The following is a 57,671-nucleotide window of genomic DNA, read 5'->3' as shown; positions in this document are numbered from 1 at the left end:
CCGACCTGATCTACGAAACCGCCGATTTGTGGTTTCATAGCCTGGTAATGTTGTCGCACCTCGGCACCGATGCCGATGCAGTTTTGAAGGAGCTAGCGCGTCGTTTTAACGTTTCAGGTCTCGACGAAAAAGCAGCGCGCACTCAGGAATAACAACCTTTATCTATTTTTTTGCGAGGAAATCATCATGGGTCTTAGCGGCATTAGTATTTGGCAACTCCTTATCGTATTGGCCATTGTGGTCATGTTATTCGGCACCAAGCGTTTGCGCACACTGGGTGGCGATCTCGGCAGCATGATCAAAGGTTTCAAAAACTCAATGAGCAGTGACGAGACCAAAAAAGAAGAAGAGGAAGCGCAGAAAGCGCTTGATTCAAAAAACCTGGACCAGAAAAACACTGCAGCGACAGCTGCGCCAACCGGCGACAAAGTTGATCAAAACAACACCAAGGTGTAAGCCGTGTTTGATATAGGTTTTACCGAACTGCTGGTATGTCTGGTGGTAGCTCTGGTCGTGATTGGGCCAGAGCAGTTGCCAGGTGCCGTGCGCTCCGCAGGGCTTTGGATTGGACGCCTCAAGCGCAGCTTGCGCGATACCCGCAACGAAATTGAGCGGCAAATCGGTGCTGATGATATTCGTCGTCAACTGCACAATGAAGAAGTCATGCAAAATATCGAAGAAGCGCGGATCAAATTCGAACAAACGCTTCTTGATGTTAAGCAGTATGAAGATGCCAATGCCGAAGCGCGCCGGCAAGCATCCGACTACGGCCCGCCCGACGAGTTACCTGATCACGCTCACGGAGATGAATCTGCCGCAGAGCGCAGCAAGCCGGTCACTCCCGCTACGGCACAACAACCAACCCCTGCTGCATCCACAACAAGCAGCACGACTGTTGCCAGCACAGGCAGTGCACCCGTTGCAGGTACAACACCGACCACCACACATCAGGCTGCCAATACGTCCGCGCAATCTGGAACAGGCCACTAAGTCGCTCATGAACGATCAAAAAGATAAAGAACAACCGCTGGTTCATCACCTGATAGAGCTGCGCAATCGCTTGCTGCACACTGTCTATTTTTTGCTGGCCGTATTTGTTTGCCTTTTTCCATTCGCCACTGATATTTACGGTGTGGTGTCGGCACCCTTGCTCGCGGTGTTGCCCGAGGGCACAAATATGATCGCGACGGATGTGATCTCGCCCTTTTTGACACCACTCAAGTTAACGTTTTATCTGGCGCTGCTGCTGGCTGTGCCCTTTATCCTTTTTCAGGTGTGGTCATTTATAGCCCCCGGGCTCTATAAACACGAACAACAACTTGCCGCGCCCCTGCTGATCTCCAGCGTAATCTTGTTCTTTGCTGGAATGGCTTTCGCCTATTTCCTTGTACTTCCTATGCTGTTTAATTTCACCATGGGCATAGAGCTTGAGGGTGTGAGTGCGATGACCGACATCACCAAATATTTGGATTTGGTGTTGCACATGTTTTTTGCATTCGGTTTTGCGTTTGAAATTCCGGTCGCAACAGTGCTCCTGATTCACTCAGGCATAGTCACACCAGAAGGCCTGGCAGAAAAACGCCGCTACATTATTGTGGCTTGTTTCGTAGTGGGCATGCTGCTGACGCCACCGGATGTGTTCTCCCAAACCATGCTCGCCGTTCCCATGTGGATGCTATTCGAATCGGGGTTGTTTTTTGGCCGGATGCTCAAAAAACGCAGCGAAGAACGCAATCAGGCAGCGGAAGCGGCCGACAACGACGAGAGCCAGAACCCCTGATTACATATTGGTAAAAAAACGGCCAGTAACTAGCAAAAGTTACTGGCCGTTTTTTATTGTGGGTCGCCATCTAAACGCTGTTGGCCAGCGCCTCCTGCAATACCGTTTTGTTCTCCTCAAATTTCTTCCAGCCAAGCTCGTGAAAGTAGAAGGCAACCGTGTTTATAGCCGGTTCCACCAGCGCCATAGTACCGCCGATAACTACACTACCGGTCAGGGCGTAGCCTACTGAAAAGGCGACGGTGAAGTGAACTGCTGCAAATGTTGCGGTCTTTGCCATGATGGAATCCTCGCTTGCTAATAGGGTGGCTAATCAAACTCTTCGCGATCAGCCGATGTAGCCATACTAAGCAAGCGATAATCATTATCAAAGAAAATTGACCTGATACACCTAATAGCAAATAGCTATTTACCAGCGATTGAAGGGGGTGCAGGAAAGATTGGAGTTGAAGTAGCGAGCATCCTCAGTCACCTCCTCACCCACCCAATCCGGTTTGGCGAAAACACTATCCTCCGCAGGTAATTCTATCTCTGCGACCACAAGACCAAGGTTCTCACCCAAAAACTCATCGACTTCCCAGACAAACCCTTCGTGCAAGATTTTGCGGCGATTTTTCTCAATCAGTGGCTGCTCACACAGTGCCAATAATTCGCGCGCATCCCAAACCGGTATCGGATATTCAAATTCCGCACGGCGCGCACCAACAGAAGTTCCTTTAATGGTTAGAAAAGCCTCTTCCCCGGCAATCCGCACCCGCACCGTGCGGGCCTTATCGCGATTCAAGTAGCCCTGCGAATAAAACACCGGGGGCGCAGTGCGCCATGCATCACCCACCACTAAAAATTTACGTTCGATTTCAATTGCCATGAGCATTTACCGCGAAAGAATAACGTGTATTAACAGCCAATAAGCCGAGCAATCCCAGAATCAACAGCGGTGCCGAACCACCGCCACTGCCCGATTTTTTAGGCTCAACTGCAGCAGCAGAGCTGGATGAATTAACGGACGACGAACTGACTGTCACCGGCTCATCCGGTTTATCGGCGATATCCACAACAAGAAGATTGGGCGACGCCAACATAAGCCCATTGCGCGGATTGTAGAGGCGCACAAAAAAAGTTTCGGTAAATTCATTGCCTGAAACATCAGCTGCAATCGGAATCTCAATTATTTTTTCGCTGGCATCACCGTCGAGCCAGCTAATACTGCCAGCGATGGAAGTGAAATCCTGAGCAGTTGCATTGCCCGGTTGAGCCTCATAAAACACATCCACCGCACCTGTGCTGCCACCCACTCGCTGCAATGTCACGCGCAATACCTCACCCTCTTTTGCGGCAACGCGCGCGCTGGAAAATTTTACGCTGCCCTGCGCTTTGGCGGTGTTATCGCGAATGACATACAAACCGCTATTAATATCACCAATTAAAATATTGCCACTCGGTAAAAATGGGTAGGTACTCCAGGCACCATTAAACGAAGCGGAATTCGCAATGGGATAGGTATCAAAAAAACCCGCCTCAACCGGATTGCGCGGATCCGAAATATCCAGCACAACCAAGCCGCGCTCGTAATTGGAAAAATAGTAGCGGTTGCCACGGGTATAACCATTGTGATCAACAGCTGGCGTCGGCCCGATATACTCGCCTACCAATTCGGGCGCACGTAAATTGTTGAGTTCAAAAAAACGCACACGCGTATTTAAATTGTAGCGCTGCTCATCCAATTCATCGTGCACTGAATAAAATTGCCGGTCTTCTGTCCACCAACCCGAGTGCACATAAGACACATATTGATAAGTGCTGCGCGCCAAATTAAAGGGTTTGGCGCTATCGGTTTTGTCCCACAACAAGACTTCATTTTCGTTGTAGTCAATCACCAGATCGCAGTCATTATTTTTATCGATGCACTGCTCGCGCCGCGCATCCATAATCCACAGTGAGGTAATGTCATGGCTGTACCAATCGCGCGAATTGGCCGGATGTTTATAAACTGCTTGCGGCGATAAAGGATTAGTCAACGAATAACTATTAAATGCACCGCCCTGTCTATTGCTGCCGGCAAGATGCAAATAAGGTGTGCGTTTGGTGAGTACAACACCGGTAGAGTAGTCGACGTTACTGATATAAATATTGTGTGCACTGGTGTCAGTGGTTTCACTCGCCACATGGGTCACTTTATTTGGCAACTCATTCAAATCCAGAATCATTGTACCTACCGATGCAGCATCGGCACTGATGTAGGCATAACTCATCCAACGGCGACGCGTGTCATCGTAATACTGATAAGTTGCCAGATCGCGCCAGATGGTATTTTGGCTGGCGATAAAACTCACTACACGCGGATTAACCGGATCAGTCACCTCCACAATACTCACACCATTCGTCAAACCGACCAACGCGTATTCGCGATTGTCATTGAGATCAAAATGGCCCCAAATATCATTGCCGCGCGAATTGTTATTGCCCAGGGTGGCAAGCGGCACATGCGTTAGCAGCCCTAAATTATTACAACTAAATTCGCCCGCTTTACCCGCCACACAGGGCACTTCTGCTTGCGCACTTGCCATCGCCGTTAACTGCGATTGTTTGGCATTCAGATAATCTTGCTCACTGCGGTTAAGGCCTTTGGTATCGCTAATGACCTGAAACCCTTGCTCAGCCAAACCCTGCGCGAACTCAGCGGGCACGCCCACCAGAATGCTGTTAGTGGCAGGCGCGGCCGGTTTTTGAAACGTCTTTTTTTGATAACTGCCAGTGACGGGAACCACATTGGATGAGAGATAAAATATCGAATCCAGATCGGTAATTTCATAGCGCCCTTCCGCCATCTGAATCTGGTCGCCCTTGCCCGCCTGTTTCGCGGCATAGGCGATGGTTTGGCAGGGCGCGCTGATCTGGTCACACCGCCCTTCGTCTTTCCCCGTCTCGGCGACATAACGCACCTTATCATGCTCGGCGTGGGCATACACCCATGTCGGCGCCAGCATCAACGCAGCGAAGTAGGCAATAGGCGGGAAGTTGGGATAACGCATAGGAGTTCCTTTTCGGGGATAAGCAGTACAGGTAGATGAGTATAGTCGGATTGGCAGCATAGATCCGCCCACTGGTCGGTTCAGGCTACAAACTACAGATTAAATTTATAGGCGTTTTTGTGGGGGGATTTTAGTGGTGGTAATAACTTTCCTGAACACTAAAAATAAAACCCCGGCATTGGGTGCCGGGGTTGAAATGGCATTAATTTACAATGGGTTCATTGGGCATGATGTCCAAACTATGCGCAACTATTTCCCAGCCAGAAAGAAAATTTCTGCCAAAAAAGAGCATCGAAAACGCTTTCTCTATCTAAACCTAATTCTTTCCCCAAATCATGATAAATTTCAAACCCAACAGGTTGGATTTGCTTTTCAATTAACTCCATAAAAAAACCTTCAAACGCCATTTCATACTCTCTGTGCGCAATATAATCCTTCACGGCGCTTAGCGACTCATCATCAAGGAAAAATCCAGTATCGTTTACTAATCTATTTAAGAGATTTTCAATATTGTCGGCCTGATCTATAGATAACTCCACCATAAGTTTTACCCTTTATTGCGCAAGAGGATATGCAGTTGATATTTCACCTGCATATTTTTGATGATTGTTGGGATAAAAATCCACCCTAATGAGAACGCCATCTCTTTCGCCTATTGCATATGGTGAATCCCACTTGCCATTACCTTTTTTAGATTTAGGATCAGTGGCAATATCTGAAACATAATGAAGAATCTTTCTGTCACTCCATTTCTCAGGAAATTCATAACACTCATACCTACTCGGATCCGTAAAACTCAGCGTGCTGTTAAACACATACGAGTAGCGGTTGTAACTCTGCGAATTATAGGGCGCTTGCACAAACGGATCGGCGCTCATAAAGCGGCCTAATTCCGGATCATACACGCGGCCACTACTCGTCTCATCCATAAGACTCGCCCTGCGAGCCGCTTGCGACGTTCAAAAATGTTCTCTAAATTTTTTTCATATTGATTAATCCCACCGAATCCAAATTAGGCAAAAAAAAGCCGCACATTTTCATGTGCGGCTTTTACAAAAAACACCTGAACTAAAGCATTAAAACGAGTAGTTAGCCCCCAGGTAGTAAGTGCGGCCAAACCACTGCAAGGTGCGAGTTAACTCTTCATCAAACATATAACTTCTATTGGGTTCGTTGGTGAGGTTGCTGATGGAGAACACCAGGTCCAAACCGTTATCGAACTTGTAGGCAGCTTGATAATCCAGCAGCGTTTCCGGTGCATAGATGATCGGTTGCAAGTTGATGTTGCGTGTCTCGCCGACAAACGAATCCTGGAAGGTGGTAGACAGGCGCGTTTCAAAACCACCGTAGCTGTAGAAAACGGTGAAGTTAGCCGAGTTCTCTACTAATCCAGGGAATGGCAGTGCTGCATCCGCGGTTATGCCCGCCTCGACCGGATTGACCACACTGATCTCGCTGTCCGTCCAGGAGTAGCTGGTGCTCACCCCCAAGCCTGACCACAAATCCGGCAGGAAGTTGAACGTCTGGGTGTAGGAGACTTCAATCCCGCGAATAAATCCGCCTTCCTGATTGTTGATAGAAGTGGAATAGGTACCGTTCTCCACCTCTACTTCCGTTGGTACGCCTCCGACCAAAATCTCTGCGCTATCGGGAATATCAAAGCCGGCTGCGCGGAAATCAAACTGCTCGAAGGTCACGTCCTGAATAAAGGATTTGATGTCGCGGTGATAACCGGCAATCACAAAGGCACCGTTGGTCTCTTCCATGTAATGCTCGTAGGAGAGATCAACCTGATCTGCAATAAACGGTGTCAGGTAGGGAGAGGTGTTGGAGCCGTAGTTAAAGCGCGGGACATTATCCGAGCCAGTGGTGATGGTGCCTTCGGAATCCGGAGCCGCCAAGCGGTTGATGGGCGGGCGCGACAACACACGCGCCAGAGCCAAACGCAGCTGGTCTTCGTCGGTCAGGGCGAAGTTCAGGTTTAGCGATGGCAGGGTGTCGCTGTATTTGGCGCCGAGTTTTTGGTAGGCGAAGTTGCTGCGACAATCGCCCAGCTCATCGCAAATTTCAGTCGCACCGCGCTCAACATCTCCATTCACATTGACCAATGCGATGCTCGATTGGTCAGTCTCTACGTGGCGCACACCGATATTACCGGTGAGGTCACGCCCCAACAGGCTGGTAGAAAGATTGGCCTGCAAATAATAAGAGGTGATGTTTTCGTCGATATTGGAACTCTGCTTCATCGACCAATCACGCCCTTCGCCCCAGCGCGCGGCTGGCTCAATTGAACGAGGTACGGCCTGCGGATTGGGGTTTTCTATGGTGGCCTCAGGCACTGGCCCCAGCACCAAACCGACGTTGTGCGCAGAGCGCATAATTTCGTCGCCATCAATCGCCAGGAAGGATGGGAAACGGGAGAAATCGCCCTTCCAGTTCACCACATCGGAAGTATCGACTGTGATAGGCAGGGACCAGTCCGACGTGATCGTGTTGTTGGCGCCATCACCGTAAACGAACACTTGACGGCGGTCTGTATGGTTGCGCTCGGATGCCCTTACACCCGCCTCTAGGGAGCTTATAAACAGGTCGTCAAACTCGTATTTCAAATCCAGACGCGCGGCGTCAATCAGATCGTCGTTGATGCGCGGATAGCGCTCGTAGCGGCTCAAGCGCAGGTTACTGACACCGTTGGCGTCGTAGGCAGCGTAATCACGGCTCAGGCTTACGGTAGGAAGATTGATACCGTCCAGCAGATAGGCCATGGATTGGTCGGGATCGCGCTCGTAGGGGTCAAAACCCGGTGCCGGATCTTCTTTGGCGCGGTAGAGATGCGCACGCACTACGCCATCTGCCTGCACACCCGAGGCGTCGGAGCGCGACAGGTCACCGGCGATGGTCCAGGCATCTTGCTTCCACTGTACATTCAAGCCGCCGGAGAGCAGCTCGTTGGTTTGGGTCACATCGTTGCTGACTACGTGAAAATCGAAAGCATCGGCGTTGTCGTCGGCCATCTTGAATTCACCGCCAACTACGGCCTGGTTGTTCCACAGCACAACACTGCTGACATCGGCACTGCGCAGCGGCTGAATACGGAAGCCGCGCGAATAACTGTCGGAGGTGAACTCGGAGTAAAACAGGTCGGACTTGATCGTCAGGTTTTCATTAGGCTCAAACTGGACGGCAGCCACATAGCCATCGCGGGTCTCCTCACCGCCCGTCTGCAGCAGTTCAAAACCGTTGCTGATCTGCACACTGGATGGACGCTCCGCCACTGGTTGGGGAGTGAAGTTTTCATCCACCACCTGGGTGTTCAGACCGTCCTCGCTCATTAGATCGAAGGGGGCGGTTTCGTAGTTGTAGTGCTCAAAGCGGGCGGCTGCACGCGGCTGTACGAGCTTGGCGTAACCCAGTGCCACACCGAGGGTGCCGTCCAGCAGCTTTTTCTGGAACGAAAGCGACAGCCGTGAACCATAAGGCTCGGCGCCGTAAATATCACTCGCCTGATCGTTAAAACTGCCGCGCACGCCGACCACAAATTTCTGGTCTTCGGTCATCTCCAGCGGGTTAGCCGTTTTCAATTCCACTGTACCTGCCACACCACCTTCAATCAGCGATGCTTTGGGTGACATATACACTTCTACCGACTGGATCAACTCCGAGGGGAACTGGCTGAACTCCATGGCGCGGGTACCGTTGGGCGATACCTGCTCGCGGCCATTGAGGGTAGAAAAGACAAAGCCTTCACCCATGCCGCGAACCTGAATGGTGCCCGCTTGTCCGCCGGAGCGAGTTACCGTAATACCGGGCACCCGGCCGAGCGCATCGGCGATCGATACATCCGGGAGACCACCCAGATCAGCAGCGGAGATAGCCTGCACTACGGTGTCGGCGTTGCGTTTGGTATCCAGACTGTTCTGGATCGAACGGGCGTAGCCGGTGACCATCACCTCTTCCACTTCGATCTCCGGTTTGGTCTGCTCTTGCGCCAGCAGCGCGGGTGAAATACCTGCCACGGCGAGGCTGGATATCACCAGGGCCAGAGGCTTTACGTTAAATGTTTTCATCGTGTTCTTCTCAACCGTTAGGGATAGCGTTTTTTATGGGCTGCGCCCTCACACCGGGCGCAGCGCTTCCTAAATGCCCTCGCGGGCACTGCTATTACTCGACCAGATCCACCCGCACCGTGATGGCGTCCGCCTGGGTGGTATCCACCGTAAAGCGGTAAGTGCCGGTCACAGGAATGGTGATGGCCAGGTTGTCATTGGAGCCTTGGGTTAATGCAGCTGCCTCCCCGACAGCGGCGCCCGTGCCACCCAGATTCGGGTTGCTCCAGTTGGTTTCGGCGATTTTGAACTGGTAACTGCCCATAGCCACGTTGACGGTCAGGGTGTAAAGACCGGCGCCGGCATAGGTCAAGCGGTTGCCTGCATTAGCATCCCAACCGGACGGGGTGATGGTGCCGCGCACGTAAATAGGCGTTGCGGCGAACAGGTCATCCTCATACACCCGCACGGTGGGCGCATCGGCATTGCGCGTGTTCACCTCAAAGCGGTAGGTCGCCGCTTTGGTGATGGTCAGCGGCACATTGTCATTGCTGCCTTGGGTTAGGATCTGGGGCTGGCCTAACTGCGCCGGGGTATTGCTACCCATGTTGAAGGTGCTCCAATCGCTTGATGCCACTTTGAACATGTAGTCCCCGGGAACCATGGCCGAGGTCATCGCATAAAGGCTGTTGCCCTGATATACCAATTGGTTGCCTGCGTTGGCATCCCAACCTGATGCAGTCACGGTGCCGCGCAGATACACAGGCACTGCACCGAAGGTATCCGGGTTGGTTACCTTGAGGGTTGGCGCAGTAGTGCTGGACGAAGCATCCAACTCAAAGCGGTAGATACCGGCTGTCGCAACATTAAGATGGATGTTGTCATTGCTGCCCTGCGTCAGAGTGATAGAACCGCCCGGTACCAACGTCGCATTGGAACCCAGGTTCGGACTGCTCCAGTTAGCCTCGGCAATTTTGAACTCGTGGTTGCCCGCGGGCACATTCAGGAGTACCGAGTAGACACCGCCGCCTTCGTAGGCCATACGGTTAGCGGCCGTTGCGTCCCAACCGGCTGCTGACACACCACCGCGCACATAGACTGCGGTATCGCCATAAGGCACAGGAACTGCTGCTCCCAAACTAGCAGAGGCAGACAAACCAGCACCTTGCGCGCCCGCTTGGGCTTTCACAAATACCGCCGTTGTATAGGCAGGCACACTGAAGCTACCACCGGTCGCATTACCGGTCGCTTCAGCAAAACTCGCCGCTTTCACGGTTGCATCGGCCGAGGCTTTCTGGGTGCTGTGCAGGCTAAAACCGGTCGCGGTGGGTACCATCGCTACCTGGGTTTGGTTACTGCCGTTAACCACGACTACCAGTGCGTCGTTGGCAGGATCGAGGTCGGCGCGCGCCGTTGAATCGGTGCCGGCGACTGTGCCTGCGCCATCGTCAATACTCATCACAATCAAGCCTGCCACCTGGGTTTTGCCACCATCGTGGAAACCGACGCGGTCCAAAACTTCTTGCTCGGTTTGCAGGCTGAACAGCGGACTGCTGCTGGCGATACTGAGGAACTCCTGGAATACCTCACCGGCCATAGCGATATCAGCTGGCAGCGGCTTGGATTGGCTATCGGCAAACTGGCTGAGCACATAGGTATCGGTGATGCCATCGCGCAATTCTGGCGGCAGCCCCACACCCCAGTTGTTGCTTTGTTTAGTGAAATCCACCGCATTGAACCAATCGCCCGCGTTGTAGCTGTTGGGCGACATGGACTTGGAGCGCAGCAGGTCGCTACCCATTTGGAAGAAAGGTACGCCCTGGCTGAGCATTGGCAGGCTCAGGGTCAGGTTGTGGATACGCACCCGATTTTCGCGGCTGGTATTAGCAGGCAGCGCATTGGGGCGATGGATCCAATCCCAGAGGGCTTCGTTATCGTGTTTTTCCACATAGTTGATGGCTTCTTGCGGGTCGAGGTTGTAAGCACCCACCGCCTCGGCTTTTACGATAGCGCCGGATTTGGTTTTCAACTTGAAGTTCTTGAGGTTGCCCGCAAGACCAGCGCGCACTGCATCCACCCCTTCACCTTTGATCAAGGCAAGCTGTTGCAATGGGTTGCGCATACGGTCATTGAACGTACCTATACCAGTACCGGCTAGAGCCTCCTGGGTTGAGCGCTCAGCTATGCGGTCGCCCGAGGTGCCGCCGCCCGGAGTCCAGGCTTCAGCGTAGAAGTAGCTGTCTTCATCCACGGCTTTGACGGCGTTGTAGGCATCGACCAGCACTGACTTGGGCATAAAACCGGATTGGTCAAAACGGAAGCCATCGACCTTGTAGGCCTCGGCCCATTGCACGACTGAATCCTGCACGAACTTGCCCATCATGCGGTTTTCGGTCGCGGTATCGGGGCCTGCACCTGTGCCCTGCTCAGCCAGCGCAGTAGCAGGGTTAGTGCGGTAGTAGTAACCGGGAACCACTTTGTCGAAGACGGAGTTGGCAACATCAAGGCCAGAGGAAATGGTGTGCGGGTAAACCACATCCATCACCACGCGCAACCCCATGTTGTGCAATGCCATGTTCATGGCACGCATTTCTTTGATGCGAGCAAAGCCCATAGGATCGCTCGCATAACTACCTTCCGGCGCATTGAAATGCTGCGGGTCGTAACCCCAGTTGAACGCATCCAGATCGCCAATGGCAGCCATAAGTTTGCGCGCTTTGTCGCTGGTAGGGTCGTAGCTTTCCAACACTTCACGCAGGGTGGATGCATTGCTTTCCGAACCATCGCAGGCATCAACGCTATCGGGGTTGGTCACTTTTTGGCACAGCTCAAAGATATAGCTGTCCAGATTCACCTGCTCGTCGCTGCTCTCTTTGATACTGGAGCTGTCATTGCTCGGCAAGAAGTGGATATGGGTCATACCGGCATCCACCAATTCTTGCAGATGGTTAACCGGTGCAGTGCCCGATTGGGTAAACGCCATGTACTTGCCGCGGTAAACCGCAGAGGTGCTTTGGTCGTTGGCACTGAAGTCGCGGATATGGGTTTCATAGATATTGATCATCTCCGGCGCCGCCACTGTGGGTACCATGTGGCCATCCCAACCGGCGGGCTTGAGATCACTATCGTTCAGATTGACGAACTGCGAATGACGGCCGTTGGTAGACAAGGAGATTGAGTAAGGGTCAGTCACTTCCAGACGCTGCACTTTTTTGGATACAGGGCTGTAGCCCTTGATGCGGAAACGGTAGTACTTGCGGTCTAGCTCGGTAGCTGTACCGGTGTAACTCCAGATACCGGTGGCCGGGTTCCAGGTCATGGGTTTGGAATCAGCCAGTTTGAGCGGATCACCGGAATAAATGCGCAGATCCACTTCCTGCGCCGTTGGCGCCCACACAGACACGCCCACACCTGAGCTGTAACTCACACCCAATTTCGCTTCATCAGCGTCATTACTGCCTTTGGTATAAAGATCATCCAGCGCTTTGGCAACCTGGATGCGAGTACCGCGACCGCGCTCAACAGTACCGGCTTCCTCGACCGAGTCGTAGCGGCCAATAATAATCAGCTCATCTTTCAGCGCAGCTTTGATGGCATCCAGGCTGACGGATGTCGGCAGATCGTATGCAATGTAATTGGCCAGATGCGGCACCAGTGCGCGTTCATCATCGGTCATAGGGCGTCCGGCACCCAACTGCGCCAGCAGACTGCCGCCGGTCAATTTGCCGTCCGCCGCTGGCGCCATGCCACCAGCGGTAGAGTTATACAGCTCCACCTTTTTGCTCGCCGAAAATTCGCGGTTCCAGATAATGGTGCGCGCGCTGATCCAATGAGCCTCCACATCGCTAATACTCAGCAGTGGGCGCTCCAGGGTGCACACATCATTGATACAGATAGGCAGCGTGCTGAAGCGGCTGTTGCGCATGTTGGCCGAGTTGATAATCACCCAACCCATGCGATCGAACTGGCCGGAACCATCGCGCTTGATGTTGATTTGCAGGTCGCCCGTCTGCGCGGCGCCACCGGGGGTTTTGATAATAAAATTACCACAGCTACCCAGTGCACTCGTTGGAATGACAAAGAATGCGCCGTAATAGGGGTCGTGTGTAATACCCACACTACCGGAATCCTGACTGGTGACATGGGGACCATTCGGCCAAGTGGTGGGAATCGGGTAAGTCGTGCCCTTACCATCCACTATGCTGTCACCCCAGCCATTGCCGCAACTCTGCCAAAGATGCAGGTTGTAACCGGAAAAATCTTTTTCTTCGCTGTTAACGTAGATGACCACTTCATTGGCGCCCGGCATCCGGGTTGGCAATGGAAAATCGGGCACTACACACTCGCCTGCAGCATTGCGCACAGTGCCATCCGGGCAAGCCGGTAATTCCACGGGTGGAAGTGCAGCGCCGCAGGTGCCATCTGCGCGGATCACTAATGGATCGCGGCACGCAGGCAGCTCTGCGACAGAATTATCTGTACCACTACCGCCACCACCGCAACCACTGAATGACAACACGCCAAATGCCAGGGCAATTAGCCCCAACCTTTGCCGTGCACTGAAAGTTCGTGAGTTGAACATCTTGACTATCTCCCAATTAATTATTTTTACAATGTGAAAGCAGGAACCTGAATGGAAAACAGCGTACTGGCCGCAAAAAAATGCACACCAACATGCGGGGCATAGCTACCCTGAAAAAATAAAAAAAGAATTTTTCTGTTATGACTATTAAATAAATATCTAGCTCAAAGCTTAGTCTATGGATGCAAAAATCGATTCGCAAACTACATACGTATGCAAAAAATCAGGCGGGGAATTCTGCAAATTGCATACGTATGCAAAAGCAAAAAACATGAAGAAAAGTAACACTTTTTTATTGAGAGCAAAAAAAATGCGCCAAGATGTGCTCTTAGGCGCATTCATTAGTATTAACAATGTAGCAAAGCTAGTTGATGTAACGATAAAAAAAATCGTGCTATGAATTCAATGTTATTAAAAAATAATTTTTTATCCGCTGCAATACCCGCTAGTCAACCGCTAATTGCAGCACCAGAGACTCCAAAGGAGCCAAGCCTAAACTTACACTGGCCGCAGCACCCTTGACCTGCAAACTGAACTGTTTCGCTTGCTTGCCCAAGCGAGACTCAATCATGTAATTGCCCTGTTGCAGGCCCCAGGCTTTCATCAGTGCTACAGGCAGCTGCAGCTCAAATTGGCGCGCCTCGATTGCGCTGAAGTTGCTGACAATTAGCCATCGCTGTTGCTTATCCCAACGGGCAAAAGAAAACACCTTGTCATCATATCCCTTTGCCCGGGCGAGATTGTGAGTATGCAATTCCAAATATTTACCCGCAAAACCGGACTGCTGCAGTGAGAGGTTTAATAGTTGTTGATAAAACCCGCGCAGCTCTTTTTCTTTAGCCGATAACAAACCGCCATCAAATTTTCCGCCATTCATAAAACGCTGGTGCGCCGGCACACCCGCGTAATCAAAAATGGTAGTGCGCGATGGATCGCCAAAACCGGATTCCAGTGCACCCGCCTCCCCCACTTCTTGACCAAAATACACCATCGTAGGCGAGCGGCTGATTAATGCCGAGACCACCATCGCCGGTTTGGCTTTTTCAGCGCTACCGGCAAATTCCGGGCTGGCAATGCGCTGCTCGTCGTGGTTTTCCAAAAAGTGCAACATATGTTCATCTATGTCACTCATGCCTGCCTGCACACTGGCGATCACATCCGTCGTAGCTTTACCTTGCATAATCGCTTTTAAACTATCGTACATTTCCACTTTGTCGTAGAGATAATCCATTTTTCCCAAGCGGATATAATTGCGGTATTCCTGCGGGTTGTAGACCTCCGCCAATAAAAATGCGTTGGGATTCTTTTGTTTGATCGAAGAATTTAAATAGCTCCAAAATTCCACTGGTACCATTTCCGCCATATCAAAGCGAAAACCATCTACACCCTTAGCTAACCAATACTCGGCGATCTGGCGGAATTTAATCCAGGAATCCGGCACCGATTTTCCCTGCCAGAATTGCGCGTGGGCAGTCACATCCTGTTGCGCATAACGTGCAGGCAACTCAGGAAAATCTTTGCTGCCATCAGGGCGAACGCCATAATTAATTTTTACCGTTTCATACCAGTCATCAAATTTCGGCTGAGCGAGACGCGAGCCATTGCCCGTCCACTTCGCTGGCTTTTCATCAAATTTTCCATCGCTCAGTGGATGGGATTCACCGCCAAGCGGGCGATAATTATTCTGCGGTGCTGGCACTTCAAAATCTTCGCCAGCCACATAATAAAAATTATTATCGCGCGCATATTCAACCTGTTTATTATCGCGTGCACCAAAATCTTCGACACCGGCAGGCTTACTTAAAGATTGGTAAGAACGCGCCACATGGTTGGGCACTATATCGATAATCACTTTCATGCCCTGCGCATGGGTGCGCGCAATCAGAGCTTCAAACTCTTGCAAGCGATTGGCGGGATTCTCGGCAAGGTCGGGATTTACGTTGTAATAATCTTTTACTGCGTAAGGCGAACCGGCGCGGCCTTTTACTACATCCGGATCGTCATTGTTAATACCATAAGCGGTGTAATCGCGGATCACCGCATGGTGTGGTACACCGGTATACCACACATGGGTTACGCCTAATTCTTTAATCGATTTAAGCGCGGCCTCATTGATATCATTAAATTTTCCCACTCCATTTTCTTCAATGGTGCCCCAGGGTTTATTGGTGCTATTGGTGTTGCCATAAAGGCGGGTAAAGATTTGGTAGACAACAGGTTTACCTTGCCCGGATGCAGTGGATTTTACATGTTTGTTTTTATCGACTTGCGTGCAGCCAATGACAGCCACGCACATCAAGGTTACCAACAAGAAGATTTTCATTTGATATTCACGCGTTGGAGTGATGGGCGTCCCCAAGCGGAACTTGGGAACGAGGAATTAAGAGCGGCCAGCACGCTGACCGCCACGGGTTGTAAAAACAATTCTATTGCAGCTCAATAATCAGCGATGATTTTGCGGCAAGCGACAATGGCTTGGTAATATCCACCTCGCGCTTATTGAGCACATCAACTGCTTTTTTCTTGCCATCCAGAAATTCACGATAGGCGAGTAAAGGATGTGTTACCGCTTGCTTATTTTTATTGAGCAATACCATTACTGCTTTATCATCCAGATAGCGGACATATACATAAACGCCATTTTCCGGCGCATAGTGGCGCAACTTACCGCGATGGATAACATCGGCATTTTTTCGCCAATTCAGCAGTGTTTTTATAAACTGCTGACTTTCTTTTTCTTTGGCAGTTAATCCTGAACCGGTAAATGCATTTTTGGTATCGCCTTTCCAACCACCCGGCATATCCGCGCGCACGGCACCGTCATCGCGTTCTTTAGGGCTGGTCAGCAACACTTCCGAACCATAATAAAATTGCGGGATCCCACGCATGGTTGCGGTATACACCATTGCCATTTTGAACAGGTCGAGATCTTCATTTAATACAGAGTAGATGCGTGAGGTATCGTGATTTTCAGGAAAGACAACCAGATTAAACGGATCGGCATACACAAAATCGTTGGCAAGCATTTCATACAGCCGAACAAAACCCTTATCCCAAGACTCATCTTCCAGTAGTACCTGACGTAGAGTTTCGTGGATTGGAAAATCCATTACACTCGGCATATAAGATATATGGCCGCTTTTATTTTCTTTTCCGCGCTGCCAGTGGGCAACGACTGCCGGGTTGGTGCTCCACTCTTCACCGACAATATTAAAATTGGGATATTCATCCATAATCGCTTTTGCCCAGCGCGATAAAAATTGTTCATCGGCATAACCGTAAGTATCTTCGCGGATGCCGCTCAAACCTGCGTATTCAATCCACCACAAACTATTCTGGATTAAATAATTCGCCAGCTGTGGATTGCGCTGGTTTAGATCAGGCATAGACTTCACAAACCAACCACTGACAAATAATTCTTTATCCTGAGGGTCAGCGTAGGGGTCTTGCACTGTAGTACGGCGATGATTGGTGGCAATAAACTCAGCGGGAAAATTCAGCCAATCTTTTGCGGGCATATCATTCATCCACCAATGCTTTGAACCTATGTGGTTGAGCACTATGTCCTGGATCACCCCCATACCTTTTTGTTTGGCCTTGGCGACAAAGCGCTTGAATTCCTCATTGGTGCCGTAGCGCGCATCGGTTAAATACAAATTGGTCGCGGCATATCCGTGATAGGAATATTGCGGCTGATTATTTTCAGTCAGCGGGTTGGGCCATATCTGGGTAAAACCCATATTCGCGATGTAATCCAGATGTTGCGCAATTCCGGCAATATCACCACCGTGACGGCCGCCTTTAAACGTCCGATCTGGCTGCTCGGTTAATCCGGCAACGGCATCGTTTTTAGTATCACCATTCGCGAAGCGGTCCGGGGTAATTAAATAAATGGCATCTTTTGCTGAAAAGCCGTGTCGCTGCGCAGAATTTTTTTCGCGCGCAAGCAATTCATATTCAAAACGGCTTTGGGTTTTTCCATCATGCTGAAATTCAATGGGAAATTTTCCAGGTTTGGTATGCGCGGCAATATCGATAGTGACAAATAAATAATTGGGGTTATCCGTTTTCACAACGGAAAGGATCTGCACGCCGGGATAATTAATCTGCGGTTGCGTTGCGCTGATATTATCGCCGTGCACCATCAACTCTACCTGATGGTAGTTCATACCCACCCACCAATTGGCAGGTTCGAGATGTTTTATCGCATGGCGATTTTCTTCTACGACGCTGCTGTCTGCCAATACACCGCAGGGAAGTAGCAGTGTGAAAAGTAGAACCAGCAATCCAAATGGATAAGCTTTATGCATGGGGAAATGTTCCTTAATTATTATATTCACGCTTTTTTATCTCACGTGATCATGCAGCTTTCATCGCTGCCTTTTCCAGCATGGCCAACTGCTCCATATGCGGTTTGAAATTGAGTGCGCAACCCTGGATATAGCGATGAATATTGTTCAGATCGTATTGGTGCGCCAATTCGTTGCCCGGTTTTAATTGCGCCTGGGTTGGATAAATACCTTTGCCCGCTAACAGGCAGCTCCAGGATACATTGGGGAAATAGGCATCGAGCTTTTGGCGCTCCAGCTCATCGGTAATATTTTTACCTTGCATCCAACTCGTCAAAATGGAACGCAGGGAATTGGAAATTTTTTCATTGCGACCATTTTCAATCCAGTAATCCGTATCTACCCGCGATGAAATCCGGTAGTGACAAACAATGTAGTCGCGCACTGCATCAAAGCGTAAATTAATACGATTATTAAATTCCTGACGATATTGGTCGCTGTAATTGCCGTTGTTGTAGGCTTCAATAAAACGCGCAACGGTTTCTTGCACCATATCCAATGCAGTTGCTTCAAGTGGCTCAATAAAACCCTGCGCCAAGCCAACGGCTAAACAGTTTTTATGCCATTGCTCCGCTACACGCCCCACTTTGAATTTCAGGTGCCGCGCCTCTACATCGGCATCCAATAAATTCAAATGCGCACGAAATTCAGTTTCGGCTTTGTCTTTGTCGCAAAAGCGTGAACTGTAGACATAACCGTTACCATTGCGGTGTGTGAGTGGAATTTTCCATGCCCAACCGTATTTCAACGCAGTCGCCATTGTTTGTACTTCAATCTGCTCTTGTTGGGGCGTTGGGAATACTACGGCTGAATCATTAAACAAGGTATCAGCACAACTGATAAAAGGTACCTTGAGTGCTTTTTGCAACAACTCGCTGTTAAAGCCGGTGCAGTCCACATAAATATCGGCATGCAGCTGTTGTCCATCGCGCATCTTAAGCGAACCAATACTGCCATCATCGGCCAACACCACTTCTTGCAAGGTCGCTTGAATATATTTCACGCCTTTGCGCGCCGCGACTCTGGCTAAAAATTTTCCCAGCAGCGAGGAATCAAAGTGGTAGCCGTAATTAATTTCAAACGGAAAATTGGGCGGTGCGATAGGTGCTAATTTTTGCCGCGCCAATTCAGTGGCTAAAAAAAAGTGATTGGGATGACCTTCCAGATCTACGCCATTGCGACGCAAATGACTGTTGTGAAAAAAAGCCGGTGCGCTGAATTGATCGGGCTGCGATAAAAATGGATGAAAATAGTCGGTGAATCCCGGTTTGATTGACCAGTCTTTAAAGGTGATGCCGGTTTTGTATGTGGCTTTGCATTCGGCCATCCACTCTTGCTCATCAATACCAATCACATCCATAAAATGTTTTAACGGTGGAGTTGAACCTTCGCCCACACCGATGATGCCAATGTCGGGTGATTCCACCAGCGTAATGTCAAAGCCTTTGTCTTGCCAATGGGTCGCCATTAGATTCGCCGTAATCCAACCCGCCGTACCGCCACCCAAAATCAACACACGTTTGCCATTCATAACAACACCTATCCATCACTGCCATTTAGTAAAAAACCGCCCGTCAAGTGGGCTCGACGGGCGGTTCCTGATTGCCGCTGGGAATTCCCAGTGTTACTGCAGACTGTTAGAACTTGTAGTTCACACCAACATAGTACTGACGACCAAAGGTTTTGTACTCGCCCAAACGACCTTCCTGGCCGTAGGACAACACCACTGGTTCATCCGTCAGGTTAGTGATTTCAAACACCACATCTACACCATTGTCGAACGCGTAGGACGCTTGATAATCCATAGTGGTGTAGGCTTGGCCGAGCACTGGTGTGGAGCTGCCGGGTACAGGCATATTCAACACATACTCATCGCGATAACGCATGTTGAGGTTAGTGCTGAATTGACCGATATCCCAGAATGCAGTTACCGACCACACATTCTCTGAAAGACCAGGTAATGACAGCTTGTCGGTAAACAGCGAGCCACCGGTAATTTCCATTTCACTTTGAGTGAAAGAATAGCTTGCGGTTGTGCCTAAGCCAGAAAAAATACCCGGCAATGTGTCAAAGGTATAAGTACCGGCTAATTCCAAACCGCGAATATAACCGCCCTTCTCGTTGTTCACCGCAGTCTGGTAAGTACCTGCAACCATGCCCGCTGGAATTTCCAAGCCATTTGCCTGGAAGATTGGCAGAGTGTCTTCAGTAACAACTACCTGGCCATTTCCATCCAACACCGGGTTGCCATTGCTGTCGCGTTGAATGGCTGGATTGTAGGAAATATTTTCTACCAGACTTTCGATATCTTTCCAGAAGCCCGCAACGGTCACTGCACCGCCATTGTCAAAATAATGCTCGTAAGACAAATCAAGTTGGTTAGCGCGGAATGGATCCAGATATGGAGATCCTTTGGTCCACACGTTGTATTGGTTGCCGCCGCGATCACCACCGTTCCAGGAACCTGCGCCACCTTTTAATTGACCAGCAGGAGGACGGCCCATTACTTTTGCCGCCGCAAAACGCAACACATCGTTATCGCTCAATTCAAAGTTCAGGTTCAAGCTTGGCAGGGTATCGCTAAACTCAGGACCGTACTCAACGTATTTGTAGTTGGTTTGGGTAACACCAACATCATCGGTAATTGGCTCGCCATTACCAGCGCCGACGTTTTGTACACCTTTGGATTTCACATCGGATTTCACATAACGCACACCGATATTACCGGTCACTGGAACGCTGCCCAATGCGGTTTCCAAATTCGCCATTAAGTAGAATGCATCGGTTTTTTCTTCCAGTGCACCTGACTCTACAAACGTCCAATCGCGACTGAATATTTGCTTACCTTGATAATTACCCGGGCCAAAAAGATCATCGGCCAAGCCTTGCATGTTCACAACGAAGTGATCTGGTGCACCATCAACTGAACCTACAGAAACAAAGCCATCAATTTCTTGTGGCTGACACTCGAGGAAAGGTTCGGTGATATTGTCAGCGCAGTAAGATTGCCAGTTGCCATTGCCATCGACATAACGGAATTGACCATCGCGCGCACCGTAAAGGAAGGTACCGCGACGTGAATCAAACACACGCTCGGAAACACGCACGCCTGCTTCGACAGATTTGATCAACGGCATTTCCAGTTCTTGTTTCAGGTCGGCTTTGAAACTTTCCACTTCGTCGGTGTAAACATGTGGATATTCTTCGTAGCGCGACAAACGCATATTGGAACTGGTCAGCAAGTCAGGATTGTTGAATGAAATCGTCGGCGTTTTTTCACCGTTCTCGGTGATGGAAATAGTTTGGCCAGCCAACTCTTCCCAAGTTGCACCCGTCACGCTTGCACCATTCAAGTTGCCAGTGGCGGTACCGAATTGATAGGCGTGCATGGACGCCAAACGATCTTTACGCGTTTTATCGCCTTTGCTGTCGGTGTAATCCAGTGTGAGCGTGGTGGTATCGGTAAGATTAAATTCCAGATTCAAGCCCAGGCTGTCTGAATCAGCATTGGTGGATTGGTCTTCGGTACGTGCTTCAATCCAGGGGGAAGAATCACCGGTGGTTTTCGGATTACCAATACTGATCACACCATTGGTGGCAGTGGCATTCGACAAACCACCTACGGTCACACCGTGGCGTTTATCTTCGGATTCAAATTCGGATTTAAAATAATCCAATTGCGCTTTGAAAAAATCGTTTGGTTGGAACACAGCGGTCAGCATAAATGCATCGCGCTGGTCATCGCCGTAACCGGTTTGGAATTGATAAGCGCGGGCAAAATCAGAATTGGCAGAAGCATAACCAATCTGGCCATCGGCTGCGGCGCGCGAACCGTCAAAGTTGTTCGGTTGCGTCAGGCTGGAATAACCCAGAGCTACACCGAAAGTGTCATCCAAAAATTTGCCTTGGTAAGAGAGGCTGTAGCGCTCACCACCGGTATCGCCAGTCGCATCATCGTTATGCGACAAACGTACGCCGGCATTAAAGTTATGCTCTTTCGCTGCTTGCAAAGGGTTAACGGTTTTGAGTTCAACAACTGCCGCAACACCGCCTTCAATGTGCGATGCTTTAGGTGATTTATATACCGCCGCCTGACTAATTAATTCAGCGGGATATTGGTCGAATGACATCCAACGCAAGCTTTCAGTGTAAGAACTGGTAGTCGCTTGCTCGCGGCCATTCAATGTAGTTTGAATAAAGTCGCCATTCATACCGCGAATATTCAATTGCGATGATTGACCGGAATCGCGCACGGTAGTTACACCAGGGATACGGCCCAAGGCGTCAGCAATCGATACTTGTGGCAATGAACCCACCGCGGATGCATCAACAACGTCAGCAACTACGTCAGATTGGCGCTTGGTATCAATAGAATTTAATACAGTGGCACGATAACCGGTAACGGTAATTTCTTCCACTTCTGCCGCTGCTTGCTGCGCATACACCGTCTGCGAGCCAGACACCAGCGCCATAGTGGTCGCTAATGCCAGCATGTGGTTAAACTTGTGTTTCTTCATGATTTTCTCTCCGCGAAGCTATCTTTTATTTTTAACATTATGCGTACAACAACTTATCTATACGCTGTACAGAGGGTTCTGTCGCTAAAATGATAGTAGGCCTTAGGGAGTACCTCTCACAATAGAATGCATACGTATTCAAAACACAGCATACGTATGCATTTACTTTTCACTCTGCAGTGATTCTTTATTTCCCTGCCTCCCGCATAAGCCTAGTTGATTAATTTTTTCAATCCAACGATTCAAAAACGAAAATCAAATAAACAAAAATGTTTAAAGTGCAGATAGCAATAACGAAGCTGAACGAAAAAACTGAAATGGAAAATAAAAAAAGAGGGCATAAAGCCCTCTATCAAGCGAGACTAACGACAAGGAGAACAACTAAAGACAAAACAAACACTAGACCACGCGGGAAATTACTGTGGCATAGCCCGGCACTAACAAATTGTTACTTTGGGTAACCACTGAATGGCAACCGTGACCTTCCATTTTTTCCAAATGGTAGCTGCCATCGAGTGAAATAGTTTGTACATTCGCGGAAAAGTTAAATGCACAAAGCAATTTTTCGTTACCAAAACTGCGGGTAAATACCAAATAATCCTCCGCTGCCGCAACGAACTGAATGTCGCCTAAACGCAAACAGGGTTGTTGTTTACGCCAGTGCATAAAGGTCCGATACGCATTCAGTATTGAACTCTTATCATCTTCCTGCAGGCTAACTGCACGCTCTTTGTGTGCAGCGGGAATTGGCAGCCAGGTTTGTGCTTGCGAAAAACCGGCATGCGTTTCTGTGTGATTCCATGGCATAGGTGTACGGCAGCCATCGCGACCTTTAAAACGCGGCCAGAAGGTAATGCCGTAGGGATCTTGCAATTCATGCTGTGCAATTTCCGCTTCGGTTAAACCCAATTCTTCACCTTGATAACTGCACACACTGCCGCGCAGTGATAATAAAAGTGCATTGAGTGTTTTAGCTAATTGCGGTGACTGTTCTTTTCCGCCCCAGCGCGACATAAAACGGCGCACATCGTGGTTGCCAATCGCCCAGCAAGGCCAGCCTTCCGATAAATTTTTCTCCAGCGTCTCCACAGTTTCGCGAATATAGGAGCCAGATAATTTATCCACTAACAATTCAAAACTATACGCCATGTGCAAACGCGAATTACCGGCAGTGTATTCCGCCATAGTTTTGAGCGAGTCGTCGGCAGAAATTTCACCGAGTGTCACTGTGCCTGGGTAGCGATCCATCAAGGCACGCAAACTTTCCAAAAACGCAATATTTTCCGGGCGGGTATTGTCATAAATATGTTTTTGGAAGGCGTAGGGGTTATCCAATGAGAAACCACGCCCTTTGCGTTCATCCTCGGGTTTTACCGGGTTGGAGCGCAATTCTTTATCGTGGAAACAGAAATTAATTGCGTCCAGACGCAGGCCATCCACACCGCGCTTTAACCAGAATTCCACTTCATCCAATATTTGTTGGCGCACAGCGGCGCAGTGGAAATTCACATCCGGTTGGGATTTTAAAAAATTGTGTAAAAAATATTGGCAGCGACGCGGCTCCCATTCCCAGGCTGAGCCGCCAAAAATGGACAGCCAGTTATTCGGCGGTGTGCCATCGGGATTGGGATCAACCCATACATACCAGTCAGATTTTGGATTGTCGCGTGATTCGCGGCTCTCCAAAAACCAGGCGTGCTGGTCAGAGGTGTGGCTCAACACTTGGTCGATAATAATTTTAATACCGCGCGCATGCGCTTTAGCAATCAATTCATCAAAGTCGGCAAGCGTGCCAAAAATTGGATCTATATCGCGGTAATCGCTGATGTCGTAACCAAAATCTTTCATCGGCGATTTAAAAAAAGGTGACACCCAGATCGCATCCACCCCAAGGCTCGCGATGTAGTCGAGTTTGCTGATGATGCCGGGGATATCGCCTATGCCGTCATTGTTGGCGTCCATCATACTGCGTGGATATACCTGATATACCACCGCACCGCGCCACCAGGGAGTTGTTGTCATTTGATTGAATCTCTTGTTATTGATCTCATGAACACCGGAGCCACTATAGAAACAACTACAGGAACTAACACAAGAACAGCGGTGTTCGTATTGCGTAGTAACTTACATAGAAACAACATACGCGAGCAATATTTTTTCGCCAAGTGACTACATACGTATGCAAGTCGCCAAGCCAGTTTTTTGCATTGCAAAAACCATAGAATACGTATTCATAAACCACCAATTATTCACGCAGACTGAAAAAACCTGAACTAGTCTTTCCTGCATACGTATGCAGGCTGAATACGTATGCACGCACTTGAGTTGATTCTAGTCAAGGCCTAAGGTGACGAAATAGTCATTTCTGCTATGACGGTTAGCGCTTATATCAATGCGCTACATCGTCGTACAAACAGCCATGACAAATAAGTTAACAACATAAATAACTCAACTAGCTGTCACTTAACACCCACCACCGGCATAAAACACGAGAGACTTGTCATGAAAAAAAATCTATTAACGCTGATTATCAGCAGCCTGTTGTTATCCGCCTGTTCAGATCACTCATCGACAATCTCAAGTGCTCCCGCCGATTCAGTCGCACCTGGCGCACCTGGCGCCCCATCGGTATGGGCTTATGCTGGCAAGACCGGTATTGGCACTTCCTTTGAACAATATACCAATGGCGCTTACAGTGACTCGGGCGCAAGTGGCGCCATTTCAAAAGTCTGGTTTTCTGTTGCGCAGGGTGTCCTTACCGAAACCATGTATGGATTGATTCACGAAGCGCAATTGCAGGAGCTGCAATTTTTTATTAAGGGCGATACGTTTCTCGATGAAGAAAAGAAAGACACTATTTCAACCATTGAATATTTAAAAACCGATGCGCAGGGCCGCCCGCAATCCCTCGCCTACAAAATCGTGAATAAAGATAAAGACGGAAAATATGAAATTGAAAAACATATTTTTACTGATCCCGATTCACAAAGCTTAATGATGCGCGTTGTTTTCCGCGCATTTACCGATGGCATAATCCCTTACATTTATGTGAATCCTGCCATCGCCAATACCGGCAGTAATGACAGCGCCAATTTCAGCGACGGTGTGTGGACCGCAACCGATGGCAATAGCAGCATGTCATTAAAAACCAGTGTAGCAGCAGTGCAAAGCGCAGTAGGTTTTGAGGGAATTTCCGATGGTATTAGCGAAGTAAAACAAACGGGTGAGCTCACCAAAACCTATTCGACGACTGGTGCAGACAAAGGCAATGTCGCCTTTACATTGCAAATGCCTGCCGTAAAAAATGGTGAAAACGCGCAGTGGGATTTGGTGTTGGGTTTTGGTAAAAGCCCAACAGAAAGTACCGCCGCTGCAGAGAAAACCCTCGCCACCGGCTATGACAAAGTACTCGCGCATTACAACGGCGAGGGCGCTGCGATTGGCTGGCAGGATTTTTTACAATCACTCCCCGCGCTGGAAAAATTATCCACCACCGCAACGGATAACGGTAAATTACTTTACACCAGCGCCATGGTGTTAAAAGCACAAGAAGATAAAACTCACGCCGGCGCATTTATAGCATCACTTTCCAACCCTTGGGGCGACACCAAACCCGCAGAAAAATCGGCAACGGGCTATAAAGCCGTATGGCCGCGCGATTTTTATCAAGTCGCCATGGCGATGCTCGCACTGGGCGACACCCAATCACCGCGCATTGCCTTTGAGTATTTACAACAAGTGCAAGCGAGCGAAAAAATTGCCGGTTATAGCGGTACACCCGGTTGGTTTTTGCAAAAAACTCACGTGGATGGCGAGCCGGAATGGGTAGGTGTGCAACTCGACCAAACCGGTATGCCCATTATGCTCGGCTGGCGCTTATGGAAAGAGGGCATTTTCAGCGATGCGGATATTTCCAGCTGGTATCAAAAAATGCTGAAACCTGCGGCGGATTTTTTGGTGAATGGCGGTGCCGTCAAAATTATGTGGAATGACACCACCATCAAACCGCCCTACACGCAACAAGAACGCTGGGAAGAACAGCAGGGTTATTCGCCCTCCACTATTGCCGCTGTTATTGCCGGCCTGGTTTCTGCGGGCGACATAGCAACACAGGCAGGTGATACTGAAGGCGCAACAAAATATTTCGCCGCCGCCGATAAATATGCCAGCGACCTGGAAGCCCGCACTTACACTACCGCAGGTTCGCTCACAGGTGAACAAGGCAATGGCAGTTATTATCTGCGCATTAACGCCAATGAAGACCCAAATGATCACTCAGCGCTGGGTACCAGTAACGCACAAGTCATTGCCGATAAATCGCAAGTCATCGATGGCGGATTTTTGGAATTGGTGCGCTATGGTGTGCGCGCCGCAAACGATGCAAAAATTCTCGAAACCTTGCCTGAATATGACAACGTAAAACTGCCGGATTTATTGCGCACCAAATACGAATTTACCTTCCCCGGCGTTGAAGGCAGTTTTCCCGGCTGGCGCCGTTACGGTATCGATGGCTACGGTGAAGATATGGCAACCGGCTTGGGCTATATGGAAGCTAATAACTCCAGCCAAGGGCGCGGACGTGTATGGCCAATTTTTACCGGGGAACGCGGTCACTATGAATTGCAATTGGCAAAAACCAAAGGTGGCTCCGATATAGAAAAACTGCGCAACACCTATGTAAAAGCCATGGAACTGTTTGCCAACCAAGGCATGATGTTACCTGAGCAAGTTTGGGATGGTGTCGGCAGTAATGCCACCTATAATTATCAAATCGGCGAAGGTACCAACGGTGCAACACCACTTGCCTGGACCCACGCGGAATACGTGAAATTATTGCGCAGCTACAGCGATGGCAAAGTCTGGGACAGAAATACGAGCACTGAAGCGCGCTATGTGAAGTAATTCATTTCACACGCCATACGGCGCAATAAAACGAGAATCCCGTTTTCAATATTTTTGGAAACGGGATTTGCGTTTAAAAAAATCTCCAAACAGAAAAATAAATATCAGCAATAACAACAATATCAAGACTAACAAAGGCACTACACGATGAAACAACCAACCCTTCCCTTCTGGCAAGTCTGGAACGTCAGTTTCGGCTTCTTAGGGGTGCAACTCGGATTTGCATTGCAAAACGCCAACGTCAGCCGCGTGCTCTCCGATCTCGGTGCAGATTTGCATTCGCTCTCACTCTTTTGGCTCGCCGCACCGATTATGGGTTTGTTAGTGCAGCCAATCGTCGGCGCCGCCTCGGATCGCACCTGGAACCGTGTTGGCCGTCGTCGCCCTTACATTCTCGGCGGCGCAATTGCTGCCGCAACCGGCATGTTATTAATGCCCAACGCATCGCTCTTTGTTGCATTCATCACTCCCATGTTATTTGGTGGACTGATGCTGGCGTTAATGGACGGCGCATTTAATGTGACCATGCAACCCTTCCGCGCGTTGGTTGCGGATATGGTACCCAATGAGCAGCGCACACTCGGCTACTCCATTCAGGCACTGCTGATTAATATCGGCGCGGTAATCGGCTCTATACTGCCGTTTGTGCTCACCAATATTATCGGGCTGGAAAATACTGCCCCCAAAGGCGAAGTCGCTCCTACGGTTACCTGGGCGTTTTATATCGGCGCCAGCGCATTATTTCTCACTGTACTCTGGACAGTTATTCGCACCAAAGAATATGCACCGGCCGATTACAACCGCTACAAAGGCTTAACCGCAGCCGCGGTGCCAAGTGTTAAACCATCGCTGGGAACACGCCTCGCCAACTTCTGGCAATTATTTATCAATATGCCAAAAACTATGCGTCAACTTGCCGTGGTGCAATTTTTCTCCTGGTTTTCATTATTTATTATGTGGGTCTACACCACACCCGCCATCACCCAATATATTTGGGGCATAGAAGCCAAATGGTTTGACGCAGATTATTTGCATTCGCTCGATGTAATCCCACCAGAAATTGCCGCAGCCAAAGGCGCAGCAGGCGATTGGGTGGGAATTATTTTTGCCGCCTATTCATTATTCGCCGCACTATTTTCGATTGTGCTTACGCGCATCGCCAACCGTATTGGCCGCAAGCTCACCTATTCGCTGTCGCTGCTTGCAGGCGGCTTGGGTTACATGAGTTTTTTATTATTCCAAAACGCTGAAGTAGTGCATGTGAATTTGTGGTTAACCGAGGTTGATGTCCCCCGGGGCGCACTGGATTTATTAATCCCCATGATCGGCGTCGGCATCGCCTGGGCCGCCATTCTCGCCATGCCCTACGCGATTCTTGCAGGCTCTTTACCAGCCGATAAAACCGGTGTGTATATGGGGATTTTTAATTTCACCATTGCCGCACCGCAAATTGTATCGGGTTTGGTAGCAGGGCAAATTTTGAAATATGTATTTAACAACGAGGCGATTTATATTTTAGTACTCGCCGGTGTGTGTATGGTTCTGGGCGCGATTTCGGTGTATTTTGTGAAAGAGTCTAACGAGCAAAGCGAACTAGCAGTCCAAAGTCATTAAAAAATTAATCTTTTTGTAATATGGAACCATACCCGGTTCTATATTACAAAAAGCAATACAATAAAAATTTATTCTTTTGTAATACGCTCAAGCTTCTTTAATCCTTCTCCGACCCTGGTATTACTTTTCTTGAGTCTTTTTTCTGACAACTTAAATCTTATTAGAAAGTACAGTAACCCAGTAATAAAAATACTGATGCCGCAGAAAAATATGACTCTATAGATGTCATACTTATCAACACCAAAATGCACCAAAACTTTTATACAAATTAAAATCGCTATAGCAAACAGCCAATCATGCCACCTGTGCGATTTGATATTCACTACAGCATCCCCCCAGTTTATTTAACCGGCTTTGCCCCGCAAGATCCACGCACAATTAACTTCGCCGGCAACAACATCGAATCTGGTCTTTCGCCATCAACCAGCAGCAATAGATTTTCTACCAACAATTCACCGGCGAGCAGCGTGTCTTGTTGTACGGTTGATAGTGGAGGATGGGTATAGGAAGCCATTGGAATATCGTCAAAGCCCATCACGGCGACATCATTCGGGATGTGCATTCCTGCCTCTTCCAACGCTTTCATTGCGCCGATTGCAATTAAATCGCTCGCGCCAAAAATTGCATCAAAGGGCAAGCGACGCTGCAGCAAACTTAGCGTAGCTTTGTAACCTTCTTCTTCAGAAGTTTCTGCAGCAACTTGCAGCTTGGGATTTACTTCAATGCCCGCCTCTTTCAGCGCTTTGCAGAAGCCGTGATAGCGATCGGCAAATTCCGGGCTGTGCTCGGATACATCGCCGAGGAAAGCGATATTTTTTCGCCCGAGCGATAACAAATGTTTTGCCGCGTTGTAGGCACTATTGAAATTATCACAGCCAATCGACACACCTGGCTGACCTTCCAGCACTGGCCCCCAGGTAATAAAGTGCGCACCCACTTCTGTGAGGTAAGTTAGTTTTTTAACGAAGGTTTCGTAATCGCCATAACCCAAAAAGATAATACCATCGGCACGATTGGCATCCTCATAGTCAGCATGCCAGTCTTCACTGAATTGTTGAAAGGAAATCAATAAATCAAAGCCGCGCTTGGCTGTCGCGCGAGTGATACTACCAAGCATAGATAGAAAAAAAGGATTGATTAATGATGTACCTGTGCCCTGATCTTCGCACAATAAAAGCGCAATCGTTTTAGTCTGTTGAGAGCGCAAGCTGCTCGCGTTTTTATCCACTTTGTAATTGAGTTCACGCGCAATTTGCTGAACCTTTAGACGGGTTTCTTCATTGACCAAAGGGCTATTGCGTAGAGCGCGCGAAACCGTGGACTGGGACACGCCGGCGCGGAATGCAATATCAAAGGATGTAGGTTTATCGTCTTTCAACTCGTTGACCCTCGCGGTGGTCCATTTTTGTTGTAATTGTTGTTTTAGCTTTGGTTGCAATAGGGGGTGATACTACATCAACCCCCTTTTTACGTACAGCGTGTGCAAAACGCTACACCCAGCAATAAAAAAGCCACTCGTGAAAGTGGCTTTATGAGGACAGTAACGCAACAGTACTTAGCCTTGTTTGCGCATTCGCTGCGCCAACAAGCCAAGCAAGCCGATCAAAACAAGCAGGCCACTACCGGATTCTGGCACCTCATGAGCGGCAATCTTGCCATTGATCCATTCGATAAAACCGCTTACCCGCGTTGAGCCATAGGCGTCGCCGTAACCGAACATACCATTATTGCTAAAGTCGCTAATAAACGAATGCACACCAGCCAAATAGGTTTGGCCATTTTCTTGAACAAAGACGCCGCCACCCGAGTCGCCCGGTGCAATCATGATTTCCAGCATCGTTGCCAGATCATCAAAATCCACGCCTAAAAAATCAAAGGCGTTATAGGTTGCATCGGTGGGATGATCGAAGTCAGACCAGAGGATTTGCTCACCGCTGCCTTCTTCTGACCAGAGATAATCGACAATATTGGTGCCCGCACGACGCTGATAATCGATGAATTGCATACCGGTTTCACCAGTGCCGGTGTAACCAAAGCCCGCACTGGCCGATAAACTAAACCGCTCATTGCTGCCGTTATAGAGCTGTGCTGGCGCCACATCAAAATCGGTTTCAAAATGCATCAGGCCGATATCCCAACCGGCGAATAAATTGGCATCGCTATAGCTTTCATGCGCGACCCAGGAATCGGCTTCGTAAAAGCGCCAACCGGTATCATCTTGCAAATAAAAAGACATGGCCTGCGCTTGATTGACACAATGGCCGGCTGTAAGCACCCAGTTTTTGCTGATTACGGTTCCACTGCAGGAGTATGGTGAATTAGCTGTATCACCAATAATCAGCCCCACCCCGCTGAAGGCAGGATCACCTGCAAAGCCGGTATACCAGGAATCGGGAGTATCGTGACGGATAAGCCCCGCAGAGACAGGCACGCTCAACGCGGCCACCAAGAAACTTGCAACTAATTTCATAATAAATTCCTTATTCCTTTGAATGTTGCCTGAAACTTATGATTCTTCCGTAAAATTGTCCGAACCGCATCAGGACGCAAAATATAACGCGATTAAATTTAGTTGCACAAGCTCTGTTAAAAAACAAATTTCCCTCCACCCGCCACAACATCCATACATAAAAAACGCGAGAAACAGTAGTGGTGATGTGATATCACCCCTTCACATACGTGGAAGGGAGGCAGCTCATTGCTGCTGGGCAATTTGGGCATATTTGAGGGTGGTTAACTCGTTATGCAGGTTACCAAGGAAATGACGAAACGCCGTGCGCCACGCCAAATTCTGTGCTGCTTTGTTACTACTATCTTGAATACTGGCCAAATTACCCATGCTAGCTGTGCGTGAATTCACCTCCATGGTGTCTTCAATCACCGCCACTAACTCGCCCGATTTTGCATTCGCCAGTACACCGCGCACTGTAATCAAACCAATGCCGGAATTATTACTTTGGATACCGACCGTATCCATGCCCGCATCCTTGTGTCGCTGTGAGTAGGGCATAAAACTAACCAGTGTGAATTGAATCGCCAGCACATCATCGCCACCGCGTTTAACTGGCACAAATTCGTCACCTTCGCGAAAGATTTTTTGGGCGAGATCGTCCAGATGCTGACAGATTTCGTCCATCTCTTCCCATGTGGATTCGCTCCAGTTATAGGCAAGTTTTTTATCTGTCTCCTCGGTCAATTTTAACTTATCAAATTGCGTTGCAAACAGAATCACTTTATTAAACTGCTTAAATGCCTCAGCGTTTTTAACTACAACTTTGTCAATTTTTTCGGCATCAACATAGGTCAACTCCGAATATTCAATTGAATTAAGGCTCACACTTTTTTTCTCTGGCTGTGACGCACAACCGGAAAAAAAGACAACACTCAACAGCAACACATTTATTTTCATATAACAGCTCCTTTATTCATAAAATTCCTCTTACACCTCACGCAATGCCGTAGCCACAGGTAACCGCGCAGCACGAATAGCAGGAAAGAAACCCCCGATAAAACCTATGACCGTAGCAAAAATAACACCTTGCACCAGTAGATCGGGTGTTACTGCAAAATCAAATACCACTTGGCTAAAACTGGCGAAATTCAGGGTCGATACGGTGTAGCCATTAAAGATAAAATACACAATGACCGAACCAATTACGCCGCCGATGACCGCCAGCACCAGCGACTCTACCAGCGTTGAGATAGCAACCGGGGTTGCACCAAAACCGATGGCACGCAGGGTGGCAATTTCGCGGGTGCGATTGGCAACCGAGGTGTACATGGTATTGACCGCACCAAAAATTGCGCCCAGTGCCATCAGGAATGCGAGTGGATAGCCGACCATTTTGATAAATTTACTCAAGGGTTCCGATTGCTCGGCGAGATAATCAGTCTCACGTTTTACATCGAGATTAAATTTTGGATCAGCAGCAATAGCTTCTTTAACAGTGTCCATTGACTTTTTATCGTCGAGTTTGACGCGCACAATTTGATAGCTGTTACCACGGCGATAGGCGTTCTGCAAAATTTTTGCATCACACCACAACTCTGACTCAGCCAAGCCCCCGCCAGATTCAAATACGCCCACGACTGTCCATTCCGTTTGGCCAAATTTAACCACTGAACCCACATTGAGATTGGCGAATTGTTTTTGCGCGCCGCGCCCGACAATTAATTCATTTTTACCCGGCTCAAAATTGCGCCCTTCAATAATTTTAAATGAATTGCGCACTTCAAATGCCATGGGCTCCACGCCGCGCAGCGGCGCATTGGCATTGCTGTCTTTGGTGCGCATGGGGATATCGACAATCACAAATAATTCCGGCGAACTCAAGGGCTTACCATCGAGTTTGGCGATACCGGGTAAATTGGCAATCAATTGTGTTTGATCATAACCCATGCCGCTGCTCATTTCGGAAGTTGCACCGGCACGCATCATAATTAATACATCCTCCGCACCGGCACTGACCATGGTGCGTTGAAAACCGCTCGCCATGGAGAGCACGCCGATAAACACCCCCACCACACAGGCCACACCAAATACCGCAACGGATGAGGTACCCAAACGCTGTGGTAAATTGCGCAGGTTCATCAGCGTAATAACAATAATTTGCGCGATTGAATTAAACATGATTAACGCCTCCGCAGTGCTGCAACTATGTTGAGCTGCAAGCCTTGCAGCGCGGGAATAATGCCGGTAAGTAAGCCAAATAAAAACATCAGGCCGACCCCGAACAGCATCATGGTGGTTGATAAATTTAATCCAGGCAGCGTGGCCGCCAAGGATTCAGCTGCGCCGCTGATAAAAAATTTCGCCAAAAATAATCCAGCCAAACCTCCAATTAATGAAATCACTATGGCTTCTGCCAATACCATGATCATCACTGCTTGATCAGAAAATCCAAGCGTTTTTAGAATCGCCAATTCCGGAATCCGCTCGCGGAACGATTGCGCCATAGTATTGCCTGCGACTAACAACATCGTAAAAAACACCGCCCCCAGAATCAGCGTAGTGATTAATCCTATATCGCCGAATTGTTTAGCAAAGGATTTGGCAAAATCTTTTTCGCTGCTGGTTTTGGTTTCAGCGGGAGAATTTGCAAAGAGCGCATCCACTGCCGCTGCTACCTGCGCCGCTTGTTTGGGGTCCTTTACGCGGATAATTAACCAGCCCAAATCGCCTTTACCGTATTGACGCGCCTCATCAAAATAATCGTAGTGCATCAGCATAGCGCTGGTGTCAGCACTTTTGCTTTTCGCCTCATAAATTCCCTCGATTACAAATTCCCATGTTGTACTACCCCCCTCGCGAGGAAACATACCCATCAGCGGAATGCGATCGCCAATTTTCCATTTGAATCGATCAACCAAGGCTTTGCCAATAACAACGCCGATACGATTTTTCTTCCATGCCTGCATCTGCGCTTCCGGCAAGGTGATCATTTCTTTGTAAATTTCAAAATAGTCTTCGGCAACAATGGGGAATTGTGGAAACTGGTTTTTGGGATCCTGGTAGTAACCACCAAACCAGTTGGCGGAAGTTGCCCTGTCCACCCCCTCCAATGCTTGTACCTTTGGCAAATAAGCCTCTGGCAACGCCTGGATCAAACTGATTTTATTAATACTGACCAAGCGGTCTTCACCCGCAATTTCAGCCCCCTGATCAAAAGCCGCCGCCAAACTGCGGAGCAAACCAAATAATAAAAAGGCAATCATGATCGATAGCACTGTCAAAATGGTGCGCGCTTTTTTGCGCCCGAGATTACTCAATAAAAATTGTAAGTAATACATGATTAGTGCCCCGTATCAGTAACGCGGCCATCGTTAACCAATGCACCCTTGTCCATATGCAATATGTGACGTGCATGATCTGCCGCGCGCGGATCATGGGTCACCATGATGATGGTTTTTTGTTGGCGCTGATTCAGTGTCTGCAATAATGAGAGAATTTCATCGGCAGTCGCGCGATCCAAATCACCAGTGGGCTCATCACATAATAATAAATCCGGATCGCTCACCAATGCGCGTGCAATCGCTACGCGCTGCTCCTGGCCACCCGACAATTCACTCGGATAGTGTTTGGCGCGATTGGAAAGCCCAACCAGTTCCAATGCGGCCGCCACATGGTGTTTGCGCTGTTTGCTTGATAAATTTGTGAGCAGCAAAGGTAATTCGACATTTTTTTCAGCGGTTAGAACCGGCATCAAATTGTAAAACTGAAAAATAAAACCCACGTGACGCGCGCGCCATTTGGTGAGTTGCGATGACGACATTTGATCCAGCCGCTGGCCGCCAATTATTAATTCACCTGCACTGGGCTTATCCAGACCACCGAGTAGATTTAGCAAAGTCGTTTTACCTGAACCTGACGGCCCCATTAGAGCGAGAAAATCGCCGCGCCGAATATCCAGATCGAGCTTGGATAATACGTTGACCTGTTCTTTGCCTTTTTTATAGGCTTTGGAAATACCTTTTAATTGCACCAGCAGTTCGCCGGCAGCCTGTGATTGAGTTGCGAGAGCCGTCATAAATCCTCCAGGATGTTAGACCAGAACAAGAGACAAAAAATAAACCGGGACAGCGGTGATGCGGTAATACAGAAACCGATTTTTATTGTTATTCAGTCTCGCTGGCCGCAGTGCAGCCAGCGAAATTTATAGACAAAAGCGGTACAAAAATAGCGACGGGAAACTTACAAAAATGATAGAAAACTATTACAGTTCAACGCGCGCACCATCTTTTAATTCCGGCGTGATTTCCACAACGAAATCTTCACCTGCGCGCAAGCCGCTACCAATATAAATGTCAGTTCCGTAGCTGGCATTTAGCGTCACTTTGCGCAGCTCAGCAACACCGTCTTTTACCACAAAAATAAATTTATCTTCACCTTCAGAGCGCACAGCGGTAATTGGCACGCGCACACCTAATGGCTCTTTCGGTTTTTCTTCTACCACGGGTTCAGCATTCATAAACGCCACTTTCACCCCCATGTCAGGCAGGATGCGTGCATCACTCACCTGAAACCCGATGCGCACCTTTACCGTGGCTTTTTGGCGATCGGCAGTGGGGATAATCGCGATCACTTTCGCCGGAATTTTCCACTCAGGATAAGCTTCCAACACAGCTTGTACAAATTGCCCGTCACGCACGCGCTGGATGTAGGATTCATTCACGTCCACCTCAATTTCCAGCGAGGCCATATCGACAATCGTACAAATACCTGTGCGAGTAAAACCTCCGCCGGCGGATATTGGCGAAATCATTTCACCTGGCTGTGAATCCTTGCTGATCACCACACCGGTGAAAGGTGCGCGCAGGGTAAGGTCATCGAGATTTTGCTGCTGCAATGCCAAACGTTTCTGGCTTACGGCAATGTCAGCTTCGCGCGAATTTAATTGCGCGCGCAGGGATTCAAAATCCGCGCGCGCTTTATCCAATGCTGCCGCGCTGATCAATTGGCGACGCGCCAATTCAGTATTGCGTTCCAAGGTTAATTTCGCCTCAGTCAAGCGCGCTTGTGTTTCGGCGACTTGCGTCTTTGCAGAGTGTAATTCCGCTTTGCTTAACTCCAGCGACTTGCGCGTATTGGAATCATCCAGCAGCGCCACTATTTGGTCTTTCTCAACGCGCTGCCCCTCTTCAATATAAATCTCCGCCACCTTGCCGGTCACCTTGGATGACACTGTTGCAGTACGGCGCGCAACGACATAACCGGTCGCATCCAATACAGTAGCTGACGAGGAATCGGGTACAGCCATACGTGCCATTTCAATCTTCACTTTGACAGGTGCTGGTTCGGTAAAAACGGCCACACCGGCCACTACCAGGGCTACAGCGGCCGCAATACCTATCCATAGACGGGCATTCCCCTCACCATCGGTTTGTTGGTTGCGATCTATACGCAGTTGCGATAAAAGCTCTTCTTTATTCGTCACAATATGCTCTGCTCGTGGTCGTTTGATGTGGAAAATTAACGGTGATTATGCGGTTCATTATCACGCATGACCAGAGCCAGAGCCTAGGGTTTTGAACGTCCAATGCATATCCTTACCTGTGGTGTGTTGTTATGTGAGCAGGATAGCGGGGGAAGCATTGGCTGCAACAGCAGCCAATGTCACAGATATGCGATGACAATTATCACCAGCAAGCGCTTAAAGCGAGGGTTTGAAATCCGCCATTTCGGCGGGCAGGATCGGATTCTTCAGCTTGATCATAGCGCGCGCAGGCAAATTAACTGCCGCCAAATCGACGGCAAAATAGCGATTGAAAATTTTATCCAGCTCGCCGTTAGTGCTGATAATTTGCAGACCTTCAGTCACGCGTGCGGCCAGGGCTTTATTGTCAGGATTAACGTAAAAAACGAGCGGAAATGGATAAAACACTAACAGGGAGGAATCCACGATCAACTTCCCAGATTTCGCGGCGCGCTCGCTAAATACACCAGTGACTTCATTAGCACCAAAGGTTACATAATCAAATTCATTGTTTTCCAAACGGGTGAAAAGATCATCAAAACTGCCCTTCTCTTCCACCTTGTAGCCATTGTGGCGAAACAATTCAGCATCGGCCCAGGTGCTGGGAATTCCCATACGCAGCTGTTGTAATTGTTGAGCGGATTTAATTGTGACAAATTTTTCTTTATCGGCGGCGCGAATAATTAAGATTCGATAGCCCAACAAACCTTTCATCAGCGGCAGCGGAATCAGGATTTTCTTTTCATTCGCCAATTTGGCATTACCTGCGACTGTGCCGAAAATATCAAAACCTTTACTGCGGAAAACGCTGGCCTCATCCGCAGCGAGCGGATAATCCGTCAGGCTCTCTTGCAGTTGCCATTGGCCGTGTGATGCCTTAGTTGCATTGAGTGCGGCCTCCAATATCTCGCGCTCGTACTGCTGGCGCGATGCTGTTTTGTTGCCGTTCCATAGCTTTATCGGTGTCACTGCATCAGCACTTGAGGATTGCTCTGGCGCTGCGAATGCACCAAGACTGACACACCCGATTAGCGCAAGCGCGATCAGATTTCTTATGCTTAACAAAATGGAACTGGTTTGATCTTGAGCCGACATAGTTGAATCTCCCGATAATTATTATTGATTGAATACACAGCATCGAAAACGAAACAGGGCGCAGCTTGATTCAAGCGCGCCCTGTTAACGATAACAAAATGTTCGCAATTCGTCAGAAGGGAATATCGTCATCAAACGAGTCGAATCCCGCAGGTTGTTGCGGTGGAGTATTTTGTTGGGGCGCCGCCTGTTGTGGCGCGCGCGCTGGCTGTTGGCCGCCCTGGCTGTAACCGCCTTGCGTGGGAGCGTTGTTGTATTGCGGAGTCTGGTCAAAACCACCTGCCAAAGCCGCTGCACCCATTCCTGCACCACCCATACCCGTGTTTTCGCCGCGGCCATCGAGCATTTGCATTTCGCTCGCGACGATTTCGGTGGTGTAGCGATCAGTGCCGTCTTGCGCCTGCCATTTGCGGGTGCGCAATGAGCCTTCGATATATACCTTGGAGCCTTTCTTTAGATATTCGCCGGCAATCTCACCCAGGCGATTAAAAAATACCACACGGTGCCACTCAGTACGCTCTTGCGGTTGACCGGTATTTTTGTCCTTCCATGTTTCCGATGTCGCTACGCTGACGTTGGTGACCGCGCCGCCGGAGGGCATATATTTCACTTCGGGGTCTTGCCCGATATTGCCGATCAAAATTACTTTGTTAATACCACGAGCCATAATGAATTCCTCTTGATTTACCGTGTATTCGCCTTCTGTTTTTGTACTTCAGCGACTTTCAAGTTAAGGGTTATTGCCCCCTGCGGGGCGTCGGACACTTTACACCACTTCATCCACAATTGCCGCCAGTTGTTTACGATCTACGCGGCGCTGGTCAACCTTCAGATAAACGGTATTTTCCGAGGCGACTATCACCACTTCAGCCACTCCGTCTACCGCGCGCAATTTATCCGCCAGTGTTTGATGGTCTTGCCCGCGCAAGGGGATAAGTACGCTGGCAAGGAAGTGCGGTGGTTTCATCGACCACGCGACCGCCAACCAGACCAATACCAGCAGCGCATTAAGCAGAAACACCGCGTTGGCACCCTGATGCTGGAGCAACCATCCGCCCAAAGCGCCGCCGCCAAATACGCCCAATACCTGGCAGGTCGAGTAAATACCGGTAGCTGTACCCTTGGCACCGGCGGGTGCAATCTTGCTCACCATCGAGGGCTGGGTCGCCTCTAGAATATTGAAGGCGATAAAGAAGACAAACAGCACCAGTAGCGCAAATACACGGCTGGACGACACCAGCATCAACGCCAGTTCGGCAATCAGTAAGAGCATGACAGCGATCAGGAATACGCTTTTAATCTTGCGCCGTTTCTCGGCGATGATCACAAACGGCAGCATCAACACAAAAGCGAAGGCAAGCAATGGGAAGTAGATCAAACCGTGATATTCGCGCGCTATCTGCAACTGGTCTTGCAGCATTAACGGCAGCACCACAAAGCTCGACATCAACACAAAATGCAGGACAAAAATCCCCAAATTCAAGCGCAATAATTGTGGATGCTTGAGCGTTGCGCCCAACAAGCTGGGCACCGCCACTGCCTCGCGTTTGGATGTCGTAGTCTTGGCGACATCGGGCACCAGTTTCAGCAGGATATAAATACCAACCAATCCCAGAATGGCCGTCAGCCAGAAGATCGCACCAACCCCACCCCAGGCAGCGAGCAATGGCCCAGCGGTCATCGCCAAGGAGAAGGATACGCCGATAGACGCGCCTATAGTCGCCATCGCCTTGGTGCGGTTTTCATCGGAAGTGAGGTCGGTCAGCAGCGCCATCACCACTGCCGATATCGCCCCGCCCCCTTGCAGGAAACGACCGAGAATCAACCCGTAGACTGAATCAGCCAACGCGGCGACAACACTGCCCAACACAAAAATAATCAGACCCACAAGGATCAGGGGCTTGCGCCCGATACGATCCGACAAAACCCCAAACGGAATCTGCAGCAGCGCCTGGCTAAAACCATAGGCCCCCAAGGCCAATCCCAGCAGGAATGGGCTATGGTGGGCATATTCAGTGCCGTAAAGTGCCAGTACCGGCAGCAGCATAAACAGGCCGAACATACGGAAGGTGTAGAGCGCGGCGAGCGAGTGCACCACTTTGCGTTCAAAGGGCGCTGGCGCAGAGATGTTGATCTCGGTAGGAACAGGATCTTGCATGGCGAATGGCCGTCGATAGGTGTCAGCAGTCAATAGAAGTCAGCGATTAAGACATCAATTATTCAAAGGGCGCCAGTGTACCAACTAGTCCGCCTCGCAACCTATAAATCCTGCGCAAGATTGCATTAAATCCATTTACCAAGACTTACAGAAGATTGACGCCCTACTGACATCTGCTGGCAATCTATTCACGTATAATCGCTCGTTTTGAATGCCTTGGCGGATTGCAGTACATGGACAAAATTATTGTTAGGGGTGCACGCACCCACAATCTCAAAAATATTGATCTCGATATCCCGCGCGACAAGCTTGTAGTCATCACCGGACCGTCTGGTTCAGGCAAGTCATCACTAGCGTTTGATACGCTCTACGCTGAAGGCCAGCGCCGCTATGTGGAATCCCTTTCCACTTACGCACGCCAGTTTTTGTCGATGATGGAAAAGCCCGATGTCGATCACGTTGAAGGCTTGAGCCCGGCGATTTCCATCGAACAAAAATCCACATCGCACAACCCTCGCTCCACCGTGGGCACCATCACCGAAATCTATGATTACTTGCGCCTGCTCTACGCACGCGTGGGCGAAGCGCGTTGCCCGGAGCACGGCGCTCCTCTGACCGCACAAACTATTAGCGAGATGGTGGACACAACATTGGCATTGCCTGAAGGCACTAAGTTAATGCTGCTGGCGCCGGTGATTCGCGACCGCAAAGGTGAGCATCTACATATATTTGAACAACTCAAGCGAGACGGTTTTATCCGCGCTCGCATCGACGGCATTCTCTGCGATCTGGATGACACACCCAAGCTCGATAAGAAAAAGAAACACACCGTTGAAGTGGTCATCGATCGCTTTAAAGTGCGTGAAGATTTGAAGCTTCGCTTATCTGAATCGTTCGAGACAGCGCTGAATTTATCGGAAGGTATCGCCTGTATTAATTACATGGATGGCGAAGCACCTGACCGTTTGTTTTCATCCAAACACGCTTGCCCTATTTGCGATTACAGCCTGACCGAACTCGAACCGCGCCTTTTCTCCTTTAACAACCCCGCCGGCGCTTGCCCGACTTGCGACGGATTGGGCGTACATCAATTTTTTGATGAAGACAAAGTAATTCAGGACACGGCGCTGAGCCTTTCTGAAGGTGCGATTCGCGGCTGGGACAAACGGAACGTCTACTACTTCCATATGCTCGCCTCGCTCGCCAAACACTATGCGTTTGATGTGAATACGCCCTGGGCAAAACTCAAAGCCAAACAGCGCGATGCTGTGCTCTACGGATCGGGCGAAGAAATTATTGAATTTAATTACATCAATGATCGTGGCGATGTGTACAAACGCAGCCACAGTTTTGAAGGCGTACTGACCAATATGGAGCGCCGCTATCGCGATACTGAGTCCAACTCGGTACGCGAAGACCTGACCAAATTTTTATCCAGCCAGCCCTGCCCAGAATGTGAGGGCACGCGCCTGCGGATTGAAGCTCGCAATGTGTTTATCGACGAGCGCCCACTGCCCAAGATTACTGAAATGCCGGTCGCCGATGCCTACGACTACTATATGAAGCTGGCGTTTACTGGCCGCAAAGCTGGCATCGCCGATAAGATCCTCAAAGAACTACGCGACCGCTTCCGCTTTTTGGTGGATGTCGGCCTGAACTATCTGACGCTCAACCGCAGTGCTGAAACTCTTTCTGGCGGAGAAGCCCAGCGTATTCGCCTCGCCAGCCAAATCGGCGCCGGCTTGGTTGGGGTAATGTACATCCTCGATGAGCCGTCAATTGGACTGCATCAGCGTGACAATGAACGACTCTTAAAGACTCTCACCCATCTGCGCGATATCGGTAATACCGTGATTGTGGTTGAGCATGATGAAGATGCAATTCGCCAGGCCGACCATGTGATTGATATTGGCCCAGGAGCTGGTGTGCACGGCGGGCAGGTTATCGCGCAAGGCAATGTCAAAGCCATTATGGCGAATAAAGACTCGATCACCGGACAGTACCTGAGCGGCACCAAATCTATCGCTATCCCCACCAAGCGTAATCCTTTTGATAAAAAGCAGGTTCTGCGGCTCGTCGGTGCCAAAGGTAATAACCTGCAGAATGTGACGCTGGAAATTCCTGTGGGACTAATGACTTGCGTGACTGGTGTATCCGGGTCGGGCAAATCCACGCTCATCAATGCAACCCTTCATCCCTTGGCGGCCACAGCACTTAACGGTGCTTCAACACTAACACCAGCACCCTACGACTCGATCGAAGGCATGGATTTATTTGATAAGTGTGTGGATATTGACCAAAGTCCCATCGGCCGCACACCGCGCTCCAACCCCGCCACATACACCGGCATCTTTACGCCCATCCGCGAGTTGTTTGCAGGCACCCAGGAATCTCGTTCTCGAGGATACCAACCGGGTCGCTTCAGCTTTAACGTAAAAGGCGGCCGTTGCGAAGCCTGCCAAGGCGACGGGGTCACCAAAGTAGAAATGCATTTCCTGCCTGATGTCTATGTGCCCTGTGATGTTTGCAAAGGCAAACGCTACAACCGCGAAACACTGGATGTGAAGTACAAAGGCAAAAATATCAACGAAGTGCTGGGCATGACTATCGAAGATGCGCGAGCTTTTTTTGATGCAGTACCCGCCATTGCCAATAAATTGCAAACATTGATCGATGTGGGGCTTTCATATATTTGCTTAGGGCAATCAGCAACAACATTGTCGGGCGGCGAAGCACAGCGGGTAAAACTGGCGAAAGAACTATCCAAGCGCGACACAGGCAAAACACTTTATATTTTGGATGAGCCCACCACTGGTTTGCATTTTTACGACATCCAACAATTACTCAATGTACTACATCGCCTGCGCGATCACGGCAATACAGTAGTGGTAATCGAACATAACCTGGACGTGATTAAAACGGCAGACTGGGTAGTGGATTTAGGGCCGGAAGGCGGCAGTGGCGGAGGTCAAATTATTGCGACGGGAACACCGGAAGATATCGCCCAACTGGCAAATTCACACACTGGACGATTCCTTGCTCCAATGCTCAGGGTAACTAATAGGAAGTCAAAACCAAGCAAGGCAACAAAAGCCTAGCGCATCAAAAAGAAAAATAGGGGCTTTGCTTCCTGCAAGCCCCATTGCTTCCTGCGTGGGCAAACCGATCATCATGATCGGACGGCATCCTGCCTCGCTGTCTTCACTTCCCTAGAAAAGTCTCATCCTAAAACTTAATCCTCTAACCAACACATCCTGTCCTGATTAGCATCCCTGTGACTGCTATTTTAGCGATTTACCGCCCGCAAAAAAGTCGGCAATTGCTGAAAGTCTTGTGCGACATTGACCATAGACATCAACGTAAAAACATTTACCAATAGACACAAAGATAGCTTCAGGCAACTAAGAAATCATTTAGGACCTTTAGCCGAAAAAGCAAAAAGGCCAAGCATCTCTGCTTGGCCTTTTTGTTGGAACCGGTAAAAACTTATTCAGCGTCTACAGCAGCTTCAAGAGCTTTAGCTGGGCGCTCAACCAACTCAACATAAGCCATTGGCGCTTTATCACCAGAGCGAAAACCACATTTCAAAATGCGAACGTAGCCACCTGGACGAGTGTTATAACGTGGGCCGAGCTGGCTGAACAACTTACCTACAGCTTCTTTGTTGTTCAAACGTGCGAATGCCAAACGACGGTTAGCAACGCTGTCTACCTTAGCCAAGGTAATCAAAGGCTCTGCAAAACGGCGCAGCTCTTTTGCTTTTGGCAAAGTAGTTTTAATCAATTCATGCTCAACCAAAGAAATAACCATGTTGCGAAACATAGCTTTACGGTGAGAAGCATTACGGCCTAATTGACGACCAGTTAATTTATGACGCATAGCAAATATCCTTCAAAATGGATTGCTAGGAGCAATCTCGTTAATCACCCGCACCGAAGTGAGTTCACGGATGAACTAATAATAAAAAATCATGGGCAAATATCGATAACCTGATACTTGCCCATGATTTCGTGGTTTTTAGTCGTTTCTCAAACTGGCTGGAGGCCAATTTTCCAAACGCATACCGAGCGACAGACCGCGCGAAGCTAGTACATCTTTGATTTCGGTAAGAGATTTTTTACCCAAGTTTGGTGTTTTCAACAGCTCCACTTCAGTACGCTGAATCAAATCGCCAATGTAGTAAATATTTTCCGCTTTCAAGCAGTTTGCTGAACGAACAGTAAGCTCAAGATCATCAACCGGACGCAATAGAATTGGATCAATAGCCTCTTCTTTTTGCTCTGGAGCTGATTGTTTTTCACCTTCGAGATCAACAAACACAGCAAGCTGTTGCTGCAGGATGGTTGCTGCACGACGGATAGCTTCTTCAGGATCAATGGTACCGTTGGTTTCCAGATCCAAAATCAACTTATCCAAGTCAGTACGTTGCTCAACACGAGCACTTTCAACACTGTAAGCCAAACGCTTAACCGGGCTGAAGGATGCATCCAACTGCAAACGACCAATTGCACGGCTTTCATCATCATCACGACGACGACTATCAGCTGGCTGATAACCGCGACCGCGAGCAATGGTCAAGCGCATTTTCAATTCAGTATTGCCAGTGATATTCGCAATCACATGATCAGGATTTTTAATCTCCACGTCATGATCAACTTGAATATCAGCAGCAGTAACAACGCCTGGGCCTTTTTTGGTCAGGGTAAGAACCGCATGATCCTTACCGTGCATAATTACTGCAACACCTTTGAGATTCAAAAGGATTTCAATTACATCCTCACGAACACCTTCAATAGCGCTGTACTCGTGCAATACACCTTCGATTTCCACTTCAGTAATGGCACAACCTGCCATTGACGAAAGCAGAATACGACGTAAGGCATTGCCTAAAGTATGTCCAAAGCCACGCTCCAGAGGCTCCAAGACCACGCGAGCGCGGGTTGGGCCACTTTCTGAAACATCGATATGACGCGGAGTTAAAAATTCGTTTACTGCAGTCTGCATAGCCACACCTGTTAGCGGTTCGTCCCTTACTTGGAGTAAAGCTCGACGATGAGGTTCTCGTTGATGTCAGCAGGTAAATCAATGCGATCAGGAACGCGTTTAAATACGCCTTCTTTTTTCTCGCTATTTACATCAACCCACTCAACATTGCTGCGCTGACCAGCCAAATTCAATGCGTTTTGAACACGCAATTGCTTTTTGGCTTTTTCACGCACAGCAACTACATCACCAGCACCCACTTGGAAAGAAGCAACATTAACAGTTTTACCGTTAACGCTAATTGCCTTGTGAGATACCAATTGACGTGATTCAGCGCGGGTTGAACCAAAGCCCATGCGGTACACAACGTTATCCAGACGGCACTCAAGCAGTTTCAACAAGTTTTCACCGCTTGCGCCTTTACGACGAGCAGCTTCTTTGTAGTAACCACGGAATTGTTTTTCCAGAATGCCGTAAATACGACGAACTTTTTGCTTTTCGCGCAGCTGCACACCATAGTCTGACAAGCGACCACGACGTTGGCCATGCTGGCCAGGAGCAGTTTCAATTTTGCATTTTGAGTCTAACGCACGCGCACCACTTTTCAGAAAAAGATCAGTGCCTTCACGGCGAGACAGCTTACAGGTAGGTCCAATATAACGAGCCATTTTCTACTCCCCCTTATACGCGACGTTTCTTCGGCGGACGACAGCCGTTGTGAGGAATCGGCGTAACGTCAGTAATGTTAGTGATTTTATAACCAACATTGTTAAGTGCACGAACAGCAGATTCGCGACCCGGGCCTGGGCCCTTAACTTCGACGTCGAGGTTTTTCAAACCATATTCTTTTGCCGCTTCACCAGCACGCTCAGCAGCGACCTGAGCAGCAAAAGGAGTACTTTTACGTGAACCACGGAAACCAGAACCACCGGAAGTCGCCCAAGCAAGTGCATTGCCTTGACGATCAGTGATAGTCACGATGGTATTGTTAAAAGAGGCGTGGATGTGCGCTACGCCATCAATCACCGTCTTTTTAACTTTTTTCTTGGCTGTGGTTTTATTACTTGGCTTAGCCATAGCAATTTCTTCCTACTAATTTGTTACCGTAAGTGAATGAAAGTCGTAAGCAAGAATTACTTCTTAATAGGCTTACGTGGGCCTTTACGGGTACGAGCGTTCGTTTTGGTGCGTTGACCACGAAGCGGCAAGCCACGGCGATGGCGCAGGCCACGGTAGCATCCCAAATCCATCAAGCGCTTAATATTCATAGATATTACACGACGCAAGTCACCCTCTACGGTGCGCTTAGCAACCTCAGCACGAATAGCATCCATCTGGTCCTCTGACAAAGTGCCGATTTTTACATCTTCAGCAATGCCAGTAGCAGCACAGATTTGCTTGGCTGTGGTACGGCCAATCCCATATACATAAGTCAATGAGATAACGGCGTGTTTGTTATCTGGTATGTTTACACCAGCAATACGAGCCATTCAAATTACTCCAGTAACACATAAATTGCAGCGTTGACAGCGTAAGCACCACCCTCGCCCCTGAACAAAAGGCGCGCAGAATAGCCTCAAATACACCAAAAAGCAATAGCCGGGCAATTTCTTACCCGACGACAGTCAACGCCCCCCAGTTGGCAATACTTAATATTATCGACACTCAAAAGAACAGGCAGGGAACCACTTAAATGGCGCACCTGCCTGGATCTCGACGCCGAAGCGTTAAGTATTAGCCTTGACGCTGCTTATGACGCGGCTCAACGTTGCAGATTACACGCAGAACACCGTTGCGACGTACCATTTTGCAGTTGCGACAAATCTTTTTAACAGAAGCACGAACTTTCATGATTCAACCTCAATATCGCGGATTAGCGCGCGTTCCCGCTGCCATATCCTTTCAAATTTGACTTCTTCATCAATGATTCATATTGATGAGACATCAAGTGAGCCTGGACCTGAGACATAAAATCCATCACCACAACTACAACAATCAATAGTGAGGTTCCACCCAAGTAGAATGGCACACCAGTGGCAACTACAAGGAACTCAGGCAACAAGCAAACTGCCGACATATAGATAGCACCAACCACAGTTAAGCGAGTGAGCACGCTATCAATATATTTAGCGGAATGCTCACCGGGACGAATGCCCGGGATATAAGCACCCGACTTTTTCAAGTTATCTGCCACTTCTTTCGGATTAAACATTAATGCCGTGTAGAAGAAACAGAAAAACGTTATTAGTCCAGCAAAAAACAGAATATACAGTGGCTGACCTGGCCCAAGGTTAAGCGCTATCTCCTGCAACATTTCGTTTACTACCCCCTCACCGCCTTGCCCAAACCATTGAGCAATCGATGCAGGGAATAACAAAATACTACTGGCAAAAATCGCAGGAATTACACCAGCCATGTTAATTTTTAATGGCAGATGGCTGCTTTGGGCAGCATAACCTTGGCGACCTTGCTGGCGCTTGGCGTAGTTGATTGTGATGCGGCGTTGGCCACGCTCAATACGAACTACAAACCAAATAACAGCGATAGCAAGAATACTGACAATCAACAAAGCGATAATATGCAAATCACCCTGCCTCGCACTTTCAAACGCCTGACCTATCGCACTCGGCATACCTGCAACAATTCCAGCAAAGATCAGCATGGAAATACCGTTACCAATACCACGCTCGGTAACCTGTTCACCTAACCACATCATGAATACTGCACCGGTTACCAAAGAAACCACTGCAATAAAGTAGTAAGAAAAACCAGGCTCTCCGCCGAACGCATAGGAGGAAAAACTTACCGCCATTGCCAATGCTTGAACGCTTGCCAAAACCACTGTGAAGTAGCGAGTGTACTGGTTGATTTTACGACGACCAGCATCACCTTCTTTCTTCAATTGCTCCAATGAAGGAGTAACTGCCGTTAGCAACTGCATAATAATCGATGCAGAAATATAAGGCATGATACCTAAGGCGAGAATACTCATCCGCTCCAAGGCGCCACCGGAGAACATGTTAAACATGCCCAAGATAGTCCCTTGATTTTGATTAAACAGATTTGCAATTCGCTCTGGATCTAAACCTGGCACTGGTATGTGAGTACCAATACGATAAATCACTATTGCCAGAAACAAAAAGCGCAGGCGAGCCCATAGCTCGCCCAAGCCTCTTTGATTTGCTAATGGCAGATTACCTGGAGTTGCCATTCGCGCCTCGTTACTCTTCTACTGTTCCGCCAGCGGCTTCAATCGCTGCTTTAGCACCTTTAGATACAGACAGGCCCTTAACAGTGACAGCTTTTTTGACTTCGCCTGAAGCGAAAATCTTGGCACGTTTGATTACAGAACTAATCAAACCTGCTTGTTTCAGAGTCTCGATATCAACAACTGAACCTTCAACAGCATTCAATTCTGATAAGCGGATTTCTGCAGTAACCAAGCCGATACGTGAAGTAAAGCCGTATTTAGGCAGACGGATTTGCAAAGGCATTTGACCGCCTTCAAAACCTGGTCTCACAGAGCCGCCGGAACGAGATTTCAAACCTTTATGACCACGTCCAGCAGTTTTGCCTAAACCACTACCGATACCGCGACCAACACGTTTTTTTGCATGAGTACTGCCCGGTGCCGGGCTAAGGGTATTCAGACGCATCTTATTCTCCCTCTACCTTAACCAGATAGTTAACTACGTTAATCATGCCACGAACTGATGGAGTATCTTCTACTTCAACAGTGTGACGGATGCGACGCAGGCCAAGACCTCTAACACAGGCTTTATGGCTCTCCAGACGATGAGCAGTGCTCTTAATCTGGGTCACTTTAATCATTTTCTTAGACATGGTGAATTCCGCCTTCTAGTAATCGAACAAGTCGATTAGTTCAGAATATCTTCAACACTTTTACCGCGTTTGGCAGCAACGGCTTCCGGAGAAGTCATTTCTTTCAAGGCATTAAAAGTGGCACGAACTACGTTAACCGGATTGGTAGAGCCGTAGCACTTGGACAGAACGTTCTGAATACCGGCAATTTCGAGTACGGCGCGCATAGCACCGCCAGCGATAACACCAGTACCTTGTGAAGCTGGTTGCATGTAAACCTTGGACGCACCATGAGCACCTTTGGTTGGGTATTGAATGGTATCGCCATTCAATTCAACACTGATCATGTTGCGACGCGCAGCTTCCATCGCTTTTTGAATTGCGATAGGGACTTCGCGCGCTTTACCGCGACCAAAGCCAACTTTGCCATTACCATCACCAACTACAGTCAGTGCGGTAAATTGAAAGATACGACCACCCTTAACAGTTTTAGCAACACGATTAACTTGAACTAATTTTTCTTGCAAGCCTTCGTTGTTGTCTTCTTCTTTCTTAGCGTATGCCATATCTCACCTTTAGAATTCCAGTCCGCCTTCACGAGCAGCATCAGCAAGTGCTTTAACGCGGCCATGGTATTTGAAACCACTACGATCAAATGCGACTTGAGTAACACCAGCTGCTTTAGCGCGCTCTGCAATCAGAGCACCTACAGCTTTGGCTGCATCAGCGTTGCCAGTTTTGCCACTGCGTAGATCTTTATCCAGAGTAGAAGCGCTTGCCAATACTTTTGCACCATCACCAGAAATCAGCTGTGCGTAAATATGACGAGGAGTACGATGGATAGATAAACGCGTAACACCTAATTCACGAATCTTGGCGCGGGCACGGCGTGCACGGCGAAGACGGGTTTGCTTCTTATCGCTCATATCCTAGCCCTACTTCTTCTTAGCTTCTTTACGCAGTACTACTTCGTCCGAATAACGAATACCTTTGCCTTTGTACGGCTCTGGTTCACGATATGCACGGATTTCAGCGGCGACCTGACCAAGCAATTGCTTGTCAGTGCCCTTCAGTACTATTTCGGTCTGGCTTGGGGTTTCTACGGTAACGCCTGCAGGGAGAACGTAATTAACCGGATGAGAAAGACCCACAGACAGGTTTACAGTATTGCCTTCTGCTTTAACACGGTAACCAACGCCAACCAGAGTCAGCTTCTTTTCGAAGCCCTGGGTAACACCGCGAACCATGTTATTAACTAGAGCACGGGTAGTGCCTGCTAGCGCATCTGACTGCTTGGCACCATCGCGCGGAGCAAAAGTAAGTACGTTATTATCGTGCTTAACTTCTACGCTCGCGTGAACTTGCAGCGCCAATGTACCTTTGCTGCCTTTAACGCACAGTGACTGTCCGTTAAGAGTGACAGTCACTGCAGCAGGTACTTCAACCGGACTTTTTGCAACTCGTGACATGACGATTTCCCAATTAGAATACTGTGCAGAGGACTTCGCCACCCACGCCAGCGGCGCGTGCAGCACGATCAGTCATTACACCTTTACTGGTAGAAACAATTGCGATACCCAAACCACCGCGAACGGTTGGCAGCGCTGCTTTACCAGCATAATTACGCAAGCCAGGACGGCTCACACGGTCAAGCTCAACAATAACTGGCTTGCCTTCAAAGTATTTCAGGTCAACAGTCAGCTCTTGCTTAGCGCCTTCGCTGATTGAAAAACCATTAATGTAACCCTCATCAGAGAGTACTTTCGCCACGCTTACTTTCAATTTTGAAGAAGGCATGGTTACAGCTGCTTTGCCCACGTTTTGCGCATTGCGAATACGTGTCAGCATATCTGCCATTGGATCTTGCATGCTCATCAGATTCTGCTCCTAAAATTAAGCCGAGGCTTACCAGCTGGCCTTAACCAAGCCGGGGACATCACCACGCATGGCTGCTTCGCGCAACTTGTGACGGCACAGGCCGAATTTGCGGTAAACACCATGAGGACGACCAGTCACGCGGCAACGGTTACGTTGACGAGATGCGCTGGCATCGCGAGGCATTTTTTGCAGTTTGATTTGCGCTTCCCAAACTTGCTCTTCAGTAGATGAAGGGCTGACGATCAACGCTTTCAACTCTGCGCGCTTGGCAGCAAATTTTTTCACGGTTTCTGCACGTTTAACTTCGCGTGCAATCATAGATTTTTTAGCCATGACGTCACCTTAACCTTTGAAAGGGAAGTTAAATGCTTTCAACAGTGCGCGACCTTCTTCATCGGTACGAGCAGTAGTGGTGATACAAATATCCAGACCACGTAAGCGATCTACTTTGTCGTAGTCGATTTCCGGGAAAATAATTTGTTCAGTCACACCCATTGAAAAGTTACCGCGTCCATCAAATTGCTTTGGACTGATACCGCGAAAATCGCGAATACGCGGAATTGCGATAGTAATCAGACGATCCAAAAATTCGTACATACGATCTGAACGCAGAGTTACTTTGCAACCAATTGGCCAATCTTCACGGATTTTAAAACCTGCAATAGATTTGCGCGCATTGGTAACAACCACTTTCTGACCAGCAATTTTCACCAGATCGTTAACGGCGTTATCAAGAATTTTCTTGTCGCCAGTTGCTTCCCCAACACCCATGTTAAGAGTTATTTTGGTAATGCGTGGAACTTCCATCACATTTGCCAAGCCCAACTCAGCTTTGAGTTTAGGGGCGAGTTCTTTAACGTAAAGCTCTTTTAACCTAGCCATGTTTCATTACGCCCCTAGGGTTTCGCCATTGGATTTGAAAACGCGAACTTTATCGCCATTTTCAAGCACTTTGAAACCTACGCGGTCAGCTTTCTTTGTTGCCGGATTGTAAATGGCAACATTTGAAGCATGAATCGCAGCTTCTTTTTCAACGATTCCACCAGCAACGCCCAATTGTGGGTTTGGTTTTTGGTGCTTCTTGATCATGTTGATGCCGCTTACAATCAAACGATCTTCGGCCAATACGCGAACTACTTTACCGCGCTTGCCCTTGTCACGTCCGGCGACAACAATCACTTCGTCATCACGTTTAATTTTACGCATTTATCTGCCCTCGACTCTTTAGCGTAAAGTGCTTACAGCACTTCAGGAGCCAAAGAAATGATTTTCATAAATTTCTCGCCGCGCAACTCACGAGTTACGGGTCCGAAAATACGGGTACCAATCGGAGCATCTTGGTTATTCAGCAGTACGGCAGCATTATCGTCAAACTTGATTAATGAACCGTCTTGACGACGCACGCCTTTTTTGGTGCGTACAACAACTGCCTTCATTACTTGGCCTTTCTTCACCTTGCCGCGAGGAATTGCTTCCTTAACGGTCACTTTGATGATGTCACCAACCGCCGCATAGCGACGGTGAGAGCCGCCAAGAACCTTGATGCACATGACACGGCGAGCACCGCTGTTGTCAGCAACATCTAAGTAGCTTTCTGTTTGAATCATCGTCCGTCTCCGAAACTGACTTACAAAAGCGCGGAAGTCTTAGACTTCTGAAGCGCGCTCTTCTATTTTCACTAAAGACCAGGTCTTGGTTTTCGACAGGGGACGCGACTCAGAAACAGTCACTATATCGCCAGTCTTGCACTCGTTATTTTCATCGTGAGCATGAAGCTTGGATGATTTAGTAGAGTACTTGCCATAAAGCTCATGCTTTACACGACGCTCAATCAACACGGTGATGGTTTTATCCATCTTATCGCTGACAACTTTGCCAGTCAGTGTACGAGCCACTTTAGTTTCTTGAGTCATCGTTACTTACCTGCCTTTTGACTAAGCGCCGTCTTGATGCGAGCGATGTCTTTGCGAGCTTGCGTAAGCAAGTGCGATTGGTTCAATTGACCAGTTGATGCTTGCAAACGCAACTTGAACTGCTCTTTCAATTGTTCCAACAAGACGCCATTCAGCTCTTCGACGGATTTTTCGCGGAGTTCTGAAGCTTTCATCACATCACCGAACGTTTAACAAATGTTGTTGTAATTGGCAATTTAGCCGCAGCAAGAGCGAAGGCTTCACGAGCTAATTCCTCGCTTACACCGTCCATCTCATAAAGAACCTTGCCAGGACGAATTTGCGCTACCCAGTATTCAACACCGCCTTTACCGCTACCCATACGAACTTCGAGTGGCTTAGCTGTAATCGGCTTATCGGGGAACACACGGATCCAGATTTTACCGCCACGCTTAACGTGACGAGTCATCGCACGACGTGCTGCTTCGATTTGACGCGCAGTAATGCGACCGCGACCAGTTGCTTTCAAGCCAAAATCACCAAAGCTAACTTTGGAGCCACGCTGGGCCAGACCGCGGTTGCGGCCTTTCATCTGCTTGCGAAACTTTGTACGCTTAGGTTGTAACATGATGCGTACCCCTTACTTGGATTTAGCGGCTTTTTTCTTGGACGCTGCTTCGGTTTCAGTAACGTCACCGATAACTTCGCCTTTGAAAATCCACACTTTCACACCAATGATACCGTAGGTGGTGCTCGCTTCTGCTGTTGCATAATCGATATCTGCACGCAAAGTGTGCAGAGGTACACGACCTTCGCGATACCACTCACTACGAGCGATTTCGGCACCACCCAAGCGGCCACCCACTTGGATTTTGATACCTTCAGCACCTTGACGCATTGCGTTTTGTACCGCGCGCTTCATTGCACGGCGGAACATTACACGACGCTCTAATTGCTGAGCCACGCCTTGTGCCACTAAAGCTGCATCCAAATCGGGCTTGCGAATCTCTTCAATATTAATATGAACAGGCACGCCCATTTGCTTGCTTACTTCAGCGCGCAACTTATCAACATCTTCGCCTTTTTTACCAATCACAATACCTGGACGGGCAGTGTGAATAGTAATGCGCGCAGTATTAGCGGGGCGTTCAATATCAACGCGGCTAACTGACGCACTAGCAAGCTTGTCTTGAATGTACGCACGCACTTTCAAATCGATGTTGAGTTTGTCTGCGTAATCGGTGCCATCGGCATACCAAATAGAAGTATGCTTTTTGATGATCCCCAGACGAATACCGTTTGGATGTACTTTCTGACCCATAACGCGCTCTCTTACTTATCGGCTACTTTAACGGTGATATGACAAGTACGTTTGGTAATACGATCAGCACGGCCTTTGGCACGTGGCTTAATGCGCTTCAGGCTTACGCCTTCATCGACAAAAATCGTTTTTACTTTCAACTCATCAACATCAGCGCCTTCGTTGTGCTCAGCATTTGCAATTGCAGATTCGAGCACTTTCTTGATGATCTCTGCGCCTTTCTTGGTGCTAAAAGCCAGGATATCAAGCGCGTCTTCAACGCCTTTACCGCGAATTTGATCAGCAACCAAACGCGCTTTTTGCGCCGACAGACGAGCACCGCTTAATTTTGCTGCTACTTCCATCGTATACCTCGATTAGCGTTTTTTCGCTTTCTTATCAGCGGCATGGCCACGATAAGTGCGAGTTGCTGCAAATTCGCCAAGCTTATGGCCAACCATTTCTTCGTTAACCAGGACCGGAACATGCTGACGCCCATTGTGCACAGCCAAAGTCAAACCCACCATTTCCGGCATAATCATGGAACGGCGCGACCAAGTCTTAATTGGACGACGATCATTACTCGCGATCGCAGCTTCGACCTTCTTAATCAGGTGAAGATCGATAAAAGGACCTTTTTTCAGTGAACGTGGCACTGTCTCTTCCTCTATTCAGCTGTTAAGTCGGCGCTTATTTCTTATCGCGACGACGAACAATCATGTTATCGGTGCGCTTGTTTTTGCGCGTTTTGTAACCCTTGGTTGGAGTACCCCATGGTGAAACTGGGTGACGTCCGCCAGAAGTACGGCCTTCACCACCACCCATTGGGTGATCTACCGGGTTCATCGCAACACCGCGAACAGTAGGACGAATGCCAAGCCAACGTTTGGCGCCAGCCTTGCCCAATGAACGCAAATTGTGCTCACTGTTAGAGACTTCACCCAGAGTTGCGCGACAATCACTCAACACTTTACGCATTTCACCGCTGCGCAAACGCAAAGTTGCGTAAGCACCATCGCGCGCCACCAGCTGGGCCGAAGCACCAGCAGAACGAGCAATTTGAGCACCCTTACCAGGCTTAAGCTCAACACAGTGAATTACACTACCCAACGGGATGTTACGGATTGGCAGAGCATTGCCTGGCTTGATAGCCGCAGCGTTACCCGACTCAATTTTGTCACCAGCGCTCAAACCTTTGGGCGCAATGATGTAGCGACGTTCACCATCTGCATAACATACGAGAGCAATATAAGCAGTACGGTTTGGATCGTACTCAATGCGCTCAACAGTTGCAGGGATGCCGTCTTTATTACGACGGAAATCAACTACACGGTAATGTTGTTTATGGCCGCCACCAACATGGCGAGTAGTAATGCGACCGGTATTGTTACGACCACCTGACTTGGATTTTTTATCCAACAGAGGAGCGTAAGGATCACCCTTGTACAAATCCGGATTGACAACTTTTACTACAAAGCGGCGACCTGGAGAGGTTGGTTTACATTTTACAATTGGCATTGCAACAATCCCCTTACTCAGCTACCGCAAAGTCGATTTCTTGACCTTGCTCAAGACGTACATACGCTTTTTTCCAATCGCTTCTCTTGCCGATTCCGTAGCGTGTACGCTTGGTTTTGCCTTTAACGTTCAATACATTTACTGATTCAACTTTAGCGTTGAACAATGCTTGAACTGCGGCTTTAATTTCCACTTTATTAGCATCAGCCAATACTTTGAAAACCACTTGGTTACTAGTCTCACCGGCTGCAGCTGACTTCTCAGAAACCACAGGACCTAGCAACACTTTATAAATGCGTTCTTGGTTCATCCCAGGATCTCCTCGAATTTTTTCAGAGCAGGAACAGTAACGATTACCTTGTCAAAACCGATAAGACTTACAGGATCAACACCCTGCACATCGATCACACCAACCTTGTACAGGTTGCGCGATGCAAGAAACAAGTTTTCACTCATCTCTTCGGTAATAATCAAAGCATCAGTCAAATTAAATTGAGCCAGCTTTTGAACTAAAGATTTGGTTTTTGGCGCATCCACATCAAAGCTTTCAACCACAATCAAACGATCCTGACGATTTAATTCGGACAGGATGCACTGCAGTGCAGCACGGTACATTTTCTTGTTAAGTTTTTGCTCGAAATTACGTGGCTTAGCAGCAAAGGTAGCACCACCGCCACGCCAAATTGGGCTGCGGATAGTACCAGCACGCGCGCGACCAGTACCCTTTTGACGCCATGGCTTTTTGCCACCACCAGACACTTCAGCACGAGTCTTTTGCGCTTTAGTACCTTGACGAGCACCAGCCATATAGGCAACAACTGTTTGGTGAACCAGGTCTTGATTGAACTCTCTACCGAAGGCAACTTCAGATACAGAAACTGTACCCTGGGCACCACCGGGACTAACAATTTTTAATTCCATGGTCGATTCCCCTCGGATACTTAACCGTTAGTGCGCGCTTTAACAGCAGGACGCACAATAACGTCGCCACCTGGAGCACCAGGAATAGCACCCTTAACAAGAAGCAGATTGCGCTCAGCATCGACACGGACAATCTCTAGGTTTTGAACGGTTACACGCTCAGCACCCATATGACCAGCCATTTTCTTGCCTTTGAATACGCGACCTGGAGATTGACACTGGCCGATAGAACCCAGTACACGGTGCGAACGGGAGTTACCGTGAGTCGCATCTTGCATACCGAAATTCCAGCGTTTAATACCGCCAGCAAAACCTTTACCTTTAGATGTGCCAGTAACATCAATTATTTGACCTGCAGAGAAAGACTCAACAGTAATTGTTGCACCAACTTCGAAAGCTTCTTGAGCTTCGTTACGCAACTCCCAAACACCGCGACCTGCCTCAACATTAGCTTTGGCAAAGTGACCGGCTTCGGACTTGGTAACACGGGAGGCACGACGAGCACCAATAGTTACCTGCACAGCAGAGTAGCCATCAGTGTCTACGCTTTTAACCTGAGTGATGCGATTAGGCTCAACCTCAATCACAGAGACAGGAATGGAAACACCATCATCGGTAAATACACGAGTCATACCGCTTTTGCGGCCGACAATACCAATCGTCATTTTACTAACCTCTATAGTGTACGGGGCTTTTACCCGCTATGGCCGCCCATTTCAGAGCGTTACACAGTTCGGACACCCAGTGCGCCCGAACCTTAAACATTTACTTAGCCGAGACTAATTTGGACTTCAACACCAGCAGCCAGATCCAGCTTCATAAGTGCATCAACAGTTTTTTCAGTAGGCTCAACAATATCCAGCAAACGCTTATGTGTACGGATCTCGTATTGATCACGCGCGTCTTTATTCACGTGCGGAGAAATCAATACAGTGAAGCGCTCTTTACGAGTCGGCAGCGGAATCGGACCGCGCACTTGAGCACCTGTACGCTTTGCTGTTTCAACGATCTCTTGGGTAGAGGCGTCAATAAGCTTGTGATCAAAAGCCTTCAGGCGAATTCTAATGCGTTGATTCTGCATGTGAACCAAACTCCAATTGTTTGTTTTAAAGAACTTCCAGTGCGCAAGGATAAAAGTACCCCGGCAAAAGGAGGCGCAATTCTAAGGGCGACTTAGTGACCTGTCAACAAATAAACAGCATATTTGCGATTATTTGATCACACACTTTACCTCACCCGGATAAATAAAAAGCGGGCCACATGGGCCCGCTTTTTAACAGCCAATATTACTGAAGGATTTTGGCAACAA

At 48.7% G+C, this 57,671-nt stretch carries 57 protein-coding genes (1 of these 57 running past the window's edge); 7 read left to right on the top strand and 50 right to left on the bottom strand.

Annotated elements, in window-relative coordinates; genetic code table 11:
• The 4 genes in view from B4E62_RS15800 to tatC are tightly spaced (at most 34 nt apart) and all read left to right on the top strand, a layout consistent with a single transcriptional unit that may run on beyond the window.
• A protein-coding gene (locus B4E62_RS15800; protein WP_331352711.1) for a phosphoribosyl-ATP diphosphatase crosses the window boundary here: on the top strand, positions 1-152 show its 3' portion. Its footprint begins 187 nt before the window's first position; only the last 152 of its 339 coding nucleotides appear in the window; its start codon lies off the left edge, out of view; it ends in the stop codon at positions 150-152.
• Positions 153-186: 34 nt separating this feature from the next.
• Positions 187-456, top strand: coding sequence for a twin-arginine translocase TatA/TatE family subunit (tatA, locus tag B4E62_RS15795; RefSeq protein ID WP_310073150.1), 270 nt, complete (start codon positions 187-189; stop codon positions 454-456).
• Between the two features lie 3 nt (positions 457-459).
• Positions 460-990 (top strand): Sec-independent protein translocase protein TatB, encoded by a 531-nt coding sequence (gene tatB, locus B4E62_RS15790; protein WP_331352710.1) that lies wholly within the window; start codon positions 460-462, stop codon positions 988-990.
• A gap of 7 nt (positions 991-997) precedes the next feature.
• Positions 998-1,780: a twin-arginine translocase subunit TatC gene (gene tatC / locus B4E62_RS15785; protein WP_310073153.1), complete on the top strand. Its 783-nt coding sequence runs from the start codon at positions 998-1,000 to the stop codon at positions 1,778-1,780.
• A 70-nt stretch (positions 1,781-1,850) separates the two neighbouring features.
• Here the strand turns inward: tatC and B4E62_RS15780 are convergent, their stop codons facing one another.
• The 12 genes from B4E62_RS15780 to B4E62_RS15725 form a co-directional block, all read right to left on the bottom strand.
• The gene (locus B4E62_RS15780; RefSeq protein WP_331352709.1) at positions 1,851-2,060 is read right to left on the bottom strand and encodes a DUF2061 domain-containing protein; all 210 of its coding nucleotides are present in this window, start codon (positions 2,058-2,060) and stop codon (positions 1,851-1,853) included.
• 129 nt (positions 2,061-2,189) lie between these two features.
• Positions 2,190-2,648 (bottom strand): CYTH domain-containing protein, encoded by a 459-nt coding sequence (locus tag B4E62_RS15775; RefSeq protein ID WP_331352708.1) that lies wholly within the window; start codon positions 2,646-2,648, stop codon positions 2,190-2,192.
• Positions 2,638-4,812, bottom strand: coding sequence for a choice-of-anchor B family protein (locus B4E62_RS15770; RefSeq protein ID WP_331352707.1), 2,175 nt, complete (start codon positions 4,810-4,812; stop codon positions 2,638-2,640). The genes B4E62_RS15775 and B4E62_RS15770 overlap by 11 nt, the downstream gene beginning before the upstream one ends.
• A gap of 239 nt (positions 4,813-5,051) precedes the next feature.
• The gene (locus B4E62_RS15765; RefSeq protein ID WP_331352706.1) at positions 5,052-5,354 is read right to left on the bottom strand and encodes a hypothetical protein; all 303 of its coding nucleotides are present in this window, start codon (positions 5,352-5,354) and stop codon (positions 5,052-5,054) included.
• 12 nt (positions 5,355-5,366) lie between these two features.
• Entirely contained in the window at positions 5,367-5,741 is a 375-nt protein-coding gene (locus tag B4E62_RS15760) for an RHS repeat-associated core domain-containing protein (protein WP_331352705.1), read from the bottom strand.
• A gap of 147 nt (positions 5,742-5,888) precedes the next feature.
• Positions 5,889-8,879 (bottom strand): TonB-dependent receptor, encoded by a 2,991-nt coding sequence (locus tag B4E62_RS15755; RefSeq protein WP_331352704.1) that lies wholly within the window; start codon positions 8,877-8,879, stop codon positions 5,889-5,891.
• A 94-nt stretch (positions 8,880-8,973) separates the two neighbouring features.
• Positions 8,974-13,440, bottom strand: coding sequence for an alpha-1,6-glucosidase domain-containing protein (locus tag B4E62_RS15750; RefSeq protein WP_331352703.1), 4,467 nt, complete (start codon positions 13,438-13,440; stop codon positions 8,974-8,976).
• Positions 13,441-13,885: 445 nt separating this feature from the next.
• Complete coding sequence (locus B4E62_RS15745) at positions 13,886-15,763, bottom strand: alpha-amylase family glycosyl hydrolase (RefSeq protein ID WP_331352702.1); 1,878 nt, start codon at positions 15,761-15,763, stop codon at positions 13,886-13,888.
• Between the two features lie 103 nt (positions 15,764-15,866).
• A complete protein-coding gene (locus B4E62_RS15740) occupies positions 15,867-17,750 on the bottom strand; it encodes a glycoside hydrolase family 13 protein (protein WP_331352701.1) in 1,884 nt (627 codons plus the stop codon).
• 49 nt (positions 17,751-17,799) lie between these two features.
• Positions 17,800-19,320, bottom strand: a complete 1,521-nt coding sequence (locus B4E62_RS15735; protein ID WP_331352700.1) for a tryptophan halogenase family protein — start codon at positions 19,318-19,320, stop codon at positions 17,800-17,802.
• A gap of 106 nt (positions 19,321-19,426) precedes the next feature.
• On the bottom strand, positions 19,427-22,306 hold the full coding sequence (locus B4E62_RS15730; protein ID WP_331352699.1) for a TonB-dependent receptor: 2,880 nt from the start codon (positions 22,304-22,306) through the stop codon (positions 19,427-19,429).
• Positions 22,307-22,705: 399 nt separating this feature from the next.
• Complete coding sequence (locus tag B4E62_RS15725; protein ID WP_331352698.1) at positions 22,706-24,328, bottom strand: alpha-glucosidase; 1,623 nt, start codon at positions 24,326-24,328, stop codon at positions 22,706-22,708.
• Between the two features lie 480 nt (positions 24,329-24,808).
• Here B4E62_RS15725 and B4E62_RS15720 point away from each other — a divergent pair, with 480 nt between their 5' ends.
• On the top strand, positions 24,809-27,208 hold the full coding sequence (locus tag B4E62_RS15720) for a glucan 1,4-alpha-glucosidase (RefSeq protein WP_331352697.1): 2,400 nt from the start codon (positions 24,809-24,811) through the stop codon (positions 27,206-27,208).
• 147 nt (positions 27,209-27,355) lie between these two features.
• Positions 27,356-28,822 carry an MFS transporter gene (locus B4E62_RS15715; protein ID WP_331352696.1) on the top strand — a complete coding sequence of 489 codons (1,467 nt, stop codon included), beginning with the start codon at positions 27,356-27,358 and terminating at the stop codon, positions 28,820-28,822.
• Positions 28,823-29,162: 340 nt separating this feature from the next.
• Here B4E62_RS15715 and B4E62_RS15710 read toward each other — a convergent pair whose 3' ends face one another.
• The 10 genes from B4E62_RS15710 to B4E62_RS15665 form a co-directional block, all read right to left on the bottom strand.
• Positions 29,163-30,200 carry a LacI family DNA-binding transcriptional regulator gene (locus tag B4E62_RS15710; RefSeq protein ID WP_331352695.1) on the bottom strand — a complete coding sequence of 346 codons (1,038 nt, stop codon included), beginning with the start codon at positions 30,198-30,200 and terminating at the stop codon, positions 29,163-29,165.
• 177 nt (positions 30,201-30,377) lie between these two features.
• Positions 30,378-31,292, bottom strand: coding sequence for a trypsin-like serine protease (locus B4E62_RS15705; protein WP_331352694.1), 915 nt, complete (start codon positions 31,290-31,292; stop codon positions 30,378-30,380).
• A 225-nt stretch (positions 31,293-31,517) separates the two neighbouring features.
• Positions 31,518-32,231: a hypothetical protein gene (locus B4E62_RS15700; protein ID WP_310073185.1), complete on the bottom strand. Its 714-nt coding sequence runs from the start codon at positions 32,229-32,231 to the stop codon at positions 31,518-31,520.
• 30 nt (positions 32,232-32,261) lie between these two features.
• On the bottom strand, positions 32,262-33,452 hold the full coding sequence (locus tag B4E62_RS15695) for an ABC transporter permease (protein WP_310073187.1): 1,191 nt from the start codon (positions 33,450-33,452) through the stop codon (positions 32,262-32,264).
• A gap of 2 nt (positions 33,453-33,454) precedes the next feature.
• The gene (locus tag B4E62_RS15690) at positions 33,455-34,612 is read right to left on the bottom strand and encodes an ABC transporter permease (protein WP_310073189.1); all 1,158 of its coding nucleotides are present in this window, start codon (positions 34,610-34,612) and stop codon (positions 33,455-33,457) included.
• Positions 34,613-34,614: 2 nt separating this feature from the next.
• Positions 34,615-35,349, bottom strand: coding sequence for an ABC transporter ATP-binding protein (locus B4E62_RS15685; RefSeq protein ID WP_310073190.1), 735 nt, complete (start codon positions 35,347-35,349; stop codon positions 34,615-34,617).
• A gap of 186 nt (positions 35,350-35,535) precedes the next feature.
• Complete coding sequence (locus tag B4E62_RS15680) at positions 35,536-36,756, bottom strand: efflux RND transporter periplasmic adaptor subunit (protein ID WP_331352693.1); 1,221 nt, start codon at positions 36,754-36,756, stop codon at positions 35,536-35,538.
• Between the two features lie 216 nt (positions 36,757-36,972).
• Positions 36,973-37,890 (bottom strand): transporter substrate-binding domain-containing protein, encoded by a 918-nt coding sequence (locus tag B4E62_RS15675; RefSeq protein WP_331352692.1) that lies wholly within the window; start codon positions 37,888-37,890, stop codon positions 36,973-36,975.
• 112 nt (positions 37,891-38,002) lie between these two features.
• Entirely contained in the window at positions 38,003-38,557 is a 555-nt protein-coding gene (gene ssb / locus B4E62_RS15670) for a single-stranded DNA-binding protein (RefSeq protein WP_310073195.1), read from the bottom strand.
• Positions 38,558-38,656: 99 nt separating this feature from the next.
• Positions 38,657-40,048 (bottom strand): MFS transporter, encoded by a 1,392-nt coding sequence (locus B4E62_RS15665; RefSeq protein WP_331352691.1) that lies wholly within the window; start codon positions 40,046-40,048, stop codon positions 38,657-38,659.
• 233 nt (positions 40,049-40,281) lie between these two features.
• Between B4E62_RS15665 and uvrA the strand changes: the two genes are divergently transcribed.
• Positions 40,282-43,146, top strand: a complete 2,865-nt coding sequence (gene uvrA / locus B4E62_RS15660; RefSeq protein WP_331352690.1) for an excinuclease ABC subunit UvrA — start codon at positions 40,282-40,284, stop codon at positions 43,144-43,146.
• A 388-nt stretch (positions 43,147-43,534) separates the two neighbouring features.
• Here uvrA and rplQ read toward each other — a convergent pair whose 3' ends face one another.
• The 28 genes from rplQ to rpsJ all read right to left on the bottom strand — a co-directional run bounded on the left by rplQ (position 43,535) and on the right by rpsJ (position 57,443).
• Entirely contained in the window at positions 43,535-43,927 is a 393-nt protein-coding gene (rplQ, locus tag B4E62_RS15655; protein ID WP_331352689.1) for a 50S ribosomal protein L17, read from the bottom strand.
• Positions 43,928-44,065: 138 nt separating this feature from the next.
• Positions 44,066-45,052 (bottom strand): DNA-directed RNA polymerase subunit alpha, encoded by a 987-nt coding sequence (locus B4E62_RS15650; protein WP_331352688.1) that lies wholly within the window; start codon positions 45,050-45,052, stop codon positions 44,066-44,068.
• Positions 45,053-45,078: 26 nt separating this feature from the next.
• Positions 45,079-45,699 (bottom strand): 30S ribosomal protein S4, encoded by a 621-nt coding sequence (gene rpsD, locus B4E62_RS15645; RefSeq protein ID WP_133684982.1) that lies wholly within the window; start codon positions 45,697-45,699, stop codon positions 45,079-45,081.
• 13 nt (positions 45,700-45,712) lie between these two features.
• Positions 45,713-46,108 (bottom strand): 30S ribosomal protein S11, encoded by a 396-nt coding sequence (gene rpsK / locus B4E62_RS15640; RefSeq protein ID WP_062059529.1) that lies wholly within the window; start codon positions 46,106-46,108, stop codon positions 45,713-45,715.
• A gap of 56 nt (positions 46,109-46,164) precedes the next feature.
• Positions 46,165-46,521 carry a 30S ribosomal protein S13 gene (gene rpsM / locus B4E62_RS15635; RefSeq protein WP_310073208.1) on the bottom strand — a complete coding sequence of 119 codons (357 nt, stop codon included), beginning with the start codon at positions 46,519-46,521 and terminating at the stop codon, positions 46,165-46,167.
• A gap of 244 nt (positions 46,522-46,765) precedes the next feature.
• Positions 46,766-46,882, bottom strand: coding sequence for a 50S ribosomal protein L36 (gene rpmJ, locus B4E62_RS15630; RefSeq protein WP_039912586.1), 117 nt, complete (start codon positions 46,880-46,882; stop codon positions 46,766-46,768).
• Positions 46,883-46,904: 22 nt separating this feature from the next.
• Complete coding sequence (gene secY, locus B4E62_RS15625) at positions 46,905-48,242, bottom strand: preprotein translocase subunit SecY (RefSeq protein ID WP_310073214.1); 1,338 nt, start codon at positions 48,240-48,242, stop codon at positions 46,905-46,907.
• A 10-nt stretch (positions 48,243-48,252) separates the two neighbouring features.
• Positions 48,253-48,687: a 50S ribosomal protein L15 gene (gene rplO / locus B4E62_RS15620; RefSeq protein ID WP_062059523.1), complete on the bottom strand. Its 435-nt coding sequence runs from the start codon at positions 48,685-48,687 to the stop codon at positions 48,253-48,255.
• Position 48,688: 1 nt separating this feature from the next.
• On the bottom strand, positions 48,689-48,874 hold the full coding sequence (rpmD, locus tag B4E62_RS15615) for a 50S ribosomal protein L30 (protein WP_133684979.1): 186 nt from the start codon (positions 48,872-48,874) through the stop codon (positions 48,689-48,691).
• A gap of 35 nt (positions 48,875-48,909) precedes the next feature.
• On the bottom strand, positions 48,910-49,419 hold the full coding sequence (gene rpsE, locus B4E62_RS15610; protein ID WP_062059518.1) for a 30S ribosomal protein S5: 510 nt from the start codon (positions 49,417-49,419) through the stop codon (positions 48,910-48,912).
• A gap of 9 nt (positions 49,420-49,428) precedes the next feature.
• Entirely contained in the window at positions 49,429-49,779 is a 351-nt protein-coding gene (gene rplR / locus B4E62_RS15605; RefSeq protein WP_062059515.1) for a 50S ribosomal protein L18, read from the bottom strand.
• Positions 49,780-49,788: 9 nt separating this feature from the next.
• Positions 49,789-50,322: a 50S ribosomal protein L6 gene (gene rplF, locus B4E62_RS15600; protein ID WP_331352687.1), complete on the bottom strand. Its 534-nt coding sequence runs from the start codon at positions 50,320-50,322 to the stop codon at positions 49,789-49,791.
• 13 nt (positions 50,323-50,335) lie between these two features.
• Complete coding sequence (gene rpsH, locus B4E62_RS15595) at positions 50,336-50,728, bottom strand: 30S ribosomal protein S8 (RefSeq protein ID WP_133684976.1); 393 nt, start codon at positions 50,726-50,728, stop codon at positions 50,336-50,338.
• 30 nt (positions 50,729-50,758) lie between these two features.
• On the bottom strand, positions 50,759-51,064 hold the full coding sequence (rpsN, locus tag B4E62_RS15590; RefSeq protein ID WP_062059503.1) for a 30S ribosomal protein S14: 306 nt from the start codon (positions 51,062-51,064) through the stop codon (positions 50,759-50,761).
• Positions 51,065-51,073: 9 nt separating this feature from the next.
• Positions 51,074-51,613 carry a 50S ribosomal protein L5 gene (gene rplE / locus B4E62_RS15585; RefSeq protein WP_062059501.1) on the bottom strand — a complete coding sequence of 180 codons (540 nt, stop codon included), beginning with the start codon at positions 51,611-51,613 and terminating at the stop codon, positions 51,074-51,076.
• A 6-nt stretch (positions 51,614-51,619) separates the two neighbouring features.
• Positions 51,620-51,937, bottom strand: a complete 318-nt coding sequence (rplX, locus tag B4E62_RS15580; protein WP_062059499.1) for a 50S ribosomal protein L24 — start codon at positions 51,935-51,937, stop codon at positions 51,620-51,622.
• A gap of 32 nt (positions 51,938-51,969) precedes the next feature.
• On the bottom strand, positions 51,970-52,338 hold the full coding sequence (gene rplN / locus B4E62_RS15575; protein WP_007644480.1) for a 50S ribosomal protein L14: 369 nt from the start codon (positions 52,336-52,338) through the stop codon (positions 51,970-51,972).
• A 39-nt stretch (positions 52,339-52,377) separates the two neighbouring features.
• Entirely contained in the window at positions 52,378-52,644 is a 267-nt protein-coding gene (gene rpsQ / locus B4E62_RS15570) for a 30S ribosomal protein S17 (protein ID WP_310073241.1), read from the bottom strand.
• 2 nt (positions 52,645-52,646) lie between these two features.
• Positions 52,647-52,838 (bottom strand): 50S ribosomal protein L29, encoded by a 192-nt coding sequence (gene rpmC / locus B4E62_RS15565; protein WP_310073243.1) that lies wholly within the window; start codon positions 52,836-52,838, stop codon positions 52,647-52,649.
• A complete protein-coding gene (rplP, locus tag B4E62_RS15560) occupies positions 52,838-53,251 on the bottom strand; it encodes a 50S ribosomal protein L16 (RefSeq protein WP_039912571.1) in 414 nt (137 codons plus the stop codon). Before rplP ends, rpmC begins: the two co-directional genes overlap by 1 nt.
• A gap of 12 nt (positions 53,252-53,263) precedes the next feature.
• Positions 53,264-53,944: a 30S ribosomal protein S3 gene (gene rpsC, locus B4E62_RS15555; RefSeq protein WP_078045161.1), complete on the bottom strand. Its 681-nt coding sequence runs from the start codon at positions 53,942-53,944 to the stop codon at positions 53,264-53,266.
• A gap of 11 nt (positions 53,945-53,955) precedes the next feature.
• A complete protein-coding gene (rplV, locus tag B4E62_RS15550; protein ID WP_007644463.1) occupies positions 53,956-54,288 on the bottom strand; it encodes a 50S ribosomal protein L22 in 333 nt (110 codons plus the stop codon).
• Between the two features lie 12 nt (positions 54,289-54,300).
• Positions 54,301-54,579 carry a 30S ribosomal protein S19 gene (rpsS, locus tag B4E62_RS15545; RefSeq protein ID WP_039912567.1) on the bottom strand — a complete coding sequence of 93 codons (279 nt, stop codon included), beginning with the start codon at positions 54,577-54,579 and terminating at the stop codon, positions 54,301-54,303.
• 34 nt (positions 54,580-54,613) lie between these two features.
• Positions 54,614-55,441 carry a 50S ribosomal protein L2 gene (rplB, locus tag B4E62_RS15540; RefSeq protein ID WP_310073252.1) on the bottom strand — a complete coding sequence of 276 codons (828 nt, stop codon included), beginning with the start codon at positions 55,439-55,441 and terminating at the stop codon, positions 54,614-54,616.
• A gap of 13 nt (positions 55,442-55,454) precedes the next feature.
• Positions 55,455-55,751 carry a 50S ribosomal protein L23 gene (rplW, locus tag B4E62_RS15535; protein WP_310073254.1) on the bottom strand — a complete coding sequence of 99 codons (297 nt, stop codon included), beginning with the start codon at positions 55,749-55,751 and terminating at the stop codon, positions 55,455-55,457.
• The gene (gene rplD, locus B4E62_RS15530) at positions 55,748-56,362 is read right to left on the bottom strand and encodes a 50S ribosomal protein L4 (protein WP_062059487.1); all 615 of its coding nucleotides are present in this window, start codon (positions 56,360-56,362) and stop codon (positions 55,748-55,750) included. The genes rplW and rplD overlap by 4 nt, the downstream gene beginning before the upstream one ends.
• A gap of 20 nt (positions 56,363-56,382) precedes the next feature.
• A complete protein-coding gene (gene rplC, locus B4E62_RS15525) occupies positions 56,383-57,027 on the bottom strand; it encodes a 50S ribosomal protein L3 (RefSeq protein ID WP_310073255.1) in 645 nt (214 codons plus the stop codon).
• Positions 57,028-57,131: 104 nt separating this feature from the next.
• Entirely contained in the window at positions 57,132-57,443 is a 312-nt protein-coding gene (gene rpsJ / locus B4E62_RS15520) for a 30S ribosomal protein S10 (protein WP_007644456.1), read from the bottom strand.
• Positions 57,444-57,671: the final 228 nt, after the last annotated feature.

Source organism: Cellvibrio sp. UBA7671 (assembly GCA_002483145.1).
Classification (GTDB): domain Bacteria; phylum Pseudomonadota; class Gammaproteobacteria; order Pseudomonadales; family Cellvibrionaceae; genus Cellvibrio; species Cellvibrio fibrivorans.
The sequence above is the reverse complement of the archived record's forward strand: the minus strand, read 5'-3'. Positions and strand labels throughout refer to the sequence as shown.

Excerpts from the sequence above, each read along its gene's own strand:
- rplE (WP_062059501.1), bottom strand. The coding sequence starts at position 51,613 with ATGGCTAGGTTAAAAGAGCTTTACGTTAAAGAACTCGCCCCTAAACTC.
- rplV (WP_007644463.1), bottom strand. The coding sequence starts at position 54,288 with ATGGAAGTAGCAGCAAAATTAAGCGGTGCTCGTCTGTCGGCGCAAAAA.
- B4E62_RS15695 (WP_310073187.1), bottom strand. The coding sequence starts at position 33,452 with ATGTTTAATTCAATCGCGCAAATTATTGTTATTACGCTGATGAACCTG.
- rpsM (WP_310073208.1), bottom strand. The coding sequence starts at position 46,521 with ATGGCTCGTATTGCTGGTGTAAACATACCAGATAACAAACACGCCGTT.
- B4E62_RS15760 (WP_331352705.1), bottom strand. The coding sequence starts at position 5,741 with ATGGATGAGACGAGTAGTGGCCGCGTGTATGATCCGGAATTAGGCCGC.
- rpsE (WP_062059518.1), bottom strand. The coding sequence starts at position 49,419 with ATGGCATACGCTAAGAAAGAAGAAGACAACAACGAAGGCTTGCAAGAA.
- rplF (WP_331352687.1), bottom strand. The coding sequence starts at position 50,322 with ATGTCACGAGTTGCAAAAAGTCCGGTTGAAGTACCTGCTGCAGTGACT.
- rpsQ (WP_310073241.1), bottom strand. The coding sequence starts at position 52,644 with ATGACTCAAGAAACTAAAGTGGCTCGTACACTGACTGGCAAAGTTGTC.
- B4E62_RS15730 (WP_331352699.1), bottom strand. The coding sequence starts at position 22,306 with ATGAAGAAACACAAGTTTAACCACATGCTGGCATTAGCGACCACTATG.
- rplR (WP_062059515.1), bottom strand. The coding sequence starts at position 49,779 with ATGAGCGATAAGAAGCAAACCCGTCTTCGCCGTGCACGCCGTGCCCGC.
- rplX (WP_062059499.1), bottom strand. The coding sequence starts at position 51,937 with ATGCGTAAAATTAAACGTGATGACGAAGTGATTGTTGTCGCCGGACGT.
- ssb (WP_310073195.1), bottom strand. The coding sequence starts at position 38,557 with ATGGCTCGTGGTATTAACAAAGTAATTTTGATCGGCAATATCGGGCAA.
- rplP (WP_039912571.1), bottom strand. The coding sequence starts at position 53,251 with ATGTTACAACCTAAGCGTACAAAGTTTCGCAAGCAGATGAAAGGCCGC.
- rpsJ (WP_007644456.1), bottom strand. The coding sequence starts at position 57,443 with ATGCAGAATCAACGCATTAGAATTCGCCTGAAGGCTTTTGATCACAAG.
- rpsD (WP_133684982.1), bottom strand. The coding sequence starts at position 45,699 with ATGGCTCGTTATATTGGACCTACCTGTAAGCTGTCTCGCCGTGAAGGC.
- B4E62_RS15740 (WP_331352701.1), bottom strand. The coding sequence starts at position 17,750 with ATGCATAAAGCTTATCCATTTGGATTGCTGGTTCTACTTTTCACACTG.
- rplQ (WP_331352689.1), bottom strand. The coding sequence starts at position 43,927 with ATGCGTCATAAATTAACTGGTCGTCAATTAGGCCGTAATGCTTCTCAC.
- rpmD (WP_133684979.1), bottom strand. The coding sequence starts at position 48,874 with ATGTCTAAGAAAATGATTAAAGTGACCCAGATTAAGAGCACTGCTCAT.
- rpsH (WP_133684976.1), bottom strand. The coding sequence starts at position 50,728 with ATGAGCATGCAAGATCCAATGGCAGATATGCTGACACGTATTCGCAAT.
- rpsC (WP_078045161.1), bottom strand. The coding sequence starts at position 53,944 with ATGGGTCAGAAAGTACATCCAAACGGTATTCGTCTGGGGATCATCAAA.
- B4E62_RS15685 (WP_310073190.1), bottom strand. The coding sequence starts at position 35,349 with ATGACGGCTCTCGCAACTCAATCACAGGCTGCCGGCGAACTGCTGGTG.
- B4E62_RS15750 (WP_331352703.1), bottom strand. The coding sequence starts at position 13,440 with ATGTTCAACTCACGAACTTTCAGTGCACGGCAAAGGTTGGGGCTAATT.
- B4E62_RS15715 (WP_331352696.1), top strand. The coding sequence starts at position 27,356 with ATGAAACAACCAACCCTTCCCTTCTGGCAAGTCTGGAACGTCAGTTTC.
- B4E62_RS15780 (WP_331352709.1), bottom strand. The coding sequence starts at position 2,060 with ATGGCAAAGACCGCAACATTTGCAGCAGTTCACTTCACCGTCGCCTTT.
- rpmJ (WP_039912586.1), bottom strand. The coding sequence starts at position 46,882 with ATGAAAGTTCGTGCTTCTGTTAAAAAGATTTGTCGCAACTGCAAAATG.
- B4E62_RS15725 (WP_331352698.1), bottom strand. The coding sequence starts at position 24,328 with ATGACAACAACTCCCTGGTGGCGCGGTGCGGTGGTATATCAGGTATAT.
- B4E62_RS15755 (WP_331352704.1), bottom strand. The coding sequence starts at position 8,879 with ATGAAAACATTTAACGTAAAGCCTCTGGCCCTGGTGATATCCAGCCTC.
- secY (WP_310073214.1), bottom strand. The coding sequence starts at position 48,242 with ATGGCAACTCCAGGTAATCTGCCATTAGCAAATCAAAGAGGCTTGGGC.
- rplN (WP_007644480.1), bottom strand. The coding sequence starts at position 52,338 with ATGATTCAAACAGAAAGCTACTTAGATGTTGCTGACAACAGCGGTGCT.
- B4E62_RS15735 (WP_331352700.1), bottom strand. The coding sequence starts at position 19,320 with ATGAATGGCAAACGTGTGTTGATTTTGGGTGGCGGTACGGCGGGTTGG.
- B4E62_RS15675 (WP_331352692.1), bottom strand. The coding sequence starts at position 37,890 with ATGTCGGCTCAAGATCAAACCAGTTCCATTTTGTTAAGCATAAGAAAT.
- rpsN (WP_062059503.1), bottom strand. The coding sequence starts at position 51,064 with ATGGCTAAAAAATCTATGATTGCACGCGAAGTTAAACGTGCAGAAACC.
- rpsK (WP_062059529.1), bottom strand. The coding sequence starts at position 46,108 with ATGGCTAAGCCAAGTAATAAAACCACAGCCAAGAAAAAAGTTAAAAAG.
- rplO (WP_062059523.1), bottom strand. The coding sequence starts at position 48,687 with ATGCGTCTGAATACCCTTAGCCCGGCACCGGGCAGTACTCATGCAAAA.
- uvrA (WP_331352690.1), top strand. The coding sequence starts at position 40,282 with ATGGACAAAATTATTGTTAGGGGTGCACGCACCCACAATCTCAAAAAT.
- B4E62_RS15700 (WP_310073185.1), bottom strand. The coding sequence starts at position 32,231 with ATGAAAATAAATGTGTTGCTGTTGAGTGTTGTCTTTTTTTCCGGTTGT.
- B4E62_RS15690 (WP_310073189.1), bottom strand. The coding sequence starts at position 34,612 with ATGTATTACTTACAATTTTTATTGAGTAATCTCGGGCGCAAAAAAGCG.
- tatA (WP_310073150.1), top strand. The coding sequence starts at position 187 with ATGGGTCTTAGCGGCATTAGTATTTGGCAACTCCTTATCGTATTGGCC.
- rpmC (WP_310073243.1), bottom strand. The coding sequence starts at position 52,838 with ATGAAAGCTTCAGAACTCCGCGAAAAATCCGTCGAAGAGCTGAATGGC.
- rplW (WP_310073254.1), bottom strand. The coding sequence starts at position 55,751 with ATGAACCAAGAACGCATTTATAAAGTGTTGCTAGGTCCTGTGGTTTCT.
- rplC (WP_310073255.1), bottom strand. The coding sequence starts at position 57,027 with ATGACGATTGGTATTGTCGGCCGCAAAAGCGGTATGACTCGTGTATTT.
- B4E62_RS15650 (WP_331352688.1), bottom strand. The coding sequence starts at position 45,052 with ATGCAGACTGCAGTAAACGAATTTTTAACTCCGCGTCATATCGATGTT.
- B4E62_RS15770 (WP_331352707.1), bottom strand. The coding sequence starts at position 4,812 with ATGCGTTATCCCAACTTCCCGCCTATTGCCTACTTCGCTGCGTTGATG.
- B4E62_RS15705 (WP_331352694.1), bottom strand. The coding sequence starts at position 31,292 with ATGAAATTAGTTGCAAGTTTCTTGGTGGCCGCGTTGAGCGTGCCTGTC.
- rplD (WP_062059487.1), bottom strand. The coding sequence starts at position 56,362 with ATGGAATTAAAAATTGTTAGTCCCGGTGGTGCCCAGGGTACAGTTTCT.
- rplB (WP_310073252.1), bottom strand. The coding sequence starts at position 55,441 with ATGCCAATTGTAAAATGTAAACCAACCTCTCCAGGTCGCCGCTTTGTA.
- B4E62_RS15765 (WP_331352706.1), bottom strand. The coding sequence starts at position 5,354 with ATGGTGGAGTTATCTATAGATCAGGCCGACAATATTGAAAATCTCTTA.
- B4E62_RS15745 (WP_331352702.1), bottom strand. The coding sequence starts at position 15,763 with ATGAAAATCTTCTTGTTGGTAACCTTGATGTGCGTGGCTGTCATTGGC.
- B4E62_RS15665 (WP_331352691.1), bottom strand. The coding sequence starts at position 40,048 with ATGCAAGATCCTGTTCCTACCGAGATCAACATCTCTGCGCCAGCGCCC.
- tatC (WP_310073153.1), top strand. The coding sequence starts at position 998 with ATGAACGATCAAAAAGATAAAGAACAACCGCTGGTTCATCACCTGATA.
- B4E62_RS15720 (WP_331352697.1), top strand. The coding sequence starts at position 24,809 with ATGAAAAAAAATCTATTAACGCTGATTATCAGCAGCCTGTTGTTATCC.
- B4E62_RS15775 (WP_331352708.1), bottom strand. The coding sequence starts at position 2,648 with ATGGCAATTGAAATCGAACGTAAATTTTTAGTGGTGGGTGATGCATGG.